Source organism: Mycobacterium decipiens, from assembly GCF_963853665.1.
Lineage (GTDB): Bacteria > Actinomycetota > Actinomycetes > Mycobacteriales > Mycobacteriaceae > Mycobacterium > Mycobacterium decipiens.
On the sequence record NZ_OY970459.1, the window covers coordinates 1782445 to 1840115 of the forward strand.

The window sequence follows — 57671 nt, forward strand, 5'->3', positions numbered from 1 at the left end:
TTGATGCGGGCATGCCCGGCCTGACGCAGGGCAAGCCGTTCAAGAAGATGGGCATGATGTCCTCGCCGACCGGCGAATTGTTCTTCGACAACGTGCGGCTGACTCCGGATCGCCTGCTCGGCGAGGATGAACAGCACGCCGACGGGGACGGCCGGGACAGCGCGCGCGCCAGTTTCGCCGTCGAGCGCCTCGGCGTCGCGTTGATGTCGCTGGGCATCATCAACGAATGTCACCGGCTGTGTGTGGATTACGCAAAGACCCGCACACTGTGGGGCCGTAACATCGGGCAGTTCCAACTGATTCAGCTCAAGCTGGCCAAAATGGAAGTGGCTCGGATCAACGTGCAGAACATGGTGTTTACCACCCTGGAGCGACTCAAAGCCGGGAAAACGCCGTCACTTGCCGAGGCTTCGGCGATCAAGCTGTATTCCTCGGAGGCCGCCACCGACGTGGCGATGGAGGCCGTGCAGCTGTTCGGCGGAAACGGCTATATGGCCGAGTACCGGGTAGAGCAGCTGGCCCGCGATGCGAAGTCACTGATGATCTACGCCGGAAGCAACGAGGTTCAGGTGACACACATCGCCAAGGGGCTGCTGAGCGACTGAACCGTTTGGCGGCGACCCGCTGCGCCCGGCTTCGCCGCGCTTGCGATCGCCGCTGAACCGTTTGGCGGCGACCCGCTGGGCCCGGCTTCGCCGCGCTTGCGATCGCCGCTTAGGCCACCACCCAGATCGCCTGGGCGGCCGGGCTGCCCAATTCGACGGTGGTTGCGGTGCTGTCGGCCGATTTGATCTCCACCGAGATCATGCCGGCGAATTCGCGCCGCGTTAGAACCCGCAGCCGGGAGTCGAGGTTAATCCCGATGCTGGCGAAGTACCGCAGCATCTCCGGGTCCGCATCGGAGATGCGGGCCACCGTCCCGGCGTCGCCGTCACGGCACGCCCACAGCTGACGTGCCGGCGGCGTAGGCACTTGCCCGTCGGAGGCCGGGATCGGGTCACCGTGCGGATCACGCCGCGGGAACCCCAACTTGGCGTCGATGCGGGCCACCAGACGATCCGATACCGCGTGCTCGAGTACCTCAGCCTCGTCGTGCACCTCGTCCCAGCTGTAGCCGAGTTCACTGACCAGGAAAGTCTCCAATAGTCGGTGCCGGCGCACCATCGCCAACGCGGCTTTACGTCCGGCGTCGGTCAATGTCACCGCGCCGTACTTCTCGTGGTCGACCAGGCCTTGTTCGGCCAGTCTTCGGATGGACTCCGAGGCTGTGCTGGCCGACACGCCGAGGCGTTCGGCCAGCATCTTGGTGCTGACCTTGTCTAACGACCACTCTTGGGCGGTCCAGATCACCTTCAGATAGTCCTGGGCAACCGCGCTGAGACCGCCAGACTCCTCCTCAGCCCTCACAACCAGAAAGTCTAGATACCCACGCACCTTCGGTTCGCCATCGAGGCTGCGGTCAGGGCGCGTCCGGAGCGCACCGGAAGTGACATGAGCCGCCAACCCGGTGTTGACCAAACCGTCATCCGACCTGACGCATCGTTTCGATCCAGGTTTTCCAACTGTCCTCGCCGCGGGGGCGTACCCGGCTGGCCGGATAGTGCTGCGCCAAGCCTCCGGCCAGGTCCAGCACAGCATTGCGTGTCCTTCGTTTGAGGGAGGTGAAGTCCACCGCCAAACCCGTGGCCAGATGCGGGTCGTAGGGAATCCGAAAGAAATCCGGGACGCGCTTTCTGAACTGGTTCTCGGCGGCCTCGCAATCCACATATGACTTGGTTTTCTGGATTGCGTTGAGAACAACCACAGTGTGCTGAAGCAACCGGCCATGGCCATGTGCCTCCAGCCAGTCCAGCGTTATCAACGCCCCCTCGACACCGCGCACGTCGTCGGATGCCACCACCACCAGACCGGTGACATCGTTGACGATATTGCTGAACAATGGCCCGTTGACCGGCGTCCCGCAGTCAAGCAGTATGACGTTGCAGTGAGTTTCTAGGATCTGCATGGCGGCCCGATAATCCTCCGGGCCAAACTTGTATGTCGACCGCGGATCATTCTGGGCGCCAAGCATTTCCAGCCGGTCTTTGTTCATCACCGTGTGCACACGCACGTCCGCGTAGCGCTTGGTGTTCTGCGATGACACGAAGTGTTCGATGTTGGTCTGCGGACCACCGCGCTCACTGAACCGTGCCGAAAGGTCACCCAGATCGGCGTCGGCATCCACAGCGATGACCCGATCGCCGCGCAGCCGGGCGACGGCGTTTCCCACCAGCACTGTCATCGTGGTCTTACCTACGCCGCCCTTGGCGGAAACGAACGCCAACTTATGGATATCGGCCAGCGGAGCGCAGATGCGGTGTGTCAGCTCATCAGTTTGCTCGCTCTTGGCGCTCGGTTCGGGATTCACCCGCCCGAAGGTCATTCTGGTCACCACCTTGCGCCATCCGTCCCCGGCCGGAGGGCGCCGGCGAGCCACCAGGAGATCCCGGCCGTCGTCGTAGGGATGCCGAAACCTCGGTTGCGGGCTACTGGCCTGATCGGCGGTGGTGTTTGTGGTCTGGACATCACCGCCGGCCGTGGCGCTGAGTGCAACCCTGGCGGCGTCATCGTCACCCAGTTCCCGCAGGCACCACGCCCGGGTGAGCGTCACATCGGCAGCCACCCGCGGATTGGCGGTCGAGACTTGCTCAGTGAGCTCCAACGCGAACTGGAATTGGCCCAAACTCGCCGCAGCGGTCGAGGCCAGCGCGGCCACGGCGTCGGCCACCTCATCATGGACGTCGGTGGCCCCGCTCGGCGGAGAAACTTCCGTGACCTTCAGGAGGTTGGACCAGGAGCGAGTCTTGTGGAACAGCGTCGCCATCACGAACTGGCGGTATTGGGCGGCCCCGGTGTCCTCGGTGACGATCGGGTCGTCCAGCGTTGCTGCTGCTTCTTCGTGGCGGTCGGCGATGATCAGCGCGCTGGCGTACGCCAGCCCGATCGTGGCGGGAGACCACACCCTCAACCCCAGGTACATCGGAGCCATGACCACAGCGGACAGTTCGCCGTCCGTGAGGCCGATGCGGCGAGTTTCGCAGTACAGCGCCTTGGAGTGTTCGTGTGCACCGGCCAACGTGTCAAGATGATGGTCGCCGCAGGCCAGAAGCCCCAACCAGCTATCTGACATGTCCGGGTTTTCGACTGTTAGGCGAGCAAAAGCCGCCCGAGCATTGGCCGTGTCTCCGGACTTGTAGCTCTCCACTGCGGCATCGAACATGCTGCGGCGTTCTCTAAACGTACTCATTGGCTCACGCTCCGTGATCCGCTGATCGATGGTCGGCGCAAAGCTTAAGACAAGTCTTAGGAATGCGCGCGGCGAAGCTGAGCGCCGGCCGCGGCGTCGCGGGGGTTTCGGGGTGTACTGCGTGAGGTGTCCGGCAAACGCGTGCACAGCGCTCCTGGTTCCACCAGATCGCGAATATTCTTGCTGCGCTGCCGAAGTCGTCTCATCCAGGGAACTCATTGGTGGATCGGAGGCAAAGCCAGCACGCATCCGGATCGCCCGGCCCAACCTGTTAAGTCAGAGTGAGCCTGGGCGCAGCCAAACCCACCAAGCGTGGCGTTTGAAGCTCAGCCGCGCAGCAGATTGCTTAGGCGGGTTGCACAGCCGTAGGCGAAGTGACCACCACGTAACCGGTACCGGCCAGGGCCGCGGTGGCGCTCCCGACCGGCCGGGCGGCCGCCGTCGAGAGACCGCCGACCGAATCTGGCACCCGGCGGACCGCGTCGCGCCGTAGGCTTGCGATCGTGCAACGCTGGCGGGGCCAAGACGAGATCCCGACGGACTGGGGCAGATGCGTGCTCACCATCGGGGTGTTTGATGGTGTGCACCGCGGCCACGCCGAACTGATCGCGCACGCGGTAAAGGCTGGCCGGGCTCGCGGTGTGCCAGCCGTGCTGATGACGTTCGATCCGCACCCGATGGAAGTGGTCTATCCCGGCAGTCACCCGGCGCAGCTGACCACCCTGACCCGGCGGGCCGAGCTGGTCGAAGACCTGGGCATCGACGTCTTCCTGGTCATGCCGTTCACTACCGATTTCATGAAACTCACCCCGGACCGCTACATCCACGAGCTGCTCGTCGAGCACCTGCACGTCGTGGAGGTCGTGGTGGGCGAGAACTTCACCTTCGGCAGAAAGGCGGCCGGCAACGTCGACACGCTGCGTTGGGCCGGCGAGCGGTTCGGGTTCGCGGTGGAGTCGATGTCGCTGGTGTCCGAGCACCACAGCAACGAGACCGTGACGTTCTCCTCCACCTACATCCGGTCCTGCGTGGACGCCGGCGACATGATGGCGGCCACGGAAGGTCTGGGCCGACCGCATCGGGTCGAGGGTGTAGTGGTCCGCGGTGAGGGGCGGGGCGCCGAACTGGGTTTTCCCACCGCGAACGTGGCGCCGCCGATGTATTCGGCGATTCCGGCCGATGGTGTGTACGCGGCCTGGTTCACGGTGCTCGGGCACGGACCGGTGGCCGGCACTGTCGTCCCGGGTGAGCGCTACCAGGCCGCGGTGTCGGTCGGGACCAACCCCACCTTCTCCGGACGCACCCGCACCGTCGAGGCGTTCGTGCTCGACACCACCGCCGACCTGTACGGCCAGCATGTGGCTCTGGACTTCGTCGGGCGCATTCGCGGCCAGAAGAAGTTCGAATCGGTGCGCGAACTCGTCGCCGCGATGGGTGTCGACTCCGAGCGGGCGCGGGCCGTGTTGTCGGCGGGCTAGCGACGACAACCTGGCAGCAGCATGGCAGCGCCGCTAGGAGACGGGCCGGCCAGGGATTTGCGTCCGGCGGTCAACCCGCTGATAGACTTCCCGACGACATCGGCGCGCGCTGCGGTTCGCGGTGGCCGTGCCCTGAAATCCATGATCGCGGACCCACTGATGGAGATATTTCGTGGCGCTGACAGCCGAGCAGAAAAAGGAGATTCTGGGCTCCTACGGCCTGCATGAGACCGATACCGGATCCCCGGAAGCACAGATCGCGTTGCTGACCAAGCGGATCGCGGACCTCACCGAGCACCTCAAGGTGCATAAGCATGACCATCACTCGCGGCGAGGGCTGCTGCTGCTGGTGGGCCGGCGGCGCCGGCTGATCAAGTACATCTCCCAGATCGATGTGGAGCGGTATCGCTCACTCATCGAGCGGCTGGGCCTGCGTCGCTGACTCGCGGCCGCGATGCGCGCCTGGCTCGCCGCCGCGACCACGGCCTTGTTCGCGTCCATCGCCGTCGCGGCGTGCGCGGCATTGACGGGGTGCTCCTCACCGACCAACATCACCGAACTCAAGGTGGGAGACTGTGTCAAACTCGGCGGCACGCCGGACCGGCCGCAGGCAACCAAGGCGGAGTGCGGGAGCGCGGCGTCCAACTTCAAGGTCGTTGCCGTCTTGAACTCGGGGGCGGACCGCGCCCAATGCCCGGCCGACGTCGATTCCACCTATTCGTTGCGTAACGGGTTCAACGGCTCGACCAACACCGTCTGCCTGGACATCGACTGGGTGATTGGCGGTTGCATGAGCGTCGACCCCGCCCACAACACCGACCCGTTTCGGGTGGACTGCGACGATGCCTCGGTGCCGCACCGGCAGCGGGCCACCCAGATCCTGAGAGACCTCGATGCACCGGTGAGCGTCGACCAGTGCGCCAGCGGCGTGGGCTACGTCTACGCCCAGCGGCGATTCGCGGTGTGCGTCGAGGACGTCACCAGCGGCCCGCGGCCCTGACGCGCAGCAGAGCTCGACAAATCGGGTTCTGCCAAATACCGCCGGCCGCCCGTGTAGAGTGAGGACGTTCTGGGCCGGTTCGGCCCAGCAAATGGTGCGGTTCGCGCAGATCCGCGCGTACCGTTCCAGCGAGTCACGACGGGAGCAGCCCGGCCTGTATCGGGCGGTCTTCGGTAGTGGCTGCCGGGCTCCCCGGATCTGGGGCAGGTCGGCCGCTTCGATCGATGGCCGTAGCCGCATTCAGGCTTGCTCTTTGGGAAGCTCTCAGGGGCGGCTCGCAGGCCCTGCGGGGCCCGTGAGTCGTACTGCGAACCCACCGGGTTGCGCGCGTGACGACGCGAAACAGGTGAATGACCCAGAGAGGCCGCACGGACGTCATGTCTGCAGCTGAAATTGAAGAAGGCGTATTCGAGGCGACAGCCACCATCGACAACGGGAGCTTCGGCACCCGGACCATCCGCTTCGAGACCGGCCGATTGGCCTTGCAGGCCGCCGGTGCGGTGGTCGCCTACCTCGACGACGACAACATGCTGCTGTCGGCGACCACCGCCAGCAAGAACCCCAAAGAACACTTCGACTTCTTTCCGCTCACGGTCGACGTCGAGGAGCGGATGTATGCCGCCGGTCGCATCCCCGGTTCGTTCTTCCGTCGCGAGGGCCGACCGTCCACCGACGCGATCCTGACCTGCCGGCTGATCGACCGTCCGCTGCGCCCGTCGTTCGTCGACGGGCTGCGCAACGAGATCCAAATCGTGGTGACGATTCTGAGCCTGGATCCAGGTGATCTGTACGACGTGCTGGCGATCAACGCGGCATCGGCGTCCACCCAGCTGGGCGGTCTGCCGTTCTCCGGCCCGATCGGGGGGGTGCGGGTTGCGCTCATCGACGGCACCTGGGTTGGCTTCCCCACCGTCGAACAGATCGAGAGCGCCGTATTCGACATGGTGGTGGCCGGCCGCATTGTCGATGGTGATGTCGCCATCATGATGGTCGAAGCCGAGGCCACCGAAAATGTCATCGAGCTCGTCGAAGGCGGCGCCCAGGCGCCGACGGAAAGCGTGGTGGCGGCGGGCCTGGAGGCGGCCAAGCCGTTCATCTCCGCGCTGTGCACCGCGCAGCAAGAGCTGGCCGATCTTGCCGCGAAACCGACCGGTGAATACCCGGTGTTCCCCGACTACGGCGACGACGTGTACTACTCGGTGTCCTCGGTGGCCACCGACGAGCTGGCCGCCGCGTTGACCATCGGCGGCAAGGCCGAACGCGATCAGCGCATCGACGAAATCAAGGCTCAGGTTGTCGAACGGCTGGCCGAGACCTACGAGGGCCGGGAAAAAGAGGTTGGTGCCGCGTTCCGCGCTTTGACCAAGAACCTGGTTCGCCAGCGCATCCTCACCGACCATTTCCGCATCGACGGTCGCGGCATCACCGACATCCGCGAATTGTCGGCCGAGGTCGCCGTGGTTCCCCGCGCGCACGGTAGCGCGCTGTTCGAGCGCGGCGAAACCCAGATCCTGGGCGTGACCACGCTCGACATGGTCAAGATGGCCCAGCAGATCGACTCGCTGGGACCGGAGACATCGAAACGGTACATGCACCACTACAACTTCCCGCCGTTCTCCACCGGCGAGACCGGCCGGGTCGGCTCGCCCAAACGGCGTGAGATCGGGCATGGTGCGCTGGCCGAGCGCGCCCTGATCCCGGTGCTGCCGAGCGTCGAGGAGTTCCCGTACGCCATCCGCCAGGTGTCCGAAGCGTTGGGTTCCAACGGATCAACCTCGATGGGGTCGGTGTGCGCGTCCACGCTGGCGCTGCTCAACGCCGGCGTACCGCTGAAGGCGCCGGTGGCCGGCATCGCGATGGGATTGGTCTCCGATGATGTGCAGGTGGAAGGCGGAGCCGCTGAGCGTCGTTTTGTGACCCTGACCGACATCCTGGGCGCCGAAGACGCGTTCGGTGATATGGACTTCAAGGTCGCCGGGACCAAGGACTTCGTCACCGCGCTGCAGCTGGACACCAAACTCGACGGGATCCCGTCAAAGGTCCTAGCGGGTGCCCTCGCCCAGGCCAAGGATGCCCGCCTCACCATCCTGGAGGTGATGGCCGAGGCCATCGACTCACCCGACGAGATGAGCCCGTTCGCGCCGCGGGTGACCACCATCAAGGTTCCGGTCGACAAGATCGGTGAGGTCATCGGGCCCAAGGGCAAAGTGATCAATGCCATCACCGAGGAGACCGGCGCGCAGATCTCCATCGAAGACGATGGCACCGTGTTCGTCGGTGCCACCGACGGGCCGTCCGCGCAGGCCGCGATCGACAAGATCAACGCGATCGCCAACCCGCAGCTGCCGACGGTGGGTGAACGATTCCTCGGAACGGTGGTCAAGACCACCGATTTCGGTGCATTCGTGTCGCTGCTGCCCGGGCGTGACGGTCTGGTGCACATCTCCAAGCTCGGCAAGGGCAAGCGCATCGCTAGGGTCGAGGACGTCGTTAACGTCGGTGACAAGCTCCGAGTGGAGATCGCCGACATCGACAAGCGGGGCAAGATCTCTCTGGTCCTGGTGGCTGAGGACGACAGCTCGGTCGCCGAAGCCCCCGCAGCGCCAGCCGATGCCGCGACGGCCAGCACCTGACCCGCGGGCGGCCGGGGCCCTACGCCGCACGATCTTGCCCGGTGGCCTGCGGGTGGTCACTGAATACCTGCCCGCGGTGCGCTCGGCATCGGTTGGGGTCTGGGTCGGGGTGGGATCGCGCGACGAGGGTGCCACGGTGGCCGGGGCGGCGCACTTCCTCGAGCATCTGCTGTTCAAGTCGACGCCGACCCGCTCTGCGGTGGACATCGCGCAGGCGATGGACGCCGTTGGCGGGGAGCTGAATGCGTTCACCGCCAAGGAGCACACCTGCTACTACGCGCATGTGCTCGACAGCGACCTGACGCTGGCCGTCGACCTGGTGGCCGATGTGGTACTCAACGGGCGCTGTGCGGCCGCCGATGTCGAGCTGGAACGGGACGTCGTCCTCGAGGAGATCGCGATGCGCGACGACGACCCCGAAGACGCCCTGGCGGACATGTTCCTGGCGGCGTTGTTCGGTGACCACCCGGTCGGTCGCCCGGTGATCGGCAGCGCGCAGTCCGTGTCGGCGATGACGCGGGCTCAACTGCACTCGTTTCACCTGCGGCGCTATACCCCGGAGCGGATGGTTGTCGCGGCCGCCGGGAACGTGGACCACGACGAGGTGCTCGCGTTGGTGCGCGAGCACTTCCGGTCCCGGTTGGTCCGAGGGCGCCGGCCCGTTGCGCCGCGCAAGGGCACCGGCCGGGTCAATGGCAGCCCCGGGTTGACGCTGAGCAACCGGGACGCCGAACAAACCCACGTGTCGTTAGGTATACGCACGCCCGGGCGCGGCTGGGGGCATCGCTGGGCGCTGTCGGTGCTGCACACCGCGCTCGGCGGCGGCCTGAGTTCTCGGCTGTTCCAGGAGGTCCGCGAGGCCCGCGGGCTGGCCTACTCGGTCTACTCCGCGCTGGATCTGTTCGCCGACAGCGGCGCGCTTTCGGTGTACGCCGCGTGCCTGCCCGAGCGTTTCGCCGACGTCATGCGGGTGACCGCCGATGTGCTGGATTCAGTGGCACGTGACGGCATCAGCGAGGCGGAATGCCGCATCGCCAAGGGATCGTTGCGAGGTGGGCTGGTGCTCGGGCTGGAGGATTCCAGCTCGCGCATGAGCCGGCTCGGTCGCAGCGAGTTGAACTACGGCAAGCACCGCACCATCGAGCACACCCTGCAGCAAATCGAGCAGGTCACCCTTGACGAGGTCAACGCGGTGGCCCGGCGTGTGCTGAGTCAGCGTTACGGTGCCGCAGTTCTCGGTCCGTACGTCTCGAAACGATCGCTGCCGCAACAACTTCGAGCGATGGTAAATTAACGCGATGGTATTGGGCTTCTGGGACCTCGCGGTGCCGATCGTCGGCGCCCCGATGGCCGGCGGTCCGAGCACCCCTGCCCTGGCCGCGGCGGTTTCGAACGCGGGCGGTCTTGGTTTCGTTGCGGGCGGCTATGTGAGTGCGGAGCGGTTCGCCGACGATGTCGCCGCCGCGCGCGCCGGGACGACAGGCCCAATCGGAGTCAATTTGTTTGTGCCCCAACCCAGCGTCGCCGACTGGGTGCAGCTGGAGTACTACGCAGATGAGCTCGAAGAGGTCGCCGAGTACTACCACACCGAGGTGGGTCAGCCAGTCTATGGTGACGACGACGATTGGGAGCACAAGCTCGAGGTGGTGGCCGATATGCGCCCCGAGGTGGTGTCGTTCACCTTCGGCGCGCCGCCGCCGGACGTCGTTCGTCGATTGAGCGCGCTGGGCCTGTTGGTATCGATCACCGTGACATCGGCCTACGAGGCCGGCGTGGCCATCGCCGCGGGCGCGGACAGCCTCGTGGTCCAGGGCCCCGATGCCGGCGGGCACCGCGGTACGTTCGCGCCGGACATGGAACCCGGTTCGGTGTCGCTGCACCAACTCCTCGACCGCATCAGCAGCGCGCACGACGTCCCGCTCATCGCAGCGGGCGGCCTGGGCACCGCTGAGGACGTAGCCGCCGTGCTGCGTAGCGGAGCGATCGCCGCGCAGGTCGGTACCGCGCTGCTGCTCAGCGACGAAGCCGGAACCAATGCCGCGCACCGGACTGCGCTGAAGAATCCAGAGTTCGACGCCACCCTGGTCACTCGCGCGTTCTCGGGCAGGTATGCGCGGGGCCTGGCCAACAACTTCACCCGTCTGCTCGACCACGTGGCGCCGCTGGGCTATCCGGAGGTCCACCAGATGACGAAGCCGATACGGACGGCGGCGATCGAGGCGGACGACCCGCACGGAATAAACCTCTGGGCGGGTTCGGCGTACCGGAAAGCCGAACCGGGGCCCGTGGCCGACATCATCGCTACCCTTACCCCCGACGTGCGCTCAGCGTAACGCCGCTGCGAAAGTTCCTTCGCGGACTCGCAGCGACGTTACGCTCGCGCCATCGATAAAGGGATCTCAGGCCAGCACGCTCGCCGGATCGGTGTACGGCACACCCAGGTCGGTGGCCACCTGTTCGGACAGCAGTGCTCCGCTATGCGTCGAAAGACCTTTGGCCAGCGCCGGATTCGACCGGCACGCCACGCGCCAGCCCTGGTCGGCGAGTTCGAGCACATAGGGCATCGTCGCGTTGGTCAGCGCGGACGTCGACGTCTTCGGCACCGCGCCGGGCATGTTCGCCACGCAGTAGAACAGCGTGTCGTGCACCGCAAAGGTCGGGTGATCGTAGGTGGTCGGGTGCGAGTCTTCGAAGCAGCCGCCCTGGTCGATGGATATGTCCACCAGTACCGCACCTGGTTTCATATGCGCGACAAGTGAATTCGAGATCACCTTGGGCGCCTTGGCACCCGGTACCAGAACGGCCCCGATCACCAGGTCGGCGCGTTTGACGGCGCCCTCGAGCTCGTAGGTCGACGAGTAGCGGGTCTGGATCCGGCCGCCGAACTCCGCGTCGAGTTGCCGAAGTTTGTTGATGTTGATGTCCAGAACAGTGACGGTCGCCCCCATGCCATTGGCGACGCGGGCGGCGTTGTACCCGGCGGTACCGGCGCCGATTACCACGACGTCGGCCGGTTCGACCCCGGGTACCCCGCCCATCAGCACACCGCGGCCGCCTTGGGTTCGCATCAGATGGTAGGCGCCAACCTGAGCGGAGAGTCGACCGGCGACTTCACTCATTGGGGCCAGCAACGGCAATGCGCCGTCGGCGGTCTGGACGGTCTCGTAGGCGATTGACGTTGTGCCGGAATCCAATAACGCGTCGGTGCAAGCACGAGATGCGGCCAAATGCAGGTACGTGAACAAGATCTGCCCACGGCGCAGCCGGCCGTATTCGGCGGCTATCGGTTCCTTGACCTTGAGTAGCAAGTCAGCACTGGCCCACACCTGGTCGGCGGTGTCGATCAGTTGCGCGCCCGCCGCCTTGAAATCAGCGTCGGTGATCGCCGAGCCTTCTCCGGCACCCGCCTGGATGAGCACCTCATGGCCACGGCGCGTGAGTTCGGCGACGCCGGCCGGGGTGATGGCCACCCGATATTCGTTGTTCTTAATCTCGGTCGGAACGCCGACGCGCATGATTGCTCCTCTCCGTGTTGTAGGCTTCAGTGTGAAGAAAGTTCGATTGGCCTGCAAGAACGCTGACGATAATTCTGCCTAGGGGTCGTATGCGTGAGAATCAGACGGAACAAAAGTCTCGCCGGGCCGACCCGCCGAAGGATGTTCGGCTCGCTGATCTTGATGAAGTGGACCGCAGAATCCTGAGCCTGCTGCATGCGGATGCCCGGATCGCCAACAACGCGCTGGCGGAGACGGTCGGGATCGCTCCGTCGACGTGTCACGGCCGGGTTCGGCGGTTGCTAGACCTGGGCGTGATCCGCGGGTTTTATACCGACATCGACCCGGTTGCGGTGGGTATGCCGCTACAGGCGATGATCTCGGTCAACCTGCAGTCCAACGCCCGTGGGAAAATCCGCAGCTTCATCGGGCAGATCCGCCGCAAGCGACAAGTGATGGACGTGTATTTTCTGGCCGGCGCCGACGATTTCATCTTGCACGTCGCCGCCCGCGACACCGAGGATCTGCGTTCGTTCGTGGTCGAAAACCTCAACGCCGACGCGGACGTCGCGGGCACCCAGACGTCCCTGATCTTCGAGCACCTCCGCGGCGCAGCGCCCATTTCAGCCCGGTCGGGCTAACTATGATCATCGGATGACTAAGATCGCCGGGCCTTGTGTGACGGCAACCATCGAGATCGACGCGAGTCCCGACTTGGTTTATCGGCTCATCACCGACCTGCCGATGCTGGCCTCGCTGGCCCAGGAGGCAGTGGCGATGGAGTTGCGTAATGGTGACGCTGTTCGCACTGGGGCGGTGTTCATTGGTCACAACAAAAACGGCAGCAAGCGCTGGAGCACGAAGTGCACGGTCACCGACGCAGAGCCGGGTCGGGTGTTTGCGTTCGAGGTCCGACACAGCCTGGTTCCGATCGCGCGCTGGCAGTACGACATCGTCGCCGCCGGCGGCGGTTGTCGGGTCACCGAGAGCACCTGGGACCGGCGGCCCGGCTGGTTCCGCAGGATCGCCGGCAAGGCTACCGGCGTGACCGATCGTACGGCCGCCAATACCGAGCACATCCGGCTCACCCTGCAGCGTCTCAAGCAACGCGCTGAGGCCGGATAGCGCGAACTCGTCCGGCGTGCGGCAACTATACTTATCCGCACATCATGTCCACCTAGACGACATTTGTTGGACATGTGTAAACCGCCGAGGCAAGGGGGCACGATGTTCGCCGTTGATGACCAGGCAGCGGGACAACATGACATGGCGATCGACCACGAGCGGCTGGTGCTCGAGGCGCGACGTGTCGAGTTCGACTGGACAAACCTGCCGTTTCACTATGTTCCCAACGAGCCGATGGCCACCCACGTCCTCAACGTCTTACACCTGCTGTTGCCGGCGGGCGAGGAGTTTTTCGTCGAGGTGTTCAAGAAGGCGCTGCCGCTGATCAAGGACGACCAGCTGCGGCTGGATGTCCAGGGATTCATCGGCCAGGAGGCGATGCATTCCCAAGCCCATTCCGGAGTGCTCGATCACTTTGCAGCGCGGGGCGTCGACTTGACGCCGTTTATCGACCAGATCAGGTGGCTATTCGAGAAGCTGCTGGGGGACAAACCTCGGCGCAGCGTGCGCCGACAACACAGCTGGCTGTTGGAGCAGGTTTCGTTCATCTCGGCAATCGAGCACTACACGGCCGTGTTGGGGGAGTGGATCCTGAACTCCCCGCAGCTGGACGTCGTCGGCACCGACCCGACGATGCTCGACCTGCTCCGGTGGCACGGCGCGGAAGAAGTCGAGCACAAGGCGGTGGCCTTCGACACCATGAAGCATCTGCGGGCCGGGTACTGGCGGCGGGTGCGCGCTCAACTGGCCGTCACCCCGGTGATGTTGCTGTTGTGGATTCGCGGCGTGCGGTTCCTGTACTCGGCGGATCCGTGCTTGCCGCCGGGCACGAAGCCGCGCTACCGGGACTACTTCACGGCGGCGCGTCGTGGGTTGGTGCCCGGGCTGCCACGGCTGGCACGGGTAGTCGGGGACTACTACAAGCCAGGTTTTCACCCGTCCCAGCTGGGCGGGCTGGGGGCGGCCGTCGACTACCTGGCCGTCTCGCCCGCCGCTCGCGCGTCGCACTAAGCCATTCTTCGGGAGTTTTGCTGTGCCGGAGAGCAGCTGGACCAGTAGGCCCGCCGATCTTTACGGTCGCCGCGGCCGGGACAGCTTTTTCACGGCGCTGTGGGGTGTTCGATTGCTATTGGGAGGATTTGCCTCGGCGTCGCGGTGGAAGCCGTCACGGGTGCTGCCGGTGCGCCGCACCAACTTGGCGGTGGTTACCGAGCGCGAGCTGGTCGCCCCCGACGTGGTGGCGTTGACGTTGGCCGACCCCGATGGCGGACTGCTCCCGTCCTGGTCGCCCGGTGGGCACATCGACGTCCAGCTGCCTTCGGGCCGGCGCCGACAGTACTCGCTGTGCGGTGCGCCCGGGCGACGCACGGACTACCGCATTGCCGTGCGCAGGATCGCCGACGGCGGCGGCGGTTCGATCGAGATGCATGAAGCCTTCGACGTCGGCGACTCCCTAGTGTTCGAAGGGCCCCGCAACGCGTTCTACGTCGGGGCGGCCGAGCAGGACGTGCTTTTCGTGATTGGTGGCATCGGGGTGACGCCGATTCTGCCGATGATTCAGATGGCTGCCCGGCGCGGAATCGACTGGCACGCAATCTATGCCGGTCGCAGCCGCGAGTACATGCCGTTCCTGGACGAGGTGGTGTCGGTGGCGCCCGGACGGGTGACGGTATGGGCCGACGACGAGCACGGGCGTTTCGCAACCGTCGACGAGCTGCTGGCCGGCGCTGGGCCGGCGACGGCCGTTTACGTGTGCGGACCGGCTCCCATGCTGGAAGCGGTGCGCGTGGCTCGCGACGAACATGCCAACGCGCCACTGCACTACGAGCGATTCAGCGCGCCGCCGGTCGTCGACGGCGTTCCGTTCGAGCTGGAACTCGGGCGGTCTGGACGCGTGCTGCGCATTCCGGCGAATCGGTCGGCCCTGGCCGTCATGCTCGACCGGGATCCGACCACCCCGTACTCCTGCCAGCAGGGGTTCTGCGGGACTTGTAAGGTCAAGGTGGTTGCCGGGCAGGTCGACCGTCGTGGCCGCACGGCCGAGGGCGACGACGAGATGCTTGTCTGCGTATCGCGGGCGACGACTGGCCGGGTCGTCATCGACGCCTGACGGTCAGCCTGGACGTGCCGACCGATACAGGGTGTAGCCCACGTGGTCCACGTTCACCCCAGGCAGTGGTTTCCACGTGAAGGTGCGGCCGTCGACTTGGAAGTTCTTCTTCTCGTAGAAGCGACGCGCTTTGCCATTCTTCTCTGCGCACCACAAGATCACGTTGTCGGATGGATTTGAGCGCACAGCTTGGTTGAGCAGTCGGCCACCGAGGCCGTGCCGTTGGCATTCTTCGGCAATGTAGAGTGCGTCGATTTGAATGTGATTGGGATCCGCAACGTCCGGCCCAAACATGGTCATGCCGAGTGTCTTGCCACCGGACTCGGCGATCCACATAGACCAGCCACGGCGGTTGAGGGCTTGTGGGTAGAACTCGGTGATCCAGCGGTTGGGTGGACCGAGCATGTCGAGCAAATGCGCTTCCAGTATTCCGCTCCACGATTGTCGCCAAATCGGATAGTGCATCTCGGCGACCTTGGCGAAATCGCCCGGCTTGGCTTCACGGATCCTGATGTCGCTGGATTTCACACGAGCACCTCCGCTGACAACGCCACAAGTCATCTAAGCCTAGATGCGTAGGTTGCGTAGTCATGCTTTGCGTCTGACCTCGCCGCAGAGATGCGGGTGAAGAACGAGGCGGCGGGTGAGGGGTATGTGTCAGCGGTGATCGGGAACCGTAGGGTCGAGCAAGCCGCTTCGGCGTCGCAGCCGGGGGCAACGAGCTGGACCGCAAACGTTCGACGACGCGTCGTGGTCGTTCACCGACAACCGGGCGGGTGCGCTGTGGCGGGACTCCGATGAGCGGGTGCGCCGCTGGCGGGCGCGCCGCCGCGACACTGGAACCCTGGTGATCAGCCATCGGGCGGGCATCCGGTGCACCGGACACCTTCCGCCGCGTGCGCGCCAATTATGGCCCGCCCCTGCGTAAGCCGCGCACCCGCTCGAACACGCGACCCCGAGTGATCTTGAACACGTTTATTCATCGAGCGGGGCAGCGCTGCAGTGCCGCGCCGTGGACCAGGACCCTGATCTTGGTCGGCGCGCGCAGTGCGCCGATCGCGATCGGCAACGCCGCCGGCGGCCGAGCAACGCAACCCCGCTCGAGGGCCTGGGCGCCCAGATCGCCTGGCTCAAAGCCCGGCTCCTGGGGCAACCAACGCGGGTATGCCCAGTACAGCCGCCACCAGCTGGTTGTCGGATGGGCGGCCGCACCGCGCCGTGGACCGGGCCGGGGACCGGTCCTACCAGCTACCCAAGTGAACGAGATGGAACCGAAACCTACGGAACCGTCGCCTATACCTACGTAGCCGTAATGTGTTGCACCAGTTGATAGTTGACAACTACAACACTCCGTGAGATGTATATTCCGGAGCATTTGCGTTGTGTTGCTCCATGATTCGGCATCAGCGTTGGGCCGCGCAGGTCGGCGCAACGCTTGAAAGGGATATCGACAGTGAGGTTGCGCGTGGTGTCTGAAGGCTTGGCGGTGGCCAGTGCGGCGGTGGCAGCGCTGGCCGCTCGGTTGGCGGGCGCGCAAGCTGTTGCGGCGCCGCTGATAAGTGCTTTGTTAAGTCGCCGCGCGCGAAGTAGTTTGCATAATGGTGTCCACCAGAATGTGGTTAGTAGTTCGCCGCAGCCCCGGCTCCAAAGCCGGCGCAATAGACTCAGCACTCGTTTGACTTCAACCAGGTGCCACGCTACCGCGAGATCGAATTCCGAAGTTGATCCATGGTTTGGTGGTGTCGAAGTGTATGTGCTTAGCGCGGGCTTTCGACTCCGGTAGTTTCGGGACGCTTAGCATTGTTATGATCGACAATTTAGGTTTTAGCCTGACGCAACTGCGATACTTTGTCGTATCGGCCGAGCTTGGGAATATATCCGAGGCGGCGGAGAAGCTATACGTATCGCAGTCAACAGTTTCGTCGGCGCTGATGAGGCTGGAACGTGAGCTAGGTGTGCACCTCTTTGTTCGTCGACACGCCCGCGGGGTTGCGCTAACTCCGAGCGGCCGACACTTGTTGCAAGAAGCGCGCACATTATTGGGGCAGGCCAGGATACTGAAGGCGCAAAGCGTTGCCCTGGCGGGTGATACCGCCGGACCGCTCGACGTTGGATGCTTTTTTTCGATCGCGCCATTTCTGTTACCGGTGGTTTGTAACGTGATCAAAGAGCGTCATATGGCGCTTCAACTGAATATCCACGAGGGGTCCGCGGATCGCCTGTTGAAATTTCTGCAAGATGGCCGCTGTGAACTGGTGGTGACGTACGAATTTTTGTCCGGAGATTCTAGGTTCCGCCCACTGGTCGAGCTGCCCATTTATGGCCTATTGCCTCATGATGACCCGTGCGGAGATGTCGGCTCGATCGGTTTGGCGGAGTTGGCCTCTCGGCCACTTGTCACCTTGAATACGCCGGGCGTCCTTCACCATTTTGAGAACTTGTTCGCCCACGCCGAGGTCGAGATGCCCCAACTAATCACGACGACCAGTATCGAAACCATGCGCGGTCTCGTGGCCGCCGGTTCCGGATTCTCATTGATGTATCAACGCGCTTCGAATGCCACGACTCTGGGAGGCGGTAAGGTTCGAGAAGTCGAGATCGCTGAAGATTTGCCTGCTTCGTGCCTCGGTGTGGCCATGCTGCCCGATTTGGCCATCAGTAATCGTGGGAAAGCATTCTTGGATGTTCTTGGATCGATGGTGGCGGTCCCCGACGATGTGAATTCGATTGTGCGATACCCAAGTTCGCGCTGTACCGGCAGCGTAGCTGCTGTCGCGAATCGGGATGGCAAGTTTGACTGCTCAGCGCCGAGGTTGTCCCATGAGGCAGGACCGCCGTGCTGACGGTCATGTTTGCGGGTCAGGGAAGTCAAGAAAAGGGTATGGGAGTCGACGTTTTCGGGCGCTATCCGGGGCTTGTGCAGTTCGCGTCGGACGTGCTGGGCTACGATCTGATTTCTTTGTGCACCGAAGACCGAAATGAATTGTTGGCCCGCACCGAATACACGCAGCCAGCACTCTATGTCGTCAACGCACTGAGCAGTTTCGAGCGGATTCATCGTGAGGACCCGCCAGCGGATTTCTATATGGGGCATAGCCTGGGCGAGTATAATGCTCTACTTGCGGCGGGTGTCTTCGATTTTGAAATGGGACTGCGACTGGTCGCCAAGCGTGGTGAATTAATGGCGGCGGCTTCCGACGGAGGCATGACCGCCGTGATGAATGTACCGCCGAACGAATTGCTGGAAATCTTCGCCGACGAAGGTGTCGACGGCGTCGATATTGCCGGTTTCAACACCCGCTCACAAGTCGTTATCGCGGCCACACGGCCCGTACTGACCTTGGCGCACGCCTGCCTGAAGGACAGGGAAATCCGTTTCGTGCCACTCAAAGTGAGTGCGCCGTTTCACTCTCGATACATGAAACCGGCTCAGCTGCGGTTCGCTGAATTCCTGACCCAGTTCAGTTTCGCCGAACCCACGATACCGGTCATTTCGAATGTTACCGGTCGGCCTTATGAGCCGGGGCAGCTGCCCCACCTGCTCGCCGAACAGCTGGTGATGCCGGTGCGCTGGACCGAGAGTGTCGGTTCCCTGCTCGATAGCGACAACGAAATGGAATTTATCGAAATCGGCGGTTTAGTCCTCACGCAAATGGTATATAAGATCAAGGCTGGAGTGTGACACATGGCACGGAGTACGAGTCCGATTCAGCGGTACCTCGAAGACCGCTTTCTCTTCGAGTTCGATGACGAGATCACCGGGGATACCGACCTATTCAAGGTAGGCGTTATCGACTCCTTCGGTTATATCAAGTTGATGAAGTTTCTGGAATCGGAATACGCCATCAAAATTGATATGGAGGACGTTCTCAAGAACGTCCTGGTATCGCTAACCGCGATCGAAGAATTTGTCGACAGAAAGATCGCCGCGTAATAGGAGGGCGGATCATGTGTGGATTGGCTGGCTTCATCTCGTCCTCACTGGACCCCGGTGCCACCGCCGGGGTACTCACCTCAATGCTGTCGAACATTAGTCATCGCGGACCGGACGAGGCCGGCTATTACCTGGACGACGGCATCGCGATGGGAACGGTACGACTGGCCATCGTCGATCTCGCCGACGGCGCACAGCCCATGTCTGATCCGTCGCAGCGGTACTGGATCTGCTTCAACGGCGAGATCTACAATCACATCGAACTGCGCGCGGAGCTGGAACGGCTCGGACGTCCGTTCTGTACTAACCATTCCGACACGGAAGTGGTGCTCCAAGCGTGGATCCAGTGGGGGACAGACTGTTTCGCGCGCTTCAATGGCGCTTTTGCGGTTGCCATCAGGGATGCGGTGACCGGCGATCTCGTCCTGGCCCGAGACCGCTACGGCAAGCGTCCGCTGTTTTACGCCGACGGCGGGGGTGACTTCCTATTCGCCTCCGAGATGAAGGCGTTTCGTGCCTTTCCCGGCTTTCGTTTCGAGTTGGACCCCAGGGAGCTGGCCACCATCTACGCCACATGGACGCCGCTGCCCGACCGTACCCCGTTTCGGGGCATCCGCCAGGTGCCGATGGGCTGCGTGCTGACGCTGCGCACAGGCGGTCGCTCATTACGCGCCTACGCCGAGCTCACCTTCGACGTGCCGGGTTTCGAGGGTACCGAGTCCGAAGCGATCGATTTCGTCCGGGAAACTCTACGCACCAGTGTGAAAATGCGCCTGCGTGCCGACGTCGAGGTCGGAGTGTATCTCAGTGGCGGGCTGGATTCGTCGGTGGTGAGTTGGCTGGCCACCCAGCTCTGTACACATCAGGTTCGCACGTTCTCGGTAGCATTCCAGGACAAGGCCTTTGACGAGTCTGAAAGCCAGCAGCTGGTCGCGAAGCACCTGCGTACTCTGCATTCCACCGTCCCGATCACCAGCTCGGACATCACCGACAACTTCCCGGCCGCCGTCTATCACGCCGAAGTTCCCGCGTTCCGCACCTCCTTCGTGCCAATGTTCCTGCTGTCCAGGCATGTTCGCGATGCCGGCGTCAAGACGATCCTTAGCGGCGAAGGCTCCGACGAGGCGTTCCTGGGCTATTCGCTATTCCGCGATACCATGCTGCGCGATCGGTGGAACGATCTCTCCGACGATGAGCGCCGCACCACAATTGCCACCCTGCACCCGGAGTTGGAGCACTTCGGGCCCGCGCACCAGGCGCACCTGTACAGCTTTTATCAGCAGTTCTCCACCGAGCGGCTGCCGGGTCTGTTCTCACATGAAATACGCTACCAAAACGGACAATTCGCGACTCGCCTGTTGGCCGAGCGTCGGGACCCATTCGCCGATCTGCTCGATCTCGTCGACCGTACTGGCGGCTATGCCGATATGTCCGCGGTGCACAAGGCCCAGTGGCTGGAGTACAAGACGCTGCTGTCCGGGTTCCTATTGTCCACGCAGGGTGAGCGGGTTGCGCTGGCGCACGGTGTCGAGAACCGCTGCCCGTTCCTCGACCCTGCCGTGGTGCGTGCCGCGGTATCGGTGAATCTGCGCTACGACGACGGCCACATCGAGAAGGCCATCCTGAAGAAGGCGTTTCGCGCCGAGCTCCCGGAGTGGACTACCACCCGCCCTAAGCAGCCCTACCGCTCGCCGGGCAGCGTCGCGTTCATCGACACCCGCCCGGACTACCTGGAACTGCTGTTGTCCGACCGCGAGTTGGCCAAAATCGGTTGTGTAGACCGGAAGTTCGCCCGTCGCTTGGTCGACAAGATTATGTCGTCGCCGGTCGAGGAGATCAGTACCAAAGAGGACCAGACCTTCATCTACCTGTTGACCACCGCCGTGCTCAACCAGCAGTTTGTCCTGGGAGACGAGATCGACGCGGGTAGGCCGTCGGGCGCCGCGCTGAACTTGCGCGTGAGGGTGGACAACCGTTGCGCAATGCAGCTTGTGGGGGAAAGCTAATGAATACCGAGAATGCCGGCGACATCGCGATCGTCGGACTCGCGCTGCGATTCCCGGGCGCTGACACCCTGGTGGAGTTGTTCGACCACCTCGTGGCCGGGCGTTCACTGATCACCGAAGTGCCCGCGCAACGGTGGTCCACGGACCGCTATTTCGGCGATCCGCGCAGCGGTGAGGAGAAGACGAACAGCATCTGGGCCGGGTTCATTGAGGGCGCCGATTGTTTCGATGCGGCCTTCTTCAATATCTCACCGCGTGAGGCGGAGACAATGGATCCGCAGCAGCGGTTCGCGCTGGAGCTGGCGTGGGCGGCCATCGAGGATGCGGGCTATCGGGCTAGCGAACTGGCGGGCAGCCGCACCGGCGTGTTCATGGGTCTGTGTCATGGCGACTACGCCGAGCTCATCGAGCGTGACGACGTGCCGACCGATGCGTATTTCCCAACGGGGACGGCGTATTCGATCGTCGCCAATCGCGTGTCCTACTTCTTCGACTTCCACGGCCCCAGCATCACCAACGACACCGCCTGCTCCAGCTCCCTAGTCTCGATCTACGAGGCGGTCGCCGCCCTGCACCACGGCGATTGCGACCTGGCACTGGCCGGTGGCGTGAACCTGTGCTGGTCGCCCAAGCTGTTTGTGGCGTTCAGCAAGGCCAGCATGCTCTCGCCCACGGGGAAGGCGCATGCGTTCGACGACGCCGCTGACGGGTTCGTCCGCGGCGAGGGTGGCGCCGTCCTGCTGCTCAAGCCGCTGGCAAAGGCATTGGTAGACAAGGACTCTGTGTACGCGGTTATCAGGGGCGTCGGCACCAACCACGGTGGTAAGACCAGCTCACTGACCGTGACCAACCCGACGGCACAGGCCGCGCTGATCGAGGACGTCTACACCCGTGCCGGTATTCCGCCTGACACCGTGAGCTACATCGAGGCCCATGGGCCGGGTACGCCGGTCGGCGACCCGATCGAGATCATCGGCCTCAAGAGCGCGTTCCAGAGTCTGCACAACGCCCACAAAACCCGGCCGCGCCCGGCCAGCATTGGCATCGGCTCGATCAAGTCCAACATCGGTCATCTGGAATCGGCCGCGGGCGTGGCGGGCGTGGTGAAGGTGATTGGTGCGATGGCGGCCGGGGTGCTGCCGGCGACGGTGAACTTCGCGAACCAGAACGAGCTGATCGATCTGGACGGCAGCCCGTTCTACATCGTCGGCGACACCCAGCCGTGGCCGGATGGCGACGGGGTACCGCGCCGAGCGGGCGTCAGTTCGTTCGGATTCGGCGGGACCAACGCCCACGTGCTGCTCGAAGAATGTCTTGAGGAACGTGTCGGCGCGACGGCGGTGGTCGAGGTCCCGGAAGATCCGGAAGATCCGGAAAACCCGAAAATCTATGTCATCCCGCTCTCGGCGAAGAATCCGGAACGGCTGCAGGTGCTGGCCGACCGGCTGCGCGATCACCTGCTGGCCCCGGAGAACCCGTTGCGGCCACGCCGGTCGCTGGCCGATATCGCTCACACGGTTCGGGTCGGCCGCGAGACGATGGCTGCCAGGGTCGCGCTGGTGGTTTCGGATCGGGATCAACTCGTCGCGGCACTGGACGCCGTGGTGGACGGCGAGGTGCGCAACCCCGCCGGGGCCGGGCCCGATGTGGTGGTAGCGGCGGAAGCCTGGGTGCGCGGGGGAGCCGCCGATTGGCCGCCGCATCCCGGGGCGCGCCGGGTGCGGCTGCCAACCTATCCATTTGCCCGCGACCGGCATTGGTACCGCGCGCCCGCCGACACCGCGACGCCGGGTATCGCGACACTGCACCCGCTCGTCCACCGCAACACCTCCGACCTGGCCGAACAGCGCTACACCTCCACCTTCACCGGATCCGAGCCCTTCCTTGCCGCGCACCGGATTCGCGGGCAGCGAGTGCTGCCCGCGGTCGCCTACCTGGAGATGGCGCGGGCCGCGATGGCGTTCGCGGCGACCCGGGATGGCGCGATCCGGCTGCGCGATATCGCGTGGATGCGGCCGATCGTCGTGGATCAACCGGTCGATATTCACATCGGACTGACGCCCCGCGGTGACTCGACCGCTATCGAGTTTCGTCAGGGCAATACCACCCACAGCGTGGGGTTCGCCGAGATCGTTACGGCGCCAGAACCAGCGGGACGCGCGCTGGACCTGACCGCGCTGCGCGCGTCCTGCCAGACCGTACGCAAAGTCGACGAGATCTACGCTGATTTCCACCGCCAGGGCCTGGAGTACGGGTCGGCCATGCGCGCGCTACGTGGGATCCGCCTTGGCTCCGGCTCCGACCAGGCGATCGCCCGCATCCAGGCCACCGAGACTGCCGGGGCCTTTTCGGCCGGTGCCTATGTGCTGCCGCCGAGTGTCCTCGATGCCGCCTTCCAAACTTCGGTGGCTCTGATGGGCGAGACCAGCGGCCCGACCCTGGCCTTTGCCCTTGACGAGCTTCAGGTGTACCGGCCCTGCCCGGCCGAGACCTGGGTGTGGGTCCGGCGGAGCTCGAATCAACAAGGCTCCGGCGTGCTGGCCAAATTCGACCTGGATCTGTGTGACCGCGACGGCGTTGTCAGCGTGAGCCTGCGCGGACTCGCCCAGCGCACCACCGATGCGGGTGCGCGTGTCGCGACCGCAACCTCGCGGTGGATCGACCGGCCGCTAACCACGGACGAGACCACCGACGCCGGTACCCGCACCGCGCACATCATGACCCTGCCGGACATCGTGGCGGCGAATCGGGCTGACGGCCTCGACGCCGCGGTGGATCAGGCGTTCGCCGAGGTCCAGGGCCTGCTCGCGACGTCTCCCAAGACGGAGCACCGGTTCGTGGTGCTGGTCGACGGCCGGTCGCCGGTGTACTTCCACGCGCCGCTAGCGGGCCTGTTCCGGACGGTCGCTCTGGAAAATCCGCTGGTCTCCGGCCGTGTGGTCCGGGTTGCCGGACTGGATTCGCTATCCGCGGCGCGCGTCGCGCAGATCGTGCGTGAAGAGTGTGCCGACAACCTGGCCGACACCGAAATCCGCTACCGCGCCGACGGTACCCGGCAGGTACTCGAACCGGTCGAGACGCAGCTCGGCGCCGGTCCGCGGGCTCCGGCGTTACGGGCGGGCGGCGTGTACTGGGTGACCGGTGGCCTGGGGGGTGTCGGCCGCAGCATTGCCCGCTATCTGGGGCGTGCCGGGGTGACGATTGTGCTGAGCGGACGGTCTACGGCCGGCTCTGCCGAGTCGTTGCGCGCCGAGGGGTTCGACGCGCATTACCTGCCGGTCGATGTCTCCGACGCTGAAGATGTGCGAGTCGCGGTCGAGACGATCCTGGCAGAGCACGGTCGCATCGATGGCATCGTGCACGCGGCCGGTGTGCTGCGCGATCAGTACTTGCTGCGCAAGGACCTCACCGACATCCGGCTGGTGACCGCGCCGAAGGTCCGCGGCGCACTCAATCTCGACGCCGCCACCCGGGATCTCCCCCTGGACTTCTTCGTGCTGTTCTCCTCGGTGGCCGGTGTCTATGGCAACCCGGGACAGTGCGACTATTCGGCGGCCAACGCGTTCTTGGATGCGTTTGCCCAACACCGCCAGTCGCTGGTTGATGCGGGTGAACGCAACGGCAAGACCGTCGCCATCAGTTGGCCGCTGTGGGCCGACGGCGGGATGACGGTGGACGCGGTCACCCGCGAGTCGATGCGTCGCGAGCGCGGGTGGGTGCCCCTGCCCACCGAGGATGGATTGCGGACCTTCGGCCGGTGCCTGCTCGCCGACGCCCCCGCGCACGTCGTCGTCGCCTACGGTGCCGCGGCCACCCTCGGCACGCAGCGTCGGGCCCCCACCCCCGTGGCGTCGCGGGGCGGCGTCACCGCGGATCTGCTGGAGCGCACCGAGGACCTGCTCAAAAGAATCGTTGCCGAGGCCCTTCGGCAGGACCCGGAGCACATCGAGCCGACCACCAATCTCATCGAGTACGGCATCGAGTCGCTGAGCATCCAGGAGGTGACCGCGCGGCTGGAGGAGCTGTTCGGGCCACTGTCCAAAACGATCTTCTTCGAATACCTGAATATCGCGGACGTAGCGGCGCATTTCGTGGAGTCGCGGCGGGCGCAGCTGGAAGCGGTGCTGGGGGAGCCGGGGCAGCCGACGGCGGAGGTCGGTGGTGCGACACCGGCGCGAGTCGAAGTCCCGGCCACGCGGTTCGCCACCCGCGGCGAGCCCAGCGCATCGGAGCCCAGCGCAACCGAGCTCATCGCATCCGAGCGCACCGACCGACATGACGTCGCGATCATCGGCGTGTCCGGGCGTTACCCCGGTGCCGACACACTGGACGAGCTGTGGGAGCTGCTGGAGAACGGCCGGCACGCCTTCGAGGAGATCCCCCCCGACCGCTGGAATCACGAGGCCATCTATGACAGCGACCGGGACGTATTGGGCAAGAGCGTGATTCGGACCGGAACGTTTCTGCGCGATATCGACAAGTTCGACCCCCGCTACTTCCGCATCTCCAAGCGCGAGGCCGAACAGATGTCCCCGGAAGTGCGCCTGTTCCTCCAGGTCGGCGTGCAGGCACTGGAGGACGCCGGTTACTCGAGGGAGACCATACACCGCCGCTACCAGGGTGATGTCGGTGTGCTGGTGGGCACCATGAGTAATCACTACAACCTGTACGGCTTCCAGAACAGTCTCACCCGCGGCGCGCCGCAGAGCGGAAGCTACACCGGGACGATCCCGAACATGTTGTCCTACTTCTACGGTCTGACCGGGCCGTCGATCTTCCTGGACACCATGTGCTCGGCCTCCTCGACGTGCGTGCACCAGGCCGTGCAGATGCTGCGGGCCGGCGAATGCGCGATGGTGGTCGCCGGCGGCATTAACCTGATGCTGCACCCGTACAACCTGATTACCTCGTCGCAGGAGCACTTCACCACGGGTACCTCCGACGTGATCCGAAGCTTCGGTCACGGCGTGGACGGCACCATCCTGGGTGAGGGCGTCGGTGCCGTCGTGCTCAAGCCGCTGATCGATGCCGAGCGCGACGGCGATCACGTGTACGCCGTGATCAAGGGCACCGCATTAGCAAACGCCGGGACCCGCAACGGGTTCACCGTCCCCAGTCCGGGCATGCAGGCGCGTGCGATCGAGAAGGCGATCGACGACGCCGGGGTCGACCCGAGGACGATCGGCTACGTCGAGGGACACGGCTCGGGCACCGCGCTGGGTGACCCGATCGAGGTTCGCGCGTTGACGTCGGCGTTTCGGAAGTACACATCGGACAGCGAGTTCTGCGCACTCGGATCGGTCAAGGCCAATCAGGGACACCTGCTCGCGGCGGCCGGAATGATCGGTTTGACTAAGGTGCTGCTGCAGCTGCGGCACCGCAAGCTGGTGCCGTCTCTGCACAGCGCGGAACTCAACCCGGATATTGATTTCGCCGCCACACCGTTTTGGGTGCAGCAGTCGCTGGCCGACTGGCAGCCCACGGTCACAGTGGTCAACGGGCGGCAGGTCACCCATCCCCGGCGCGCCGGAATCACGTCGATCGGCGCCGGCGGGATGAACTCGCACATCATCGTCGAGGAGTATCCGCAACGTCCGGTGCGCCGGGAACCGTTCGGCGAGCAGCTGTTCGTCTTCTCCGCAATGAACGAAGCCGCGCTGGGCCGGTATCTGGTGTCCTTCCGCGACTACCTCACCACCGCGTCGGACACGGACCTGCCCGATATTGCGTTCACCCTGCGTGTCGGCAAGAACGAGCTGTCGCACCGTTGGGCATTCGTGGCAGCCGACAAACCATCCGCGTTGGCCGCCATCGACCGATATCTTGCCGGCGAGCGGGGTCTGCCCGCGCATGAGGTTGCCACGGCCTGGGGCGCGGGACAGAAGGTTGACTGGGACCAGCTGCCGACCGCGCGCCGAGTGCCGTTGCCCGCGTACTCGTTCGAGCGGGTGCGTTGTTGGGTCGAGCCGACCGAAGGCGCGCCGTCCGTGTTGGCCCCGCTGACAATGCGGGAGCGGTTGCATGCATTCCTGGGCCGCAACGAGTCCGATGTGGGCGGTCTTCGCTACGGTCTGGACGTTCACCTGGCTGATCTGCTGGACTACGGCTATCGGGTGAACAAGGTGCCCACCATCGTGCCCACCTTCGCCGTCGACCTCGCGCTGGCCACCGCGAAGGTCAGCGGCTTCGCTGCGGCGGCGTCGGTCCACGACCTGCACGTGCTGCGGCCCATCGACTGGACCACGGTCAAGCGGCTTGTCACCGAGTTCGCCGACGGTCACGGCATCGTGCGAACCGACGACGGGTCGGCGGTTGTCGAGTTCACCGTGCGGGCCGCTACGGCGCCATCCGGCCGGGTCGATCTGGCCGGACTGCGGAAAGTCCTTACCGCAGAACAGTTCTTGGCCGAGCTGGCCGAGGCCGGGCTCGACTACAAGCCGGCATCGTGCGCGGTCGATGGCGTGTTTCGCACGGCGGACGGTCGAACGGTGCTGAGCATTGGTCGGCCCGGGTTTCAACAAGACCATAGCCGGCGCAATGTCACCGTCGAGCCGTTCGTGCTCGCCGCGATCGCTGCGGGTGTGCAGTGGGAGGCCAAGGGTGCCGGGGCACCGGACTGGACCCTGATGGCGATCAATCGGGTCGGGGAGATCCATGTGTTGGCTGGTTCGTCGGTGACGCACGTGGTGTTCGAGGACGACCGGATCTTGCTGGTCTCGGGCGGGGGAGAGGTCGTTGGGGAGCTCGGTGGCGTGCGGCGTGGTGTCGGCGGGACAGCTCCTGCCGAGGAAACAGTGATGCGGGCTCAGCCCGGTGTGGAAGCGATCGGTGCGGTCAGGGGCAACACGAAACCGGTTGCACCCGTTAGGGAAGCGCCCAACCCGCTGGTAGATGCGTTGCAATCCATTGCCGCCGACATCCTCAAGTTCGAGCCGGAGGAAATCGACCCACGGACCGGCCTGGACCAGTTCGGCTTCGATTCCATCTCGCTGGTGACTTTCGCAAAACGGATTCACGAACAATTCGGTGTCGAGATCAGCCCGGCGGTCTTCTTCGAGGTCAATACGCTGGAAGCCCTGGGCTCTCACCTGGCCGACGAACACGGTGGCACCGTCGCAGTCCGGCCACAGCCGGTTCGTGTCGCGCCGGAACCGGTTGGTGCCGAGCCGGCGCCGGTTCGTATCGAATCCGATCCGCGCCCCCCGATTGCCGTCATCGGGGCGGCGGGCCGGTTCCCGGATGCCCGCAACCTTGACGAATACTGGGCAAACCTGATAGCGGGCAAGGACTCTGTCACCGCATTCCCTTTGCACCGGTACGACGAGCACCACCGCAGGACCATCGAGGCCGAGGACTTCCCGAAGCGGATCGGAGCACTAGACGACGTAGCTGCTTTCGATACCGACTTCTTCCGCATCCTGCCGCGCGAGGCCGAGCTGATGGACCCGCAGCACCGTCTCGCGCTGGAGACGGTGTGGCAGGCGCTGGAGGACAGTGCGTACCGACCGGGTGAACTGCCGTCCTCGACGGGCGTGTTCATCGGCGTGACGGGCAACGACTACGCGACCCTGCTCACCACGCTGGGCGTGCGGCCCGACGCGTTCACCTCCACCGGAACAACCCATTCGATTCTGGCCAACCGCATTTCGTATCTGCTCGACGTGCGTGGCCCGAGCGAACCAATCGATACCGCCTGCTCCAGCTCACTGGTGGCGGTGCACCGGGCGATGGAGGCGATCCGGTCCGGCGCCTGCGACATGGCCATTGCGGGCGGGGTGAACGTACTGGTCAGCACGGACACCTTCGTAAGCGCGCACCGTGCGGGAATGCTCAGCCCAGACGGCCTGTGCAAGACTTTCGACGCCAGCGCCAACGGGTACGTGCGTGGCGAGGGTGTGGGTGTAGTCGTGCTCAAGTCGTTGGCGGCGGCCCAGCGCGATGGTGACCCAATTCTGGGTGTGCTCAGGGGAAGTGCGTACAACCATGGTGGCCGGGCCAATTCGCTAACCGCGCCAAACGCCGACGCCCAGGCCGAGCTCGTGACAACCGCCCTCGGTGATCTCGACCCGGACACCATCGGCTATATCGAAACGCACGGCACCGGCACGGCCCTCGGTGATCCGGTGGAAGTCCGCGCGCTGCGCACCGCGTTCCGGCGGCTGGGGCGCAGTAACGACGGCAAGTGCGGCCTCGGTTCGGTCAAGACCAACATAGGTCACCTGGAATCGGCCGCGGGGATCGCCGGGCTGCTGAAGGTGTTGCTCGCGCTGAAGCACGGGGTGGTGCCCGCGACTTGTCATGTCCAGCAGATCAATCCGTACATCGAGTTGGACGGTGGTCCGTTCCATATCGTGGCCGAAAACGAGTCCTGGCCGCGTCCCCGCGATCGGGACGGTGGTGTCGCGCCGAGACGTGCCGGGGTGAGCAGCTTCGGGTTCGGTGGCGTCAATGCCCATGTCGTTGTCGAGGAATACCTTCCCGGCCACCGGGACCAGGATCAGGACCAGAACGAGGAAGTCGGGGCCGTTGCGATTCCGCTGTCGGCACGCACCGCAGCGCAGCTGACCAACCGTGCCCGGGATTTGCTGTCCTATCTGGAGAAGCCAGAACAGGTACCGCTGCGGTCCGTCGCGTGGAGCCTGCAGGTCGGCCGCGAGGAGATGGCGGAACGAGTCGGCTGGGTCGTCTCATCGCGTGCCGATCTCGTCGACAGGTTGCGGGCGTTCGTCACCACCGGGGACCGTGGTGTCAGCGCAGACCCGATCGGGCAGTGGATCAGTGGGTCGGCCGTTGATTGGCGCTCGTTGGCCGGTGGCAAGCCGCCCCGGCGTGTACAGCTGCCCGGCTATCCCTTTGCGCGAGAACGGTTCTGGATTCCCGGTACCGAACCGCAGACCGGCACGGTGCTGCTGACTCCGCGGTGGACGCCGACGCCCGTCGTCGTGACCGGACAGTACGACCGGCGTGTGATCATCCTGTGCGGGGTTGACGGATCCGTGCCGGATGCCATCCGCCTCGACACGGTTAAGCGGCGGCCGGAGAGCCGGTTCCGTGATCTTTCGTGGCAGGTACTGGAGACCATCCGTGGCCTCGACACCGGGCATGGCACCACGTTGGTACAGGTGGTCACGGACAACCTCGCCCTTGCCGGTCTGCTGCGGTCCGTCACCAAGGAGAACCCCCGGATTGTCGGTCAAATCATCGGTGTCGAGGGTGTCACAGACGTCGACGTGGCCGCTGTTGTGGCCGAAAACGCTGGTGCTACAGACGATCTCCTCTGCTACCGCGACGGTGTCCGGTACACGCGCACCTGGGCCGAGGCCTCGTATTGCGCAGCGTCGGGCACGCCTTGGCGAGACGGCGGCGTCTACCTGATCACCGGCGGTGCCGGCGGCATCGGCGCCGCGACGGCTCGCCGAATTGCCGCCGACGTGGCGCGGCCGACCATCGTTCTCGCCGGGCGCTCGGTGAGCGACGATCGAGTGCAGGGTTTGCTTGCCGAGTTGCGGCAGGCCGGCGCGATCTGCCGGTACATCCGCGCCGATGTATCGCGGTGGGAAGAGGTTCGACACCTCGTCGCCGAGGCGGGCGAGATCACCGGGATCGTGCATTCCGCTGGTGTAGTACACGATTCGTTGTTCGCGGCTAAGACCGCCCAGCAGTGGGACGACGTGCTCGCAGCCAAAGTGGACGGTCTCTTACACCTCGATCGGGCCACCGAGCGCTGCCCGCTGGAGTTCGTGCTGACGTTCTCCTCGGGCGCTGGGATCACCGGTAATCCGGGCCAGACCGACTATGCGACGGCTAACGCCTTCCTGAACGAGTTTGCCGCCGTGCGCAACACCTGGGTCGCCCAGCGACGACGCCGTGGGCGCACGCTGTGCATCGCGTGGCCGCTGTGGGCGGACGGAGGCATGCGGGTCAGCGACAGCACTCGGGCGTATCTGTGGCAGGACCGGGGGTTGGCTCCGATGCCCACGGAAGCGGGATTCGAGGCGCTGCTGGGCGCCTGGAATGCAGGGGCGGACCAGGTGTGGGTGCACTACGGCGCGCGGGAGCGGGTACCGACCGGAAGCCCGGGGGTTGCGACGCCTGCGCAGGCGGCGACGGTCCCGGCACAGAAGGGTTCCGAGCCCACTGCCGACCCGAACACCCTCAACCATCTCCTCACCCTGTTCGCCGAGGTCACCAAACTCGCTTTGGGCTCGATCGACCCAGATCGCCCGCTCGTCGACGTCGGCCTGGACTCGGTGATGGTCCACCAGCTCAATCGGGAGCTGGCTCAGACCTATCCGGCCGCCTCCTCGACGATCTTCTACGAGCAACCGACCCTGCGGGCGGTAGCCCAGCAGCTTGCCGGCCGCCGACCGGAACCGGCGCGCCAACAATCGGCCACCACCGGCGAGCGGTTCATCGGTGTCGGGCAGCCGGTTGCCAGCACCGGGGAACCGATCGCGATCATCGGATGCAGCGGTCGCTACCCAGGGGCTGCCGACCTGCAGGAGTTCTGGGACAACCTCAGCGGGGGCCGCGACTGCGTCCGGGAGATCGACCGCTGGCCCTTGGACGGCTTCTTCGAACCCGACCGCAATACGGCGGTTGCCACCGGCCGCAGCTACAGCAAGTGGGGCGGATTCCTCGATGACTTCGCCTGCTTCGACCCCAGATTCTTCGGTATCGCCCCGCGCGACGCGTATGCCATGGACCCGCAGGAACGCCTGTTCGTGCAGACCGCGTGGGAGGTGCTTGAGGACGCCGGTTACACGAGATCGCGCCTGGCTCGCACGCACGGTCACCGAGTCGGGGTGTTCGCGGGCGTCACCAAGGTGGGCCATGCGCGCCACGACGCGGGGCGGCTGCCGTCGGGTGAGACGGTGGTGCCGGGACTGTCCTTCGCCTCGCTGAGCGCGCGTGCCTCCTACCTGCTGAACCTGTGCGGACCGAGCCTGACCATCGACACCATGTGTTCGGCGTCCCTGACCGCGATTCACGAGGCGTGTGAACAGCTGCGACGCGGTGCATGCGCTGCGGCGATCGCCGGCGGCGTGAATCTGTACACACACCCACTGGACTATGTCGAACTGTGCCGCTCCGGCATGCTCTCGCCGGACGAACGTTGCCGCAGCTTCGGCAGCGGCGGCCACGGGTTCGTGCCCGGAGAGGGGGTCGGATGCGTTCTGCTCAAGCCCCTGTCCCGCGCGGTTGCCGACGGGGACCGGGTGCTCGCGGTGATCCGCGGTTCGAGCGTCAACCACGGTGGCCGCACCACCGGCTACACGGTGCCGAGCCCGGCCGCCCAGGCGGACCTGGTCCGGCAGGCGCTGGACCGAGCCGGGGTGTCGGCGCGGCAGGTCAGCTACGTCGAGGCGCACGGCACCGGCACCGAACTGGGCGACCCGATCGAGATCGCCGGCCTGACAACGGCGTTCGAACAGGACACCGCGGACCGGCAGTACTGCGCGATCGGCTCGGTCAAGTCGGGTATCGGGCATCTGGAGGCCGCGGCCGGTATCGCCGGGCTGACCAAGGTCTTGCTCCAGCTCGAGCACCGGCAGCTGGTACCGAGCCTGCACGCCGAGCAGCTCAACCCCAACATCAGCTTCGAACGGACCCCGTTCCGGGTCCAGCGCGAGCTGAGCCCGTGGCACTCGGACGGCCCGCGGATAGCCGCGGTGTCCTCGTTCGGTGCCGGAGGTTCGAACGCACACGTGATCGTCGAGGAGTATTCCGGTCATCCCACCTCCGGTACGAACGGTGCCGCCGAGCAAGTCGTGATCCTCTCGGCACGGACTCCCGAGCAGCTCACCGCGTCCATGGACCGGCTGGTGGCCCACCTCGACCGCAATCCGGACACCGACCTCGCCGACCTGGCCTACACGCTGCAGATGGGACGCGAGGCGATGACCGAGCGGTACGCGGTCGCGGTGTCGTCCACCGCAGCGCTGCGGACCAGTCTGCTTGCCAGACAGGGCCATCGGGGACATCACCGAATCGTTGCGACCGCGAGCGGACCGCTTGCCGGCCTCATCGACGACGAGGACGTGCAGAACCTGCTGATACAGCGCTGGATTGGCGCGGGCAAGCTGTCCAAGCTCGCAGCGCTGTGGGCGTCGGGTGCCGAGGTGGATTGGGAGCGCCTGCACCAGCACGGTCCGCGCCGGATGGTGTCGCTGCCGGCGTACCCGTTCGCGAAGGAGCGATTCTGGATCGGTGACCTGACCCGGCCGACACCCATGCCCGTCGCCGCTTCGATCACCGGTCGGGTCGCGACCCCGATCCTTGAACCTGCTGGGGTGCAACGGAATTTGGATGAGATCGTGCCAGCGCTAGTGCGGGAGACGATCGCCCGCGCGCTGGCGATGGAGGTCGCCGAGATCGAAGGCGGACTGGCCTTCGCCGACTACGGTCTGGATTCCATCCTGGCGACCCGGGTGGTACACCAGCTCAACGAGGCGCTATCGCTGGATCTGCGCACGAGCGTGGTCTTCGATTTCAGCACCGCTGACCGGTTGGCAGCACACCTGCTCACTCAGTACCGGGACACCATCGTCTACACCGAGAGCTCCCAGGAAACCCTGTCGGCAATGGACTCGCTGACAAACGGGGCGCCGGAACCGTCATCCGAACCCACGCCACCTCGGATCGAGCACCGGGAAAGCCCGTCCAGCAACCGGGAGCGCGGACCGATCGCCGTGATCGGCATGAGCGGGCGCTTCGCGAGCGCCGACTCGCTCGCCGAACTGTGGAGGCACCTGGCCGATGGCGACGATCTTGTCACCGAAGCTACTCGGTTCGACCTGCATGAGATAGGTAGCTGCACTCGAGGCGGCTTTCTCGACCGCATCGACGAGTTCGATGCGATGTTCTTCAACATCTCCGGAACCGAAGCGGCCGCGATGGATCCGCAGCAGCGGCTGCTACTCGAAGAATCCTGGAAAGCTCTCGAGGACGCCGGCTACGCCGGGCAGATGGGTCAACGGCGCTGCGGCGTCTACGTCGGGGCGTGGGCAGGGGACTACCAGGGACTGCTAGACCAGGATGCGCCGGCACAGACCCTGTGGGGAAATATGGCGTCGGTCATCCCGAGTCGAGTGTCCTACTTCCTTGACCTCAAGGGACCGGCAATCGCGGTAGACACCTCGTGCTCCAGCTCGCTGGTGGCAATCGACCTGGCGTGCAAGGACCTCTGGTCCGGCGAAACGTCGATGGCCGTAGCTGGCGGGGTTTTCCTGCAGTCCACGCCGCGGCTGTACCGGCTGGCAGGTCGCGCCGGAATGCTCTCGCCGACTGGTCGCTGCTACACGTTCGACCAGCGCGCCGACGGGTTCGTGCCGGGAGAGGGCGTCGGAGTCATCGTGCTCAAACGACTCGAGGACGCCCTGGCCGACGGCGACCATATCCATGGCGTGATCAAGGCCAGCGGGGTCAACCAGGACGGCTCCACCAACGGGATCACCGCCCCAAGCTCGGTGTCCCAGCAGAGCCTGCTGCGCGAGGTGTACCAGAGGTTCGGTGTCGACGTGGAGCGCATCGGGCTCGTCGAGGCGCACGGCACCGGCACCAAACTCGGCGACCCCATCGAATTTCAGGCGCTGAACCGAGCTTTCCGCGCCCACACCGACAAATCGGAATACTGTGCCCTCGGTTCGCTCAAGACGAATATCGGCCACACCCAGTTCGCGGCCGGCATCGCGGGCGTGCTCAAGGTGCTCCTCGCGATGGCGCACCGGCAGATTCCGGCATCACTTCACTTCAATACCGCCAACGAGGCGATTCCGCTAGCGGGAAGCCCGTTCTATGTGCCCACCCGCACCCACCGCTGGAATGTGCCCGAGGGCGTGCCACGGTGCGGTGTGGTCAGTTCCTTCGGGGCCAGCGGGACCAACGCGCATATCGTGCTCGAAGAGGCTCCGCCACTATCACGTACCGCTACACCGCAGACCGAACACCCGATCGTGCTGTCGGCACGCTCGTCGCACCAACTTGCCGAACAGAAGCGGCGCCTCGCGGCACACGTGCGCGGCGATCCATCGATCGACCTCGCCGACCTGGCCTACACATTGGACGTCGGCAGGCAGCGGTTCGAGCACCGGTTCGCCTGCGTGGTCGGTGATCGTGACGAATTGATCCGGGCCCTCGACGGGGCGATCTCAGCCCGCGTGCCCGACGAGCGGACTCAGCCGGCTCGCGGCCGCCGCATCCCGCTGCCGACCTACCCGTTCGCCCGCGATCGACATTGGCTGACGGCGGGCGCGGATCCCGGCGCCACCGTCACCCTGACCCGTGCGGACAGCCTGTTGCGTGATCACGTGGTCGAAGGCCGCCACATCCTGCCGGCTGTTGCCTATCTCGAACTCGTGCGCAAGACACTGGGAATCGACCGGCTGCGGATGCGCAATATCACCTGGGTGCAGCCGTTGGTGGTGGACGACAGCGTGCAAATCGAGATTCGCACGACCACCAAGAGCTTCGAGATCACCCATGGCGAGACCGTGTGCTGCGCAGGCGGTCTGGCACAGTGCGACACCGGACGGCCACCTCGTCTTGACCTTGCCGCGCTACGCGCAGACTGCCGGGAGTCGGTGTCGGCCAGCCGAATTCGGGACGCCCTGGTGTCGAAAGGCATCAATCACGGTCCGTCCCTGCGGGCGATCAGGCAGGCATACACCGGAGGCGGAATCGTGCTGGCGGAGCTAGTGTTGCCCCCGTCGGCGGAGCCCGGGGTGCTGACACCGGCCATGCTGGATTCCGCGATCCAGGCGTCGGTTGCAGCGCACCTGGATCAGCTGCGCGACACCGCCGTGCCCTTCGCCCTGGACCAGCTTGACCTATTCGCGCCGTGCGCATCGACGATGTGGGCTGTGGTGCGCGGCGGTGAGTCCGGGCCGCTGAGCAAGCTGGACATCGATCTCCTCGATGCCGACGGCGAGGTCTGTGTGCGGTTGGCCGGGTACACATCACGTCGTACGGTTCCCGTCGAGCCCGCGTTGTTCGCGCCGGTGTGGGACCCGATCGCGGCCACTGAGACCGGTCCTGGGACCCGGGTACCGTCCGGGGCGGATCGGGTGTTGGTCGTCGGCCGGCCCTCAACGCTTGACGGCACCCTGACCTGGCCGTTACCGGCGTCGGCCTCGGTCGAAGAGGCGATCGCCACGCTGCGTGATCTCGGGCCGATCGACCACCTGGTCTGGACCGCTCCCGAGGCCGATATCCCGCCCACCGACGCCGTCAGATACGTGGCTGCGCAACACGACGGGGTGGTGGCGGCCTTCCGCATGATCAAGGCGTTGATCGGCGCCGGATACGACGCTAAGCCGCTGGGGATCACACTCGTCACGACCCGTGCGCTGGCCACCCATCCGGGCGACGCCGTCCGACCCGCTCATGCGGGGTTGCATGGCCTGTTCGGGTCGTTGGGGCGGGAGTACGAGCAGTGGACCGTTCGCCGCGTCGACCTCGACGCCCCCGAGTGGCCGACGGATCTCACGGCGCTACCGGCTCGGTCCCCCGACGACGCCTGGGTTCGGCGGACCGGCCAATGGCTCGCCCGGCGTTGGGCACCGTGCCAGGCGCCGGCGAAACCGGTGTACCGCGAGGGCGGCGTCTACGTCGTGATCGGCGGCGCGGGCGGTCTGGGAATGGCGTGGACACAGCACGTGGTAGAGCAGTTCGGCGCGCACGTCACGTGGATCGGCCGCAGCGCACCCGATGAGTCCATCGAGGACAAGATTCGCACCATTACCGGGCGTGGCACGGTTCGCTACCTGCGCGCCGACGCCGGGAACCCGGCCGCGTTGCGTGCTGCCGTCGCGCAGATCAAGCAGCGTCACCCGCACATCCACGGGGTGGTACAAGCCGCACTTGTGTTGCGGGACAGCACATTCGCCAGGATGGACGAGGCTACGCTGCGTGCGGGGCTGACGGCCAAGATCGATGTCACGACCGCGACAGCGGCGGTCTTCGACGGCGAGCAACTAGATTTCGTCGTGTTGCTGTCGTCCATGCAGTCGTTCACGACTGCGGCGGGGCAAGGAAACTACGCGGCCGGGTGCACCTTCAGCGACGCTTACGCGCACGCACTCGGACAGCATTGGGACACGCCGGTCAAGGTCATGAACTGGGGCTGGTGGGGCAACCTCGGCAGCGTCACGTCGGAGTTCTACCGGGACCGGATGAGCCGGGTTGGACTCGTCTCGATCGAGCCGCACGAGGGGCTGGCCGCCCTGGACTCGCTGCTCGGCGGGAACCAGCGGCAGCTTGCGTTCATCAAAACCAACCAACACAACACCTTGGCGAACTTCGACCGCACCACCAAGATCACCCTGCACGATCGGACACCGTTCCAGGTTCGCGGTGAGCTGCTGGCTAGCCGCGACGATGTCGTCGACGATCGCATCGACGAGATTGTCCGATGGCGTCGTAGGGAGCGGGATCCGTTGCTGGCCAAAGTGCTTTCGGCACAGCTGGCCACAATCGACCACGCGACGGTCCTGCCGCTGTACGCGGACTGGCTGAAGCACGCCCAGCGCGCTCCGGTGCTACCCGATCCGGTTAATGTCGCGTTCGAGCAGTGGGAACGGCAGTGCGAGCTGTGGTCGGCCCCGCAGTTGGGGTCGGCGGACCGCGGGGCCGAGCTGCGTCTGGTTTCCACCACGCTGAAGGCATTGCCCGACATCGTCACCGGCCGCATCAAGCCGACGGATGTCATCTTCCCGCGCGGTTCCATGGAGTTGGTCCAGGGTTGCTACCGCGACAACGCTGTCGCCGACCTGTTCAATCGCGCCATGGCCGACGCCGCGGTTAGCGTCGTGTCGGAGTGGGTGCGCGCCGAACCCAGTGCCCGATTGCGGATTCTGGAGATCGGCGCCGGTACCGGTGGTACCAGTGTCGGGATGTTCGCCGCGCTCGAACCCTACCGGGACAACATTGCGACCTACGTCTACACGGATCTGTCCAAGGCCTTCCTCAACCACGCGCGCAGCAGGTACGTGCCGAACGTGAGCTACCTCGATACTGCGCTACTCAATATCGAAAAACCGCTTGCGGGACAAGACATTGCCGAGGGCAGTTTCGATCTGGTGATCGCCGCCAATGTGCTGCACGCGACCCGGGACATACGCAAGACACTGCGCAACGCCAAGGCCGCAATGCGTGCCGGTGGGTGGCTGCTGTTGAACGAGCTGTCGTCGTTCGACCTGTTCAGCCACTTGACATTCGGGCTGTTGGAAGGCTGGTGGTTGTTCGACGACCGGTCGCTGCGCATCCCGGGGTCGCCGGCGCTGTCCCCAGAGAACTGGCGGGATGTGCTGGCGGGGGAGGGTTTTGACACGGTCGTGTTCCCACTGCCGCGGGCGCTTGGGCTGGGGCAGCAGGTCATTGCGGCCCAGAGCGACGGGGTGGCAAGGCAGGAGGTTGAGTCCGCGCTTGCGCGAGCTATCCGGCAAGAATCCGACATTGCCCAGGCTACCCGCGCGAACCACGGGCCCCGATCTTCAGTCGCGAGCCCCGGGCCGGCTCCGTGGGCCCTGCCGCCGACGAAGGCCGACCTCTCCGAGCTCATTCTCGGCAAAGCCGCCGCCGTACTCGGCATCCCGGCCGACCGCATCGACAGCTCGGCACCGCTCACCGATTACGGTCTAGACTCCATCCTCGTCCTGCAACTCACCAATGCCCTGCGTGAGGCCTTCGGCGACGATGTCTCCTCCACCCTGCTGTTCGAGGTCGAATCCATCGACGAGCTGTGTGCCCACTTCGCGGGCACAGCGAGTGCGCGCTGGAGCCTGTCGCGCGGCCAGCTGACCATGTATCAGGATCAGCGGCGCTGTCCGGAATCGCCCGCCTACAACCTCCCGCTCCTCTTCGAGATCCATGGCGACCTGGACGAAACGGCCCTGGAAACCGCGATTCGTGCTCAGACGGAGAGCCACCCCGTCCTGAGCGCGATCTTCGGTGAGCGCGACGGCGTGCCGTACATGGATATCGCCCCGGGCAGGGTTCCTTCGTTCGACCGGGTCCACATCGCGCCCACGTCGCGGGTAGCGCAACTGGCCAAGCTGCGAGAACTGGTCAACGTCCCGTTCGACCTGACAACGGGGCCGCTGGTGCGGGCATATCTTATTTCCCTTGCCGGACAACGACGATTGCTGTTGATCGTCGCGCACCACATCCTGCTGGACGGCGCGTCGACGGCAATCTTGGTCCGCACGCTCAAAAATGCCTATCAGGGCAGGGGAAGTCTGAGCCGAACCACCTACGGCGACTTCGTCGCGTGGGAGGAGACGATGCTCGCCGGCCCGGAGGCACAGCAGCATCGGGACTACTGGACCCGTGAGTTGGCGGGCCGGCCGCCAACCCTCGCACTGCCCTACGACCGCCCCTACGACCGACACCGGATGCCCCGTGTGGACGTGGCGATGATCAAGCTGTCGCCGGCGCTGGCCACCACAATCGCCGACAAGGCAAGGGAATACCGCGTCAGCGTCGCCACCGTGTTGTTCACGACGTATGTACGGTTCCTGCACGAATTGACCGGACAGGACGACCTGGTCACGGGAATGACAACGGTCGCTCGGTACGAGAAGCAGTTCGGCGACGTGGTCGGCCAGTTCGCCAACTGCCTGCCGATCCGCGCTACGGTCACCGAAGGCTTTCCCGAGTTGCTCAAACTCGTGCAGCGCAAGATGGTTGCCGGTATCGAGCACGGTGCCTACCCCTTGCTGGAGATCACCCGCGCACTGGGAACGGGCAGCGAACCGCTGGTTCTGACGAACTTCCTATTCCAGAACTTCGACGGTGCCGAGTTGCTCACCAACGGCTCTCCGGCCGGCCCCGGCGAGTTGGATCTGCGCCTATTCGACGACCTGCCCTACGCGGGGGAGTATGTGCTTTCCGCCGAACTCTATCGGGAGGCCCAAGGGTACAAACTATTCCTCAAATATGATTCGCATGTCTTCAATGAATCCACGGCGCGACGCATGTTGGACGAGTGGTATTCGATCATTCGGAACGACGTGGCCGGGAAATTATGACGGACACCCGCCCCGCATCCGGTACCGACGTCCCCGAATTTCCGGTTGCCGGATCGAATTCCTGCCCCTTCGACCCCGATGAGACTTACACCCGGCTGCGCGCCAACGCCCCCATATCGCTGGTGCGCTGCCCGGCCGGGATGAACGCGTGGCTGGTCAGCCGGTACGAGGATGTTCGGGGCGTGCTCGCGGATCCGCGGCTGAGCTCCCGCGGGGCAGGGTCGATGCACATGCTGCCGTCCTACGACATGCATGACCCAGTGCCGGCCGGCATGATGATCCAGTGCGACGGCGAGGAGCACGCGCGGCTGCGACAGTTGCTGAGAGCCGAGTTCACCGCGCGGCGCATCGAGGTGCTTCGGCCGGACATCCAGAAGATCGCCGACGAACATGTCGATGCGATGCTCGCCGGGTCGAGCGCAGACCTGGTGTCCGATTTCGCATTGCCGATCCCGTCGCTGGTGATCTTCGAGATGCTCGGCGTGCCCTACGACGACCACGAGGCGGTCCAGCGCGACAGCCAGGTGTTGATCGGCTTCGACGCGGACGAGGCCACCCGCGCCGCGGCTACCCGGCGGTTGGAGGACTACCTCGGTGACTTGATCGAACGTCGGCGCACCGAGCCACGGGACGACCTGCTGAGCCGAATGATCGCCCGCGGCAATGAGACCCACCGGCCGCCTACCGTGCCGGAGCTGGCCACGCTCGCCGTGTTGGTGCTGGTCGCCGGGCACGAGACGACCGCCAACACGATCGCGCTGAGCACATTGGTGTTGCTGGAGAATCCGGATCGGATGGCCGCGCTACGGGCCGCGCCGGACACGATCGGCGCCGCCGTCGAGGAACTGTTGCGCTACCTGCCGGTGATCCAGTTCGGGCTGCTCCGGTACGCCACCGAGGATGTCACCATCGGTGGCACCGACGTGCGGACGGGAGAGTGGGTGGTCGCCGCGATCACTTCCGGCAACCGGGACGAGGGCGTATTCGCGGACCCGGACCTTGTCGATCTCGGCCGGCAGGCCCGCCCGCACCTGGCGTTCGGCTTCGGCGCCCACCGATGCATTGGCCACCACTTGGCCCGCATCGAGCTGCAGATCGCACTGACCACGCTGTTGCGCCGGATGCCGGGGCTTCGGCTGGCAATGCCGCTGGCGCAGTTGGAGTTCAAGCTCAACGACATTGTCTTTGGCCTGCGGAGTTTGCCGGTCGTCTGGTGACGATCTAGCCGGGCCGGCGCCCCGGTTTCGTCGGCTACCGTCTGGCACCTGCTCGTGCGCGGCGCGGCGTGCCCGGGTCAGGACAGGGTCGCCAGGATGGCTGGGTCGTAGGGGGCCATCTCGGCCAGTTCGCCGCGCAGCACTCTTGCCGCCCAGTCCGGGTTGGCTAGCAGCGCCCTGCCCACTGCGACGAGGTCGAATTCGTTGCGTTCCAGGCGGGCGACCAGCTCGCCGATGCCGGTCACGCCGGACCGCTGGGTGAAGCCCGAAGTGAAGTCGCCGCCGTCGCCGTACTGCTGGTCCATGCCAACCGAGCCGACCGTCACGGCGACCTTGCCGGTGAGCTTGCGTGCCCAGCCGGCCAAATTGAGGTCGCTGCCGTCGAATTCGGGCAGCCAGTAGCGGCGAGTGGAGGCGTGGAACGCGTCGACACCGGCGTCGGCCAGCGGGGTCAGCAGTTGCGCCAACTCGTCGGGATTCTCCGCGATGCGGGCCTGGTAGTTGTTCATCTTCCACTGGGAGAGCCGGAAGAAGATCGGGAATCCCGGGCTGACGGTCGCACGGATGGCCTGCACGATCTCGGCGGCAAAGCAGGCGCGGGAGGCGGGATCGCCGCCGTAGCGGTCGGTGCGCCGGTTGGTATCCCGCCACAGAAAACTGTCGATCAGGTAGCCGTGCGCGCCGTGCACCTCGATGCCGTCGAACCCGAGTCGCTCGGCGGTCGCGGCGGCTTCGGTGAACGCGGCCACCGTGTCGTCGATGTCTCGCTGGGTCATGGCTTTCCCGGTGGGGGTGCCGTCGAGCCCGAGCCCGGACGGGCCTTCGGCGGGCGGGTCGGTTTCGGTGCGCGCAAGCCCGGTGTGCCACAGCTGCGGAATGATCCTGCCGCCGGCCTGATGCACTTGCCGCGCCACGTGGGCCCAGCCGGCGAGGGACTGCTCGCCGTAGAAGTGGGGCACGTTCTCGAAGGCGCCGGCAGCGGCGCAGTTGATGTAGGTGCCTTCGGTGATGATCAGTCCGACCTGGTTGGCCGCCCGGCGGGCGTAGTACTTAGCCACGTCCGGACCGGGCACGCCACCGGGGGACTGCGTCCTGGTCATCGGTGCCATCACGATGCGGTTGGGTAGCTTCAGATTGCCCACGATGAACGGCTCGTCCAGGCTGGCCATTATTTCTCCTGAATTGTTTGCGTTGCTAATACGCAGACGCTCTATGCGCGTCTGTTTTCGATATAGTAACGCGCTTCAGGTTGGGTCGCTGTGTAGTGGACCGAAATCGGATCCACTGGATAGCATTACTCGATTCGGTGGATCGAAATAAACGTGTTGACGATATCCGAGGGGTTCGTCAATAGTGGTCCGAGTTGAAACTAGAAAGGAGCGGTTGTGCCCGCGCTTGAATCCCCAACCCGCTCGATTCGCATGCCGTCATTGTCCGGTCTGCGAGCGATCGCGGCCGGTGCCGTGCTGGCCGTTCACCTGTTCGGTCTGTGCCCCGGCGTGCCGTCGGTGTTCACGACCTTGGGGCCGTTGACTTTCTTCTTCATACTCAGCGGGTTCATTCTCACATTGGCTGCCGATCCGAACGACACCGCGTGGCTGTTCTGGCGTCGGCGTCTGGTGAGGATATTTCCGAACCATTTAGTGACTTTCGCGATCACCATTGCGTTGATGGTCTCTGCCAGCGTGCCGATCATGGTGATCAACACGATTCCGGTGCTGTTGCTGATCCAGGCTTGGATTCCCAACTTCGACGCGCTCGGCGGGCTGGTCGGTATCAATGTGCCGGTTTGGTTCCTCTGCTGTGAGGTAATGTTCTACCTCGCGTTCCCATGGCTGATCCGGTTGATCAAGCGCATCCGCGGCGAGCGGTTGTGGTGGTGGGTGGCAGGTGTTGTCACGGTGATCATCGTCGTCCCGTTCGTTGCCCTGATGTTGCCGGCACAGCCGGTCACGTCGTGGGCCCCGACGATTCCACTGTGGCAGAGCTGGTTCGCCTACGGCTTTCCCGTCGTCCGGCTGCTCGAGTTCGTTCTCGGTATTCTGATGGCGCGAATCATGATGACCGGCAAATGGATCCGCCTGGGCATGGCGCCGGCGTTTCTTTTAGTCCTCACCAGTATGGTGATCCAGTCCAACCTGCCCGGTGTATTCCGCGTGTCCGCTGCGCCGGCCGCGCTTCCGATCGCACTGGCGATCGCAGCATGCGCCAGCGCCGACATGTGCGGTGTGCGAACGCCTTTCAGCGGTCGGACCATGGTATGGCTCGGCGAGATCTCGTTCGCCTTCTATATGGTGCACTGGCTCGTCATCGAGTACGGCCCGCTCGACGCCGTGCACGCTACGGGCGGAGTGGTGACTGCATCCTTGCCGATGTGGCTGGTCCGCGGCCTGCTGACTGTCGTGATCAGCTTCGCCCTCGCGGTGGCCCTCTACCTGCTGGTCGAACGGCCCGCGGTTCGACGCTTCAGTCGACCGGCCAGCAGGAGTGAGAGGTCGGTCGTGGTCCCTGGCATGGTGGCCGAGGCAATAGCGTAGATATTCCTCTTGAATCGCATGATGCGATTTGGCGGATCGAAATAATCATTTTGACCGCACCGGCAAAATTGTTGATACTGGTTTCAGTATTTAACCGAGGTAGAGCGTGGAGTCCAGGGTGAGTCAGAGTCGCCTTAGCGCGTCGATTTCCGACGAGTTGGAAGGTAAGCGGGCCGTAGTTACCGGCGGTAGCCGTGGTATCGGCGCCGCGATCGTGCAAAAATTGCTCGACACCGGCGCTACGGTTGTCACCGGTGCTCGTAGTTCGACCGAGAAAACGCCGTCTGCTGCCAAGTTCGTGAGAGTGGATTTCAGCACGCCCGACGGTGTGCGCGAATTCGCGGATGCCGCATTGGAAATCCTTGGCGGCGTGGATATCATCGTCAACAACGCGGGTGGTTGTCGCGCCTTTCAGAGTGCGTTAGACATCGAGAACGACTGGCAATACACGATGGATATCAATTTCCTTGCCGCCGTTCGACTCAATTCCGCACTCGTGCCGTCCATGCGCGCGAGCGGCGGCGGGGTCATCCTGCACGTTTCTTCTATTGCCACCATTTCGTCTTACCCGATGATCCTGCACTATGCCGCCGCCAAGTCCGCCCTCGAGGTATACAGCAAGGGGCTCGCGGTCGAGTTGGCGCCGCAGGGTATCCGCGTCGTCGCCGTTTCTCTTGGAAATGTGATGACACCAGGGGCAGACGAGGCCCGCGAGAAGGTTCTCGAGTATCTCGGCCAGGATCGGCGATCGGGTTCGGAAACATGGGCCGACGAAATTCCGCTCGGACGGATCGGTCAGACGTCCGACATCGCGGAGGCGGTTGGTTTTCTGATCTCCGAACGCGCCAAATGGATCACCGGCAGCAATCTCGTCATCGATGGTGGGCGCGTCGCGGCTCTGTGAGTCGACGATCAGCAATACAAGTATTCGCCGGCGATTGCTTGCCGGGGCTGAAAGGGATGACAGGATGACCGCGACGGGGGAAGAGGTGCTGGCCTATCCGTTCGGTCCGGTCGACGGGCTCGAGGTGGATTCGGCGCTGGCCGAGATGTGCCGGGAACAACCGGTGCTGCGCGTGCGTCTGCCTTTCGGCGGAGACGCCTGGCTGGTGACGCGCCACGCGGATGTCAAGACGGTGCTGTCCGATCCGCGGTTCAGCCGCGCCGCCGCCGTGGGCGAGGACGTGCCCCGAACGATCGCTGCCGGATTACCCAGCACATCGATGCTGAGCATGGATCCGCCGCAGCACAGCCGACTGCGGCGCCGTGTGATTCGCGCGTTCACGGTCCGTCGCGTCGAATCGTTGCGCCCGCGCGTCCAGCAGATCGTGGACGGGCTGCTGGACACCATGATTGCCGCCGGATCGCCCGGCGACCTGGCCAAGGCGCTGACCTGGCCACTGCCGATCACGGTGGTCTGCGAGTTGCTCGGCGTGCCTATTACCGACCGCGACCGGTTCACCGTCTGGGTGGACGACCTGCTCATGCTGTCCGATCCGGAACAGGCCACGCAGGCCCGTGAACACCTCAATGACTACCTCGCCGGTCAAATCGCCCGGCGTCGCGTTGCCCCCACGGATGATCTGCTCGCGGCACTGGTCACCGCACCGGACGACGGGGATCGGCTCAACGACGAGGATCTGATCGGCATCGGGGTGAGTCTGCTGTCCGCCGGCCACGAGGCCACCGCCAACCAGCTCGGCAACTTCGTCTACACATTGCTGACCAATCTCGAGTTGTGGCGGAAACTCGTTGCCCAGCCCGGTCTGATACCCGCCGCGGTCGAGGAGCTGTCCCGAACAATCCCGATCAGTGCTTCCGCCGGCTTCACCCGTATCGCCACAGCGGACGTCGAACTCAGCGGCAGAACCATCCGCGCCGGCGACGCCGTGGTGGTCGAATTCTCCATGGCCAACCGGGATCCCGAGGTGTTCGACCACCCCGAGGTGATCGACTTCCATCGCAGGAGCATCCCACATCTCGCCTTCGGCTACGGGGTGCACCACTGCCTCGGCGCGCAGTTGGCGCGGATGGAGTTGCGGCTCACGCTCGAGTCCCTGATTCGCCGGCTGCCCGGTCTGCGCCTGGCGGTGCCGGCGGAGCAGTTGTCCTGGCGGACCGATCGTCTCATCCGCGGGCTGGACGCGCTGCCGGTCATCTGGTGATGAGCTGATCATGGCCGAAGCGCGAGCGGCCATCACCACGGTCGTGCATGATCCGAGCAAGGGACTCGCCCAGGTCATGGCGGCCGTCATGGAGGGTCACGGGGACCGGCCGGCCCTGGGCGAACGCGCCAGGAAGTCTGCGACGGGGCGGCTGCTCCCGAGGTTCGACACCATCAGCTATCGCGAGCTGTGGGCCCGCGTCCGTGCCATCGCCAGCGAGTGGTACCACGACCGGCGGTATCCGTTGAGCGCGGGCGATCGGATCGGCATCCTGGGTTTCAGCAGCACCGACTACGCGACGCTCGACCTGGCATGCATGCACTCGGGCATCGTGTCCGTGCCCTTACAGTCCAGCGCGCCACTGTCGCAGCTGTGGCCGATTATCGCGGAGACCGAGACCCACGTGCTCGCGGCAAGCATTGAGCGCCTGAATACCGCTGTCGAAGCCGTCATCGGGGGCACGTCGATCCAGCGCGTGATCGTATTCGACTATCACCCCGAGATCATTGGTCAGCGCGAAACCTTCGATTCCGCGCGGCGGCGCCTGGCCGACCTCGGCCGCTCGGTGGTGGTCGAGTCGCTGGCCACGGTAATCGAACATGGTACCGACCTGCCGCCGGCTCCCCTGTTCACCGCCGACGCGGGCGAGGATGCCTTGGCCCTGCTTATCTACACGTCCGGCAGTACCGGGACCCCCAAGGGGGCCATGTACACCCAGCGGCTGGTCCGCACCATATGGAACGGGTTTACCTACGGGTCCGACGACGTTCCCCCAATCGGCGTCCACTACCTGCCGCAAAGCCATCTCGCCGGTCGCATGTCGCTGATGGGTCTGCTCGCCCGCGGTGGTATCGGCTACTTCACCGCCGCGAGCGACCTATCCACCCTGTTCGAGGACATTGCGCTGGTTCGGCCCACGGAGCTGACCATGGTTCCGCGCGTGTGCGATGTGCTTTTTCAGCACTACCAGAGCGAACTGGCCAGGCGAGGTGGCGAGCCGGGTGACATCGAGATGGCCGTCAAGGCCGACCTGCGGGAGAACTTACTGGGCGGACGTGTCGCCAAGGCTTTCGTCGGTACCGCCCCACTATCCGCCGAGATGGTGTCGTTCGTCGAGTCCTGCCTGAATCTGCACCTGCACATCGGTTACGGTTCCACCGAAGCCGGTGGAGTGCTGCTCGACACGGTGGTGCAACGTCCGCCGGTGATTGAGTACAAGCTGGTCGACGTCCCGGAACTGGGTTACTTCCGAACAGATAGGCCGCATCCGCGGGGGGAGCTGCTACTCAAGTCGGAGACCATAATTCCCGGGTACTTCAAGCGACCCAAGGCCACCGCCGAGGTGTTCGACGAGGATGGCTACTACCGAACCGGTGACATCATGGCCGAGATCGGCTTCGACCGGTTGGTCTACGTGGACCGGGTCAAGGACGTCCTGAAACTGTCCCAGGGCGAGTTCGTGGCCGTCTCCCGCCTGGAAACCATCTTCCTCGGCAGCCCCCTGATCCGGCAGATCTTCTTGTACGGCAACAGCGAGCGCCCCTACCTGCTCGCGGTGGTGGTGCCCGCCCCGGCCGCGTTGGCCAGGGCCGGTACGGACGTCAAGTCACTGCGGAAACTGCTCACCGAATCACTCCAGCAGATCGCCAAGGGTGCCGAACTCAACCGGTACGAGATCCCGCGTGACGTTCTGATTGAACTCGAACCCTTCACTGTTGGGAACGGACTGCTTGCCGACAGTCACAAACTGCTGCGGCCCAGACTCAAGCAGCGCTACGGCCGGGCCCTCGAACAGCGCTACATCGAACTTGCCGACGCACAGGCCGAGCAGTTGCGCCAACTGCGGCAAGCGGGGCCGGATCAGCCGGTGCTGGAGACGGTCTGTCGGGCTGCCCAGGCACTACTAGGCCACCCGACCACCGACTTGCGCGCCCAGGTGCACTTCACCGATCTGGGTGGGGATTCCCTGTCCGCGCTATCGTTTTGCACCCTTATGCAGGACATATTCGGCATTGAGGTTCCGGTGGCAGTGGTCATCAGCCCGGCCAACGACCTGCCGAAGGTGGCGAAATACATTGAGGCACAACGCGAATCCAGGGCAACTCGGCCAACATTCGCCTCCGTACACGGCGAGAACTGCTCCGAAGTGCGTGCCGCAGACCTCACCTTGGACAAGTTCATCGACGCATCGACGCTCGCCGCCGCCGCCATGCTGCCCCGCCCCGCCGGGGCGCTGCGGACCGTCTTGCTGACCGGGGCCAACGGCTACCTCGGCCGATTCCTGTGCCTGGAGTGGCTTCAGCGCCTGGCGCCCGCGGGCGGCAAGTTGATCTGCGTCGTCCGCGGTAGCGATCCAACCGTAGCGGCGAAGCGGCTCGAGCAGGCCTTCGACAGTGGCGATGCCGAACTGCTCGAGCGGTACCAAAAACTGGCCGAGGCGGCCCTCGAAGTGCTCGCGGGTGATATCGGTGAGCCGCACCTGGGCTTGGGCGGGGACACCTGGAACCGGCTGGCCGACACCGTGGACCTGATCGTCCACCCGGCGGCCCTCGTCAACCACGTGCTGCCCTACTCCGAGTTGTTCGGGCCCAATGTCGTTGGTACGGCGGAACTCCTTCGATTGGCACTCGCCACGCGGATCAAGCCCGTCACGTATGTATCCACCGCCGCTGTGCAGACCGGAGCTGCCGCCGCAACCGTCGACGAGAACGCCGACATCCGTGCCACCAGCCCGGTGCGGCACATCGATCAGGGCTACGCCAACGGGTACGCGACCAGCAAGTGGGCCGGCGAGGTTCTACTCCGCGAGGCACACGATCTGTTCGGTTTGCCGGTGGCCACTTTCCGGTCGGACATGATCCTGGCGCACAGCAGGTATCTGGGGCAGTTGAATGTGCCCGACATGTTCACCCGCCTGCTGCACGGCGTGGTTGCCACCGGCATCGCGCCGGGCTCGTTCTATCGGACCGGCACACGCGCGCACTACGACGGGCTGCCGGTCGACTTCACCGCCCAGGCGATTGCCATGCTGGGCGCGCAAGCGATCGAGGGTTACCAGACATTCAATGTGGTGAACCCGCACGACGACGCCATTTCGCTGGATACCTTTGTCGACTGGCTCATCGCGGCCGGCCACCCGATCCAGCGGGTCGTTGACTATGACGACTGGCTCACCCGATTCACGGCGGCGCTTCGTGCCCTACCGGACAAACAGCGTCAGCACTCGGTGCTGCCCCTGCTGCACGCCTTTGCGCAACCCCAGCACGCCAACCCCGGTTCGGTGCTACCCGCCGAACGCTTCCGCGCCGCCGTGCAAGCCGCCAAGGTCGGTCCCGAAGAGGACATTCCCCGGCTATCGGCAGCCCTCATTGGCAAGTACGTAACCGACCTTCGCCACCTGAACCTGCTTTAGCTTCGCTTGGTCAGGCAGCGCGGGCGGAGCGGGACTTCGTCCACGGAAATGCATAGAGCAACGCCATAGAAAGAGAGGAAACCTTGATGTCGAGTATTTCTCGTGAAGAGCGGTTCCCGCGGGGCATCGAGCCCGAATGACCGGCGCGACCACCTCCTGTGTCCCCATTGTTGACTGCTCGGCATTGCGCATCGATCCCGCTGAGCCTGCGCTCACCGAGCAGGTCGCGGCGGCCTGCCGGGATTTCGGCGGATTTGTCGCCACCGGCTATGGACTCACCGCCACCGGCGAGGCGTTCCGGCAAGCGCGGCGGTTCTTCGAGCTGCCAGTGGAAGTCCGGCGGTCGGTCGCGGCCGACCGTAGTAACCATGGCTGGATCGAGCACCGCTCGGAGACCAGCCACGGTCGGGAACCGGACCTCAAGGAAGTGTTCCAGATCGGGCCGGATCTTGGCCCGGACCACCCGTTGGTGAGGGCCGGCACCCCGTTCCACGGGCCGAACCGGTGGCCGAGGCAGCTGCCCGGCTTTGAACACGCCGTGGTGGCACTGTTTGATCAAGTGCAGGAGCTGTGTCGGGACCTGAGTGTGCCGCTGGCGCGTGGACTAACGCTGGGCTCCGATGGACTGCGCGTGCACCTCGCCGAGCCATACACGTGTATGCGACTGCACCGCTACCGGGTGGTCGATCCGCACTTTGCCCGCACCGGTGAGAAGTTCGGACACGCCCCGCACACCGACTTCGGCCTGCTCGGCATCGTCTTGCAGGAGGACGGCGGGGGGCTGCAAGCCGAACACAACGGAGAGTGGATCGATATGCCCGGCGGCGGTGACCTGATCACCGTAATAGTCGGCGACCTGCTGGCATGGTGGAGCGGTGGGCAGTATCGGGCGCTGCGGCACCAGGTACCCACTCCGCAGCAGCGGGACCGGTACTCGATCGGGCTGTTCGTGAACCCCGCGTTCAGCCGGTCATTGCACCCGCTGAACGACACCGATTCCGAACCGCGGCGGTGCGGGGAGTTCATCCCCAACCTATTCGACAGACCCCGGAACCCGGCAACCGTGAAATTTTGAGGAACAGGAGAGCTCGATATGGAACAGGATATCGGTGAGATGGCGACCAGCTTCCTGCGGCGTCTGGAGGCGTACGACTTCACCGGTGCTCGGACTATGTGTACCGACGCAGCCACCGTGTGGCACAACGACGCTAGCGGGGAGCAGACGGTCGGTGCGGTGTTGGAGCATTTTGAATCCTTTGCCGCAACAGCCAATTCACTGCAGTTCGATGTAGTCCGGCAGTTCAAAAATTCCAACGAAGTACTCCAGCAACACGTACTGCGTCTGAGTATGGCCGACGGGTCGTGCAGCGAGGTTCACGCCGCGGTGTACTTCCGGTTCGAGCACGGCCTCATCGACCGCATCGAGGAGTTCATGTATTCGGTGCCAGCGGACCAGGTGCCACAGTTTGCACCTTCGCACGACCACTGACAGATCGCTGGTGAGGTCCTCCTAGCACCAAATTCTGGACCAAGCCGCCCGGTCTAGGGTGAAGGCCATGCGGGTAGCGGTGCTGGGAGCCAAGGGCAAAGTCGGTGCGACGATGGTTCGGGCGGTGGAGGCGGCCGACGACCTGACCCTGTCCGCTGAGGTGGATGCGGGTGATCCGCTGAGCCTGCTGACCGAAGGCAACACCGAGGTCGTCATCGACTTCACCCACCCGGACGTGGTGATGGGAAATTTGGAGTTCGTCGTCGAAAACGGAATTCACGCCGTCGTCGGAACCACGGGCTTCACCGCCGAGCGGTTGCAGCAAGTCGAATCGTGGCTCGCCGCAAAGCCCCACACATCGGTGTTGATCGCGCCGAACTTCGCGATCGGAGCGGTGCTGTCCATGCATTTCGCCCAGCAGGCCGCGCGGTTTTTCGACTCGGCCGAGGTCATCGAGCTGCATCACCCGCACAAGGCTGACGCTCCGTCGGGCACAGCCGCGCGCACCGCGAAGCTGATCGCCGAGGCCCGAAAAGGCCTGCCGCCCAACCCCGACGCCACCAGCACCAGCCTGCCGGGCGCGCGCGGCGCCGACGTCGACGGCATACCGGTGCACGCGGTGCGGCTGGCCGGCCTCATCGCTCACCAGGAGGTGTTGTTCGGTACCGAGGGGGAGACGCTGACCATCCGCCACGACAGTCTCGACCGCACATCGTTTGTGCCGGGTGTGCTGTTGGCGGTGCGCCGTATCCGGGAACGCTCTGGTCTCACCGTAGGTCTTGAGCCCCTACTCGAGCTGCGATGACCGCGCCGATGACCGGACGCACCCTGCATATCCAGTTGCTGATCGCGTTCCTGTGCGTGGCGATGTCGGTGTACCTGGTCATACTTGGACGTATCGCCGTCGCGATGATCGGTTCGGGCCGGGCCGCGGCGGTCGGTCTGGGGCTGGCGCTGCTGATCCTGCCCGGCATTGGACTGTGGGCCATGATCGCCACGCTGCGGGCCGGATTCGCGCATCAGCGGCTGGCCCGCTTGATCGCTGAAGACGGACTGGAGCTCGATGCCAGTGCGCTGCCGCGCCGGGCTTCGGGTCGCATTGAGCGTGCCGCGGCCGATGCGTTGTTCGATACCGTGCGCACCGAGCTGGACAGCGACCCCGACGACTGGCGCCGCTGGTACCGGCTGGCCCGCGCCTACGACTACGCGGGGGATCGGCGTCGCGCGCGGGAAGCGATGAAGACGGCACTGGAGCTCGAGGGACGCTGATGCACCACCTGGTCGATTGCTCCGCTTTTGGTCCGAGGGGCCTGCGGTGCCGCGCCTCTTGATCGTTCACCACACGCCGTCTCCGCACCTGCAGGCGATGTTTGAGGCGGTGGTGTCCGGTGCGACCGATCCCGAGATCGAGGGCGTGGAGGTGGTGCGGCGACCCGCCCTGACGGTTGCGCCCATCGACATGCTGGAGGCCGACGGCTACCTACTGGGCACTCCGGCCAATCTCGGTTACATCAGTGGTGCCCTCAAGCACGCCTTCGATGTCTGCTACTACCCGTGCCTGGACACCACCCGTGGGCGTTCGTTCGGCGCATACATCCACGGCAACGAGGGCACCGAGGGAGCCGAGCGAGCCGTCGACACGATCACAACCGGCCTGGGTTGGGTGCAAGCTGCCGAGACCGTCGTGGTGATGGGCAGGCCGACCAAGGCCGACATCGAGGCATGCTGGAACCTCGGAGCAACCGTCGCCGCACAGTTAATGGGATGAGTCGGGCTCTGTGGACGCCGCGACCGGCCGCGGCGAGCTGGGCGCGCCGTGGCGGCCCTGATGGAATAATGGATGCCTTAGATGGAGCACCGGCCACCACTGCCTCGACCAGAAACGGAACGCCTAAGTGGATTTTGGAGCTCTGCCTCCGGAGATCAACTCCGCGCGCATGTACGGCGGCGCGGGCGTGACAGACCTGCTGGCGGCCGGGGCCGCGTGGAACGGCATAGCTTCGGAGTTGAGCACCGCTGCGTCCTCCTTCGAGTCGGTCATCACCCGGCTGACCACCGAGCAGTGGATGGGTCCCGCGTCGCTGTCGATGGTCGCCGCTGCGCAGCCCTACCTGGTCTGGTTGACCTACACCGCTGAATCCTCGGCGCTCGCGGCGACACAGGCCATGGCGTCTGCGGCCGCCTTTGAGTCGGCATTTGCGATGACGGTGCCCCCGGCCGAGGTTGCTGCCAACAGAGCCCTGTCGGCCGAACTGATAGCGACCAACATCCTTGGTCAAAACGTGCCGGCCATCGCGGCTGCCGAGGCACGTTACGGCGAAATGTGGGCCCAAGACGCTTCGGCCATGTACGGCTATGCGGCCTCCTCGGCGGTGGCCGCCAGACTGAACCCGCTGACCAGGCCGTCGCACAGCACTAATCCGGCCGGGATCGCCAACCAAGCCGCCGCTGTTGGCCGGGCCGCCGCGTCCGGTTCCGCGCAGCAGGTAGGTCTTAGCAACCTGATCACCAACGTCGCAAACGCTGTCATGAGCCTCGCCTCCCCAATCATGTCGGCGGCCGATGCGGCGGGGCTGGACGCGCTCAGGCAGATACTCACGCATCCCCTAAATCCGTTCGTACTAAACGTGTTTCACGGTTTGGGCGGCGTGGCGGACTTTGCCCTGAACGGCATGGCCAACGCGGCGCTCCTCGTCGCCGGCGACCAAAGCGTTGGCATCGGTAGCGCCGCCATTGCGGGTAGCAAGCTCAAAGCAGCTGCTGTGGCCCCAACACCGCTGTCGGCCGGTTTGGGCAGTGCGTCCACGGTCGGTCGCCTGTCGGTGCCGGCCAACTGGTCTACCGCGATACCGGCGACGACCGTCCGTACCGCCGTGGACGGCACCGGCTGGGCGGTTCCCGACGAGGACGGACCGATCGCAGCGCTGCCGCCTGCGCCTGGAATGGTCGCAACCGCCAGGAGCGCCGCCGTCGGCGCCGGGCCGCGGTATGGGGTCAAGCCGACTGTGCTGCCCAAGCAAGGCCTCTTCTGATCCAGCCGACACCGGGTGGGGTCCGGCGTTGTCGAAGGAAATGGCGGGGCCCAATCGGCAAGAAAGCTCCGTCAGCGCGCTGCTAAACGGCTGCCGGAGCCACAAAGCGCTAACAATCCTGCGCGGTGTGTTTCATTTCGCTGCTGCGGTCACCGGTTTGATGCCACGCTCGAAAGGACCGTGTTAAAACGGCCGGCGCCGGCGTTAAGAAGCCGTAAATGGACCTAGCGCTAGCACCTTTCCACCAGGTCTGTGGAGGTATGGATCGTTAGCCTTAATTCTGCGTACACAGGCTCTGATCAGCTAACGCGCAGGGGTTGATCAGCAAATACACAGGTTCCGAACCCTGCAGGGCCTATTTCACACATGAGGAGCATTCGATGTCATTCCTGACGACACAGCCGGAAGAGTTGACTGCTGCGGCTGGCAAGCTGGAGACCATCGGCTCCGCGATGGTCGCCCAGAATGCGGCCGCAGCGGCCCCGACCACTACGGGCGTGATTCCCGCGGCCAGTGATGAGGTATCGGCGCTGCAGGCGTCGTTATTCACCGCGTACGGCACTCTCTACCAGCAGGTCAGTGCCGAAGCAGCGGCGATGTACGACATGTTTGTGAAGACCCTGGGGATCAGCGCTGGTACGTATGCCGCCACCGAGGCCGCCAACTCATCCGCGGCGGCTTCGCCCTTGTCGGGTCTCGCGAGCATCTTGGGTTCCACGCCTAGTCAGTTGCCCCCCTGGGTGTCCGATATTGCCAACATCTTCAACATTGGCGCCGGGAACTGGGCCTCCGCCGCGTCGGACTTGTTAGGGCTGACCAGTGGTGGTCTGCTTCCAGCAGCCGAGCAGGCCGCCGTCGCGGAGGGTTTGGAGGGCGCCGGCCTGTCGGAGTTGGGGGCGGCAGAGGCGGCCGTCGGCGAGGCTCCGATCGCGGCTGGTCTGGGCGCGGCCCCGCTTGCGGCCGGCCTCGGTCGGGCATCGTCGATCGGTGCATTGTCGGTGCCGCCCAGCTGGGCCGGACAAGCCACCCTGGTATCGAGCACCAACACCCTGCACGGCGCTGGCTGGACGACCGCTGCGCCGCAATCCGCCGCGGGGACGGTCATTCCCGGGATGCCGGGATTGGCCTCGGCCACGCGCAATGGCGCCGGCTTCGGTGCACCGCGCTACGGCGCCAAACCCATCGTCATGCCCAAGCCGGCGGTCGTATAGGGAGCCGGGTCAATGCGATTGCTCGCACCTGAGAAGTAAGCGGAATTCGGTCGATAGACGTCAATAGAGAATCGGGATAGGAAAATGGATTTTGGAGCTTTACCCCCGGAAATCAACTCCACACGTATGTACGTCGGTGCTGGTGCAACACCCATGATGGCCGCCGCCGCGGCGTGGAACGGCCTGGCCGTCGAGTTGAGCACCACCGCATCGTCGGTCGAGTCGGTAATCATGCAGCTGACCACGGAGCAGTGGCTGGGTCCGGCATCGATGTCGATGGTCGCGGCCGCCCAGCCGTATCTGGCCTGGTTGACCTACACAGCTGAATCGGCGGCCCATGCGGCAGCACAGGCCATGGCATCGGCGGCCGCCTATGAGGCGGCGTTTGCCATGACGGTTCCGCCGGCGGAGGTCGCTGCTAACAGGGCGCTGCTCGCGGCACTGGTAGCGACGAACATTCTGGGTCAAAACACACCGGCAATCATGGCGACCGAAGCCCACTACGGCGAGATGTGGGCTCAAGACGCGCTGGCGATGTACGGCTATGCGGCCTCCTCTGCGGCGGCCGGAACGTTGAATCCTCTGATAACGCCGTCGCAGACCGCCAACCTGGCCGGGCTGGCCAGTCAAGCCGCCGCGGTCAGCCAAGCCGCCGCGGCCGGCACCGCTCAGCAGGTGGGGCTGGGGTCGCTGATCAGCAACCTGCCGAACGCGGTAATGGGGTTTGCTTCCCCGCTGACAACGGCGGCCGACGGGTTGGGTGGCATCATTCAGGACATCGAGGACCTGCTCGGTATCCCGTTCGTGCAGAACGCCATCAATGGCGCGGTCAACACCGCTGCGTGGTTCGTCATGGCCGCCATCCCCAACGCCGTGTTCCTCGGACACGCCCTTACCGCCCTGAGCCCGGCAGGCGAGGCCGCAGCCGTCGACGCCGTTCCGGCTGCCGCGGCAGCAGCGGGTTTGACGCACGCGGTAGCGCCAGCGGGCCTTGGTGGAGCCCCGCTGATGGCGGGGCTGGGCGAGGCGTCCTCGGTCGGCGGCCTGTCGGTCCCGACGAGTTGGTCCGCCGCCGCTCCGGCAATGACTTCCGGCAGCACGGCATTGGACGGGTCCGGTTGGGCGGTCCCCGAGGAAGCCGGGCCGGTCACCGCAATGCCGGGCGCGCCGGGGATGGCGGGGATTTCGGGGAAGGGCGCCGGTGCCTATGCCGGGCCGCGATACGGATTCAAGCCCATCGTCATGCCCAAACAGGTCGTCGTTTGATACGGCACAGATGAACTGTGCCCAACCAGCGACCGACTCGAAATGTGGTGCTGCAAAAGCATGGCCGCGACCGGCGGCTCATGCCACGCGCCCGAGTTCGCCGGTCGTGTCGCCCACCGGGGCGATCGGCCGCCCGATGTTTCGACCGGCCGATTCCCGAAGCCGGGAGCCTCTAACCGTGGCCGGAACCGCAGCCGACGCCGGGGATGCAGCCGCTGCCGCCCGGCACGCCGCCCGGACCTGCGTTGGCCCCTCCGGAGCCGCAACCAACGCCGGGGATGCAGCCACTGCCGCCCGGACCGCCGCCGGGACCGCCGGTCACACCGCCGGAACCGCAGTTGCCGTTGGCGTCGCAGCCGCCTCCGCCTGGCTCGTTAGTCGCAAAATGAGTGGTCACAGTGGTGGCCGTTGCCGGGCCGGCCGAGAAAATTTCAGCCGCCGCCGTGGGTGCTACGGCAATCGCTGTAGCGACAGCCCCAGCCACCACCAGTGGTTTCATGGGGTTAAATTTCGCTAACATTCTTGTCGCATACCACGTGTGCGCGGGTATGAAACATTTGCCCGTGAGATTGGGCGCTACCGATGTTCGCCACTGGCGGAGTCCGGCCACCACAGCAACCGAAGGCAAACATATGACCGCACTGGATCTGACCGGCCGTACCGCCATAATCACCGGCGCATCGCGGGGCATCGGGCTTGCCATCGCCAAACAGCTGGCAGCCGCCGGGGCCCAGGTGGTGCTCACCGCCCGCAAGCAGGAAGCTGCCGACGAGGCCGCGGCACAGGTCGGTGAGCGCGCGTTGGGCGTTGGTGCGCACGCGGTCGACGAGGATGCCGCGCGGCGCTGTGTGGACCTCACCCTCGAGCGCTTCGGCAGGGTGGACATCCTGATCAACAACGCCGGAACCAACCCGGCCTACGGTCCGCTGATTGACCAAGACCACGCCCGCTTCGCCAAGATCTTCGACGTCAACCTCTGGGCACCGCTGATGTGGACCTCGCTCGTCGTGAAGGCGTGGATGGGTCAGCACGGTGGTGCTGTGGTCAACACCGCCTCCATTGGCGGGATGCACCAGTCGCCCGCCATGGGCATGTACAACGCAACCAAAGCCGCGCTGATCCACCTCACCAAGCAGTTGGCGCTGGAACTTTCACCGCGCATCCGGGTGAACGCGATCTGCCCCGGCGTGGTTCGCACCAGGCTCGCCGAGGCGCTGTGGAAGGACCACGAGGATCCGCTCGCGGCGA

Annotated in this window: 37 protein-coding genes and 1 pseudogene (2 of these 38 only partly in view); 31 read left to right on the plus strand and 7 right to left on the minus strand. The window is 65.1% G+C overall.

Features of this window, described 5'->3' with window-relative positions; all coding sequences use genetic code 11:
* A protein-coding gene (locus tag AADZ55_RS08185) for an acyl-CoA dehydrogenase family protein (protein ID WP_085323866.1) crosses the window boundary here: on the plus strand, nucleotides 1-605 show its final stretch. Its footprint begins 661 nt before the window's first position; 605 of the gene's 1266 nt are visible here — the last part of the coding sequence; the start codon falls outside the window, past its left edge; it ends in the stop codon at nucleotides 603-605.
* 109 nt (nucleotides 606-714) lie between these two features.
* On the opposite strand, the gene mntR is transcribed toward AADZ55_RS08185, so the two are convergent.
* Nucleotides 715-1407, minus strand: coding sequence for a manganese-binding transcriptional regulator MntR (mntR, locus tag AADZ55_RS08190; protein WP_085323981.1), 693 nt, complete (start codon nucleotides 1405-1407; stop codon nucleotides 715-717).
* A 115-nt stretch (nucleotides 1408-1522) separates the two neighbouring features.
* Nucleotides 1523-3286: an AAA family ATPase gene (locus AADZ55_RS08195; RefSeq protein ID WP_085323865.1), complete on the minus strand. Its 1764-nt coding sequence runs from the start codon at nucleotides 3284-3286 to the stop codon at nucleotides 1523-1525.
* A 59-nt stretch (nucleotides 3287-3345) separates the two neighbouring features.
* Between AADZ55_RS08195 and AADZ55_RS23505 the strand changes: the two are divergent.
* From AADZ55_RS23505 to AADZ55_RS08225, 7 genes and pseudogenes are all read left to right on the plus strand, one after another.
* Nucleotides 3346-3498: pseudogene (locus AADZ55_RS23505) on the plus strand (IS256 family transposase); the annotation flags it as partial.
* Between the two features lie 291 nt (nucleotides 3499-3789).
* Nucleotides 3790-4764 carry a bifunctional riboflavin kinase/FAD synthetase gene (locus AADZ55_RS08200; protein ID WP_085323980.1) on the plus strand — a complete coding sequence of 325 codons (975 nt, stop codon included), beginning with the start codon at nucleotides 3790-3792 and terminating at the stop codon, nucleotides 4762-4764.
* Nucleotides 4765-4936: 172 nt separating this feature from the next.
* A complete protein-coding gene (rpsO, locus tag AADZ55_RS08205) occupies nucleotides 4937-5206 on the plus strand; it encodes a 30S ribosomal protein S15 (protein WP_085323864.1) in 270 nt (89 codons plus the stop codon).
* 12 nt (nucleotides 5207-5218) lie between these two features.
* A complete protein-coding gene (gene lppU / locus AADZ55_RS08210; protein WP_085323863.1) occupies nucleotides 5219-5764 on the plus strand; it encodes an LppU family putative lipoprotein in 546 nt (181 codons plus the stop codon).
* Nucleotides 5765-6141: 377 nt separating this feature from the next.
* Nucleotides 6142-8397, plus strand: coding sequence for a polyribonucleotide nucleotidyltransferase (locus tag AADZ55_RS08215; protein ID WP_085323862.1), 2256 nt, complete (start codon nucleotides 6142-6144; stop codon nucleotides 8395-8397).
* Nucleotides 8375-9691, plus strand: coding sequence for a M16 family metallopeptidase (locus AADZ55_RS08220; protein WP_085323861.1), 1317 nt, complete (start codon nucleotides 8375-8377; stop codon nucleotides 9689-9691). Before AADZ55_RS08215 ends, AADZ55_RS08220 begins: the two co-directional genes overlap by 23 nt.
* A 4-nt stretch (nucleotides 9692-9695) precedes the next feature.
* Nucleotides 9696-10730: a nitronate monooxygenase gene (locus tag AADZ55_RS08225; protein WP_085323860.1), complete on the plus strand. Its 1035-nt coding sequence runs from the start codon at nucleotides 9696-9698 to the stop codon at nucleotides 10728-10730.
* Nucleotides 10731-10796: 66 nt separating this feature from the next.
* Here the strand turns inward: AADZ55_RS08225 and ald are convergent, their stop codons facing one another.
* Entirely contained in the window at nucleotides 10797-11912 is a 1116-nt protein-coding gene (gene ald, locus AADZ55_RS08230) for an alanine dehydrogenase (protein ID WP_085323859.1), read from the minus strand.
* Nucleotides 11913-12001: 89 nt separating this feature from the next.
* On the opposite strand from ald, the gene AADZ55_RS08235 reads away from it, so the two are divergent.
* From AADZ55_RS08235 to AADZ55_RS08250, 4 genes are all read left to right on the plus strand, one after another.
* Entirely contained in the window at nucleotides 12002-12532 is a 531-nt protein-coding gene (locus AADZ55_RS08235; RefSeq protein WP_085323858.1) for an Lrp/AsnC family transcriptional regulator, read from the plus strand.
* A gap of 13 nt (nucleotides 12533-12545) precedes the next feature.
* Complete coding sequence (locus tag AADZ55_RS08240) at nucleotides 12546-13016, plus strand: SRPBCC family protein (protein WP_085323857.1); 471 nt, start codon at nucleotides 12546-12548, stop codon at nucleotides 13014-13016.
* A 102-nt stretch (nucleotides 13017-13118) separates the two neighbouring features.
* Complete coding sequence (locus tag AADZ55_RS08245) at nucleotides 13119-14027, plus strand: metal-dependent hydrolase (protein WP_085323856.1); 909 nt, start codon at nucleotides 13119-13121, stop codon at nucleotides 14025-14027.
* 22 nt (nucleotides 14028-14049) lie between these two features.
* Complete coding sequence (locus tag AADZ55_RS08250; RefSeq protein ID WP_119184896.1) at nucleotides 14050-15126, plus strand: PDR/VanB family oxidoreductase; 1077 nt, start codon at nucleotides 14050-14052, stop codon at nucleotides 15124-15126.
* Nucleotides 15127-15129: 3 nt separating this feature from the next.
* On the opposite strand, the gene AADZ55_RS08255 is transcribed toward AADZ55_RS08250, so the two are convergent.
* Complete coding sequence (locus tag AADZ55_RS08255) at nucleotides 15130-15687, minus strand: GNAT family N-acetyltransferase (protein WP_085323855.1); 558 nt, start codon at nucleotides 15685-15687, stop codon at nucleotides 15130-15132.
* 418 nt (nucleotides 15688-16105) lie between these two features.
* Entirely contained in the window at nucleotides 16106-16279 is a 174-nt protein-coding gene (locus AADZ55_RS08260; RefSeq protein WP_165759338.1) for a hypothetical protein, read from the minus strand.
* Between the two features lie 652 nt (nucleotides 16280-16931).
* On the opposite strand from AADZ55_RS08260, the gene AADZ55_RS08270 reads away from it, so the two are divergent.
* Genes AADZ55_RS08270 through AADZ55_RS08295 form a run of 6 tightly spaced genes read left to right on the plus strand, consistent with a single transcriptional unit; the run spans nucleotide 16932 to nucleotide 41311 of the window.
* The gene (locus tag AADZ55_RS08270) at nucleotides 16932-17969 is read left to right on the plus strand and encodes a LysR family transcriptional regulator (protein WP_085323854.1); all 1038 of its coding nucleotides are present in this window, start codon (nucleotides 16932-16934) and stop codon (nucleotides 17967-17969) included.
* Nucleotides 17963-18808 carry an ACP S-malonyltransferase gene (fabD, locus tag AADZ55_RS08275; RefSeq protein ID WP_119184895.1) on the plus strand — a complete coding sequence of 282 codons (846 nt, stop codon included), beginning with the start codon at nucleotides 17963-17965 and terminating at the stop codon, nucleotides 18806-18808. Before AADZ55_RS08270 ends, fabD begins: the two co-directional genes overlap by 7 nt.
* Before the next feature lie 3 nt (nucleotides 18809-18811).
* A complete protein-coding gene (locus tag AADZ55_RS08280) occupies nucleotides 18812-19060 on the plus strand; it encodes a phosphopantetheine-binding protein (RefSeq protein ID WP_085323853.1) in 249 nt (82 codons plus the stop codon).
* Between the two features lie 14 nt (nucleotides 19061-19074).
* Nucleotides 19075-21066, plus strand: coding sequence for an asparagine synthase (glutamine-hydrolyzing) (asnB, locus tag AADZ55_RS08285; protein ID WP_085323852.1), 1992 nt, complete (start codon nucleotides 19075-19077; stop codon nucleotides 21064-21066).
* Complete coding sequence (locus tag AADZ55_RS08290; RefSeq protein WP_085323851.1) at nucleotides 21066-40094, plus strand: SDR family NAD(P)-dependent oxidoreductase; 19029 nt, start codon at nucleotides 21066-21068, stop codon at nucleotides 40092-40094. The genes asnB and AADZ55_RS08290 overlap by 1 nt, the downstream gene beginning before the upstream one ends.
* Entirely contained in the window at nucleotides 40091-41311 is a 1221-nt protein-coding gene (locus AADZ55_RS08295; RefSeq protein ID WP_085323850.1) for a cytochrome P450, read from the plus strand. Before AADZ55_RS08290 ends, AADZ55_RS08295 begins: the two co-directional genes overlap by 4 nt.
* 77 nt (nucleotides 41312-41388) lie before the next feature.
* On the opposite strand, the gene AADZ55_RS08300 is transcribed toward AADZ55_RS08295, so the two are convergent.
* On the minus strand, nucleotides 41389-42480 hold the full coding sequence (locus AADZ55_RS08300; RefSeq protein WP_085323849.1) for an NADH:flavin oxidoreductase: 1092 nt from the start codon (nucleotides 42478-42480) through the stop codon (nucleotides 41389-41391).
* Nucleotides 42481-42696: 216 nt separating this feature from the next.
* Between AADZ55_RS08300 and AADZ55_RS08305 the strand changes: the two genes are divergently transcribed.
* The 12 genes from AADZ55_RS08305 (at nucleotide 42697) to AADZ55_RS08360 (ending at nucleotide 56423) form a co-directional block, all read left to right on the plus strand.
* Nucleotides 42697-43848, plus strand: coding sequence for an acyltransferase family protein (locus AADZ55_RS08305; protein ID WP_133056396.1), 1152 nt, complete (start codon nucleotides 42697-42699; stop codon nucleotides 43846-43848).
* 118 nt (nucleotides 43849-43966) lie between these two features.
* Nucleotides 43967-44752 (plus strand): SDR family oxidoreductase, encoded by a 786-nt coding sequence (locus AADZ55_RS08310; RefSeq protein ID WP_242670008.1) that lies wholly within the window; start codon nucleotides 43967-43969, stop codon nucleotides 44750-44752.
* Between the two features lie 64 nt (nucleotides 44753-44816).
* On the plus strand, nucleotides 44817-46013 hold the full coding sequence (locus tag AADZ55_RS08315) for a cytochrome P450 (RefSeq protein WP_085323847.1): 1197 nt from the start codon (nucleotides 44817-44819) through the stop codon (nucleotides 46011-46013).
* A gap of 10 nt (nucleotides 46014-46023) precedes the next feature.
* Nucleotides 46024-49425: a carboxylic acid reductase gene (gene car / locus AADZ55_RS08320; protein WP_085323846.1), complete on the plus strand. Its 3402-nt coding sequence runs from the start codon at nucleotides 46024-46026 to the stop codon at nucleotides 49423-49425.
* Nucleotides 49426-49561: 136 nt separating this feature from the next.
* The gene (locus tag AADZ55_RS08325) at nucleotides 49562-50500 is read left to right on the plus strand and encodes a 2-oxoglutarate and iron-dependent oxygenase domain-containing protein (RefSeq protein WP_085323845.1); all 939 of its coding nucleotides are present in this window, start codon (nucleotides 49562-49564) and stop codon (nucleotides 50498-50500) included.
* Nucleotides 50501-50518: 18 nt separating this feature from the next.
* Entirely contained in the window at nucleotides 50519-50914 is a 396-nt protein-coding gene (locus AADZ55_RS08330) for a nuclear transport factor 2 family protein (protein ID WP_085323844.1), read from the plus strand.
* A gap of 67 nt (nucleotides 50915-50981) precedes the next feature.
* Entirely contained in the window at nucleotides 50982-51719 is a 738-nt protein-coding gene (gene dapB / locus AADZ55_RS08335) for a 4-hydroxy-tetrahydrodipicolinate reductase (protein WP_085323976.1), read from the plus strand.
* A gap of 8 nt (nucleotides 51720-51727) precedes the next feature.
* Nucleotides 51728-52183 carry a hypothetical protein gene (locus AADZ55_RS08340; RefSeq protein ID WP_085323975.1) on the plus strand — a complete coding sequence of 152 codons (456 nt, stop codon included), beginning with the start codon at nucleotides 51728-51730 and terminating at the stop codon, nucleotides 52181-52183.
* A 46-nt stretch (nucleotides 52184-52229) separates the two neighbouring features.
* The gene (locus AADZ55_RS08345) at nucleotides 52230-52682 is read left to right on the plus strand and encodes a flavodoxin family protein (protein ID WP_085323843.1); all 453 of its coding nucleotides are present in this window, start codon (nucleotides 52230-52232) and stop codon (nucleotides 52680-52682) included.
* Between the two features lie 127 nt (nucleotides 52683-52809).
* On the plus strand, nucleotides 52810-53946 hold the full coding sequence (locus tag AADZ55_RS08350; protein WP_085323842.1) for a PPE family protein: 1137 nt from the start codon (nucleotides 52810-52812) through the stop codon (nucleotides 53944-53946).
* 380 nt (nucleotides 53947-54326) lie between these two features.
* Nucleotides 54327-55157 carry a PPE family protein, SVP subgroup gene (locus AADZ55_RS08355; protein ID WP_085323974.1) on the plus strand — a complete coding sequence of 277 codons (831 nt, stop codon included), beginning with the start codon at nucleotides 54327-54329 and terminating at the stop codon, nucleotides 55155-55157.
* Between the two features lie 84 nt (nucleotides 55158-55241).
* Nucleotides 55242-56423, plus strand: a complete 1182-nt coding sequence (locus tag AADZ55_RS08360; protein ID WP_085323841.1) for a PPE family protein — start codon at nucleotides 55242-55244, stop codon at nucleotides 56421-56423.
* A gap of 172 nt (nucleotides 56424-56595) precedes the next feature.
* Here the strand turns inward: AADZ55_RS08360 and AADZ55_RS08365 are convergent, their stop codons facing one another.
* Nucleotides 56596-56922 (minus strand): PE-PGRS family protein, encoded by a 327-nt coding sequence (locus AADZ55_RS08365; protein ID WP_085323840.1) that lies wholly within the window; start codon nucleotides 56920-56922, stop codon nucleotides 56596-56598.
* Nucleotides 56923-57055: 133 nt separating this feature from the next.
* Here AADZ55_RS08365 and AADZ55_RS08375 point away from each other — a divergent pair, with 133 nt between their 5' ends.
* Nucleotides 57056-57671: the 5' portion of an SDR family oxidoreductase gene (locus tag AADZ55_RS08375; RefSeq protein WP_085323973.1), read on the plus strand. 176 nt of this gene lie beyond the right edge of the window; the window shows 616 of its 792 coding nt (coding positions 1-616); it begins with the start codon at nucleotides 57056-57058; the stop codon falls past the right edge of the window.

What these genes read in the sequence shown, in the direction of transcription:
- dapB (WP_085323976.1), top strand. Translation starts at nt 50,982, where the DNA reads ATGCGGGTAGCGGTGCTGGGAGCCAAGGGCAAAGTCGGTGCGACGATG.
- AADZ55_RS08315 (WP_085323847.1), top strand. Translation starts at nt 44,817, where the DNA reads ATGACCGCGACGGGGGAAGAGGTGCTGGCCTATCCGTTCGGTCCGGTC.
- AADZ55_RS08220 (WP_085323861.1), top strand. Translation starts at nt 8,375, where the DNA reads ATGCCGCGACGGCCAGCACCTGACCCGCGGGCGGCCGGGGCCCTACGC.
- AADZ55_RS08240 (WP_085323857.1), top strand. Translation starts at nt 12,546, where the DNA reads ATGACTAAGATCGCCGGGCCTTGTGTGACGGCAACCATCGAGATCGAC.
- AADZ55_RS08300 (WP_085323849.1), bottom strand. Translation starts at nt 42,480, where the DNA reads ATGGCCAGCCTGGACGAGCCGTTCATCGTGGGCAATCTGAAGCTACCC.
- AADZ55_RS08245 (WP_085323856.1), top strand. Translation starts at nt 13,119, where the DNA reads ATGTTCGCCGTTGATGACCAGGCAGCGGGACAACATGACATGGCGATC.
- AADZ55_RS08215 (WP_085323862.1), top strand. Translation starts at nt 6,142, where the DNA reads ATGTCTGCAGCTGAAATTGAAGAAGGCGTATTCGAGGCGACAGCCACC.
- AADZ55_RS08280 (WP_085323853.1), top strand. Translation starts at nt 18,812, where the DNA reads ATGGCACGGAGTACGAGTCCGATTCAGCGGTACCTCGAAGACCGCTTT.
- AADZ55_RS08295 (WP_085323850.1), top strand. Translation starts at nt 40,091, where the DNA reads ATGACGGACACCCGCCCCGCATCCGGTACCGACGTCCCCGAATTTCCG.
- AADZ55_RS08325 (WP_085323845.1), top strand. Translation starts at nt 49,562, where the DNA reads ATGACCGGCGCGACCACCTCCTGTGTCCCCATTGTTGACTGCTCGGCA.
- AADZ55_RS08195 (WP_085323865.1), bottom strand. Translation starts at nt 3,286, where the DNA reads ATGAGTACGTTTAGAGAACGCCGCAGCATGTTCGATGCCGCAGTGGAG.
- AADZ55_RS08235 (WP_085323858.1), top strand. Translation starts at nt 12,002, where the DNA reads ATGCGTGAGAATCAGACGGAACAAAAGTCTCGCCGGGCCGACCCGCCG.
- AADZ55_RS08360 (WP_085323841.1), top strand. Translation starts at nt 55,242, where the DNA reads ATGGATTTTGGAGCTTTACCCCCGGAAATCAACTCCACACGTATGTAC.
- AADZ55_RS08290 (WP_085323851.1), top strand. Translation starts at nt 21,066, where the DNA reads ATGAATACCGAGAATGCCGGCGACATCGCGATCGTCGGACTCGCGCTG.
- AADZ55_RS08255 (WP_085323855.1), bottom strand. Translation starts at nt 15,687, where the DNA reads ATGACTTGTGGCGTTGTCAGCGGAGGTGCTCGTGTGAAATCCAGCGAC.
- AADZ55_RS08365 (WP_085323840.1), bottom strand. Translation starts at nt 56,922, where the DNA reads ATGAAACCACTGGTGGTGGCTGGGGCTGTCGCTACAGCGATTGCCGTA.
- car (WP_085323846.1), top strand. Translation starts at nt 46,024, where the DNA reads ATGGCCGAAGCGCGAGCGGCCATCACCACGGTCGTGCATGATCCGAGC.
- lppU (WP_085323863.1), top strand. Translation starts at nt 5,219, where the DNA reads ATGCGCGCCTGGCTCGCCGCCGCGACCACGGCCTTGTTCGCGTCCATC.
- AADZ55_RS08340 (WP_085323975.1), top strand. Translation starts at nt 51,728, where the DNA reads ATGACCGGACGCACCCTGCATATCCAGTTGCTGATCGCGTTCCTGTGC.
- AADZ55_RS08225 (WP_085323860.1), top strand. Translation starts at nt 9,696, where the DNA reads ATGGTATTGGGCTTCTGGGACCTCGCGGTGCCGATCGTCGGCGCCCCG.
- AADZ55_RS08330 (WP_085323844.1), top strand. Translation starts at nt 50,519, where the DNA reads ATGGAACAGGATATCGGTGAGATGGCGACCAGCTTCCTGCGGCGTCTG.
- AADZ55_RS08270 (WP_085323854.1), top strand. Translation starts at nt 16,932, where the DNA reads ATGATCGACAATTTAGGTTTTAGCCTGACGCAACTGCGATACTTTGTC.
- AADZ55_RS08355 (WP_085323974.1), top strand. Translation starts at nt 54,327, where the DNA reads ATGTCATTCCTGACGACACAGCCGGAAGAGTTGACTGCTGCGGCTGGC.
- asnB (WP_085323852.1), top strand. Translation starts at nt 19,075, where the DNA reads ATGTGTGGATTGGCTGGCTTCATCTCGTCCTCACTGGACCCCGGTGCC.
- ald (WP_085323859.1), bottom strand. Translation starts at nt 11,912, where the DNA reads ATGCGCGTCGGCGTTCCGACCGAGATTAAGAACAACGAATATCGGGTG.